This is a genomic window from Rhizobium sp. NZLR1b, assembly GCF_019685155.1.
Classification (GTDB): Bacteria; Pseudomonadota; Alphaproteobacteria; order Rhizobiales; family Rhizobiaceae; genus Rhizobium.
This window is the reverse complement of record NZ_JABDWC010000002.1, coordinates 395,612-450,444: the sequence shown is the minus strand read 5'-3', so window position 1 is coordinate 450,444 and position 54,833 is coordinate 395,612. Positions and strand designations below refer to the sequence as shown.

Sequence of the window (54,833 nt, the reverse complement as noted above, 5' to 3'; positions counted from 1 at the left end):
TCGCTGGAATGCTGCGCTGAGCGACGAGCAATTCACCTGGCTCGGCGATGAAATATCAAGCGCAGCCGCGGCCGGCGAGAAGGTGATCGTCATGAATCACTATCCCGTGCATCCTCCCGGTGAGCACGACATGTGGGATTGCGACCGCATCGTCGCGCTGCTCGCCTCGCACGACAATGTCGTCGCCTATCTCAACGGTCACAACCACGTCGGCAATTACGGCAAAGCCGGCGCCTGCCACTTCGTCAATTTCAAGGGCGTGGTCGACACCGAGACCGAAAACGCCTTCGCCATCGTCGAAGTCTACCCCGACCAGATTGAAATCCGCGGCTTCGGCCGCGAGGAGAGCCGGACGTTGGCTTTTTAGGCTGGGACGGCTGTACGGCTCTTTTGTGCTGCTCGGTTTATCCTGCGCAGGGATCGTCAGAGGTAAGCCGGGTGCGCCCTCGATGGAGCACCTAAGGCGCCAGTGCGAGTCTGGTGCAGCGCGCCCACACCCTCCGTCATCCTCGGCCTTGAGCCGAGGATCCATGCGCGCTGCTGATAGAGGCCAACGTGGATCCTCGGCTCAAGGCCGAGGACGACGGAGGAGGGATAAATGTCGGCAGTCCTTTGGCGGCGTCGAAGATGTGCCAGGCACGAAAGGCGCTTCACCAGGCTCATGACACTGACCCCTGCTCGTGGCTCAAACGCCGCCAAACGTGTTCGCACAAACGCCCGGCTATTACACAGGCACTGCCTTCTCCGTCCAGCCGCTGGTCCACAACTCCCGCAGTCGGTCGCCGTCGCCCTTGAAGAAATCCTCGCTTGCCGCGCAGTACTCCACCCGGTCGCTGCGGAAATTGCGAATCGCCTGGCGCAACTCGCACCAGGCGACGATATTGGCGGTCTGCGAATAATAGATCAGCGCGATCGGCCGGATCGTCCGTTCGCTGGCCCGACCAACCTCGTCGCGGTAGTCGAGCATCAGCTTGCGTTCGTCGCGGATCGCCCGGCGCACGATCGCAAGATCGAAGCCAGCCGGCTGGGCGATCGAGCCCCAGGCATAGAGCGCTTTGCTGTCCATTGCCTGGCGCAGCGGTGCCGGCACGGCGCCGGCGATCTTCTGGTTGACCCGGCGCGCGGCCTGCTTCAGCTCATCGTCGGCCGTCCGTTCGAGCAGCGCCAGCGACAACACGATCGCCTCCATCTCTTCGATCGAGAACATCAGCGGCGGCAGGTCGAAGCCCGGCCGCATGATATAGCCGATGCCGCGCCCGCCCTCGATCGGCACGCGCATCGCCTGAAGGGCGGCGATGTCGCGATAGATCGAACGCACGGTCACCTCAAGCGTCTCGGCGATAACAGCCGCCGTCATCGGTTTTCTGGCGAGCCTCAGGATCTGAATGATCTCGAAAAGCCGCGAGGCCTTGCGCATTTTGCCTCTCCCATCCCTTACGCTCCTGACAATACACTGTCAGTTGGGTTCCCGTATAGAGCCGCCTATCAGATTGAAATCAATCAGGGTCTCTGAAAACGGCCCGCAGAACTCAAGGCGGTAACTGACATGAACTACCACGAAAACCTCTGGCTTTTCTTCGTCCTTCTCTTCGGCATCATCATCGTGCCGGGCATGGACATGCTCTTCGTGCTCGCCAATTCGCTGACCGGCGGCGTCAGGCGGGGGCTCGCGGCGACCGGCGGCATCATGGCCGGCGGCGCCGTGCATTCGGCCTATGGTGCGGCCGGCGTCGGCGTGCTCGTCACCATGCTGCCGCAGCTTTTCAACGTGCTGCTTGTTGCCGGCGTCGCCTATATGATCTGGATCGGCATTTCCTTGATCCGCAGTTCGATCACCGTCGAGGCGGTCGGGCCGGGGACGGCACGCTCCGGCTGGCGCGCCTTCCGCCAGGGGGCCGTCACCTGTCTGGTCAATCCCAAAGCCTATATTTTCATGTTCGCCGTCTATCCGCAGTTCCTCAAGCCGGAATACGGCCCGGTCTGGATGCAGGGCCTGATCATGGGCGCCATGACCGTCGCCACCCAGTTCGCCATCTACGGCACGCTGGCGATGACGGCCGGCCGCAGCCGCGACCTGCTTGTCGCAAATCCCGACGTCACGGCCTTCGTCGGCCGCTTCGCCGGGCTGCTGCTGGTTGCGGTCTCCGCGCTCAGCCTCTGGCAGGGGTGGAAAAGCGCTTGAGACACCTGTACCTATCACATTGTTTTTATGATGATCCGGCAAAACGTGACTGCCCGAATGGCATGGATTTTGTCATCCTCCCGGTGCAGATTGGCCATGGCCACCTTGGCCCCGGAAAATGCAGAAGAGAAATGGAGAGGAATATGAATTGGAAAGCAGTAGCTGCCGCCGCGGCGATGGCCGGCATAGCCTTCGGTTCGGTGAGCGCCGCCGACGGCACCCATGATTCGCGCATTGCCCTGATGAAGCAGATCGGCGGGGCGGCAGGCGCCTTGGGAGCTATCGCCAAGGGCACCAAGCCCTACGACGCCGAAGCGGTGAAGGCGGCGCTGACGACGATTGCCGCAACGGCCAAGGTTTTCCCCGATCAGTTCAAGCCGGGCACGGAAACGGGCGACGAAGAAGCGAGCCCGAAGATTTGGGAAAACATGGATGATTTCAAGGCGCGCGCCGCGAAGCTCTCCGCCGATGCCGAAACCGCGCTCGCCCAGCTTCCGGCCGATGAAGCGGCTGTCGGCGCCACGGTCGACACGCTCGGCGCCAGTTGCGGCGGCTGTCACAAGGCCTATCGCCTCAAGAAGTGAGCGATAGGTCGTTTTGATCAAGAGCAATTCCAGCAAAAGTGTGCAGCGGTTTTGCGTCCGGAATTGCGTAAGCAGAAGATACCCGATCCTCGATCCGCGCTGGCTTTGCCGCCAGTGCGGGTCGTCTTATTCTCGGCGCGGGAAAAATTCGACAAAAAGGGGAGGCGGAGCATGATCCGCAGGTTCATCCGGTTGCTGCTCTGTCTGATCGGCGTCGCCATGCTCGGCGGTGGCGCCTTCTATCTGGTGACCGCGCCCGATCCTCTGCCGGAAAGCCATTGGGCGGGTCTCGGCGCCCCGGATCCGGCCAACGGCCAGATGGTTTTCTGGACCGGCGGCTGCGTCAGCTGTCATTCAGCCCCCGGTTCCGAAGGCGATGCCAGGCTGACGCTGTCAGGCGGGCTGGCGTTGAAGAGCCCGTTCGGCACATTCCACGTGCCGAATATCTCACCCGATGAAAAGGCCGGCATCGGCGGCTGGACGCTGGCCGAGTTCGGCAATGCGATGAAGCGGGGCGTCGGACCGGGCGGTCAGCATCTCTACCCTTCCTTTCCCTATGGCTCCTATGCCCGCATGAGCGACAAGGACGTCAACGATCTCTTCGCCTTCCTGAAAACCCTGCCGAAGAGCGCAAACGTCGCGGCCCCGCATGAGCTGCCGTTCCCGTTCAATATCCGGCTGGCGCTCGGCGGCTGGAAATTTCTCTATTTCAACGACCAGCCGCGCGTCGCCCTGGCAAAGAGCGACGACAAGATCAAGCGCGGCCAATATCTCGTCGAAGGTCCCGGCCATTGCGGCGAATGCCATACGCCGCGCGATGCGCTCGGCGGCTTCCAGGCAGATCAGTGGCTCGCCGGCGCCCCCAATCCGGAAGGCAAGGGCCGCATACCCGATATCACCCCGGCCTCCAAGAGCATCGGCGGCTGGAGCGAGGCCGATATCGCCAGCTACCTCGAAACCGGCTTCACGCCAGATTTCGACACAGCCGGCGGCTCGATGGTCGATGTGCAGCAGAACATTGCCCGTCTGCCGCCCGCCGACCGCGAGGCGATCGCCGCCTATCTGAAGGCCGTGCCGGGCCGTTAGAGCATGTCGCTGTTTAAGCGATCGACTGCATATAGCGCATGCCGGTCACCGGACGCGGGGTGAAATCCATCTGTTCGTAGAAGCGGTGCGCCAGCACGTTTCCGGTCGCGGCGCTGACGGAGAGGTAGCCGCAGCCGGCATTGCGCGCGGTCTCGCGGGCCCGGTCGACGAGCAGCTGGCCGGTGCCATGACCGCGATGGCCGTCGCGCACGAAGAGATGGTGCAGGTCCATGCCGCGCTTTCCCTCTTGCGCTCTGTAGAGCGGCACCAGAATGGCGTAGCCGATCAGCCCTCCGTCGGTTTCGGCAACGAGCGCCGTGATCCACGGCAGCGGGCCGAAGAGGTCGCGCTCCAACTGCTCCGGCGTCGTTCCCGCCGCATCGCCGTGATGGGCGGCAAGCAGGGCAATCATCGCGTTGAGTTCGGGCAGGTCGCGCGGCTTGGCGGCGCGGATCGTCACCACCGATGGGCGCATCAATGAAATTTCGCTGTCTTCGATTTCGGTCATGGTCTTCGCGTCCTTTGATAGTCTGCCGTCAGGACGCTGCCGATACAACAAAGCCGCCTGACGGCGGCTTGTTGACAATATGATCTTGTCCAGCCGCCCTTTACAGGTACAGCCAAAAATACGAGCGGCTCTGGTGCGCGTTTTTGATCATGGGTCATCAATCGTCGGAAACGCGGCGTTTGTCAATGGCGTCGGAGCCGGACGCTGAAACACGCCATCGGCCTTGATATCGGTCAAGCCCATCGATAGTATACCCCCCTATTCTATATGAGGACTCACCGTGTCCCACACCACTCTGAAGAAAAAGAAGCTCGTCGCCCGTGTCAGCCGCCTGAAGGGGCAGATGGAGGCGGTCGAGCGGGCGCTCGAGGCCGAGCGCCCCTGCGGCGAGATCCTGCAGCTGCTTGCCTCCGTCCGCGGCGCTCTGACCGGGCTGACCGGCGAGGTTTTGGACGATCACCTGCGCGAACATGTGCTGAATGCTGCCGACGACGCTGCAAGGGCGGAGGCGGTCGAGGAAATATCGGAAGTCTTGCGAACCTATATCCGCTGATTGCCGAGACGAAGGAGCCTGTAATGAGTGCCGGAATCGGGAAAGCTGCAATGAATACCTTTGAACACGACCATGTCTTCCTCGGCGCGGATCATCAGCGCAACGAGCGGCGCATCTGGCTGGTGATCGCGCTGACGGCGGTGATGATGGTGGCGGAAATCGCCGCCGGCACCGTCTACGGCTCCATGGCCCTGGTCGCCGATGGCTGGCACATGTCGACCCATGCCAGCGCTCTGCTGATTTCGGCGCTCGCCTATCTCTTCGCCCGCCGGCAGGCGCGCAATCCGCGTTTCACCTTCGGCACCGGCAAGCTCGGCGACCTCGCCGGCTTCGCCAGCGCCATCATCCTTGCGCTGATCGCCCTGCTGATGGCCTGGGAAAGCCTGTTGCGCCTCTCAAATCCCGTGCCGATCGGCTTTGCCCAGGCGATTGCCGTCGCCGTGATCGGCCTTGCCGTCAATCTCGTCAGCGCCTGGCTGCTTTCCGGCGGCGGCCATGCCGCGCATGGCAATCATGCGCACGCGCATCACCATCACGGCGACCACGCCCATCATGGTCATGGTCATGGTGATCACGGTCCCGGCCAGGCAGAACCGGGCGACAACAATATCCGCGCCGCCTATCTGCATGTCATCGCCGATGCCTTGACCTCCGTGCTCGCCATCGCGGCGCTGACGCTCGGCAGCCTCTACGGCTGGCTCTGGCTCGACCCCATCATGGGCATCGTCGGCGGGCTGGTCATCGCCAATTGGTCCTGGAGCCTGATGAAATCCTCGGGCGGCGTCCTTCTCGACGTCGTCCCGCACGGCGAGACTTTGCCGGCGGAGATTCGCGAGGCGATCGAGACGGAGGAAGACCGGATCACCGATCTGCATGTCTGGCAGGTCGGCCCCGGCCACCATGCGGCGATCGTCGCGGTCGTCACCTCTGAGCCGCGCGAGCCGGCCTTTTACAAGGGCAGGCTTTCGGCGCTGACGGAATTGTCGCATGTGACGGTCGAGGTCACCCGCGCCGCGTGATCGGCGTGCGGCCGACAAAGTCGCTCGGCGAACAACAAGGTTGCTCGGCGGACGACATTGTCGCCGCGGGGACGAGATGCCGCCGCAATCGCCCCTTAGCTTTGTGTTCCTCACCGCCGGAGGAATCATGGATCTCAGTCTTACCCGCCGTATGCTGATAGGCTCGGCATTGTGCCTGCCTGCACTAACGCTTCCCGTCAGAGCCCAAGAGAAGAGCGAGGAAGACAACGACAACATCGAGCGGCGCCTTGCCGCGTTGGAAAAACGCACCGGCGGCCGTCTCGGCGTCTCGGTGCTCGACACTGAGACGAGCATTTCCTTCAACTATCGCGGCAGCGAAGCCTTTCCGATGTGCAGCACCTTCAAGGCGCTGGCAGCCGGCTTCGTGCTCGCCCGTGCCGACAAGGGCGAGGAAAGCCTCGACCGCCGGGTGACCTATGGAAAGGACAAGCTGGTCGACTATTCGCCGCTCAGCGAAAAACACGCCGGCACCGATGGCATGACGGTCGCCGAACTCTGCGAGGCGGCGGTGACCGTCAGCGACAACACGGCCGGCAACCTGCTGCTCGAAAGTTTTGGCGGTCCGGCGGGTTTGACCGACTGGCTGCGTTCGATCGGCGACGGCACGACGCGTCTCGACCGCACCGAACCGACGCTGAACGAGGGCAGGAAGGACGATCCGCGCGACACGACGACACCGGATGCGATGCTCGACACGCTCGGCAACCTGACGCTCGGCTCGATCCTCACCGAAGCCTCCTCAGACAGGTTGATCGCCTGGCTGGTGGCCAGCACCACCGGCGGCGAGCGGCTGAGAGCCGGCCTGCCTAAGGAGTGGAAAGTCGGCGACAAGACCGGTACCGGCCCGAACGGCTCCCTCGGCGATATCGCCGTCATCTGGCCGCCCGACCGCGGCCCGATCGTCGCGGCCGTCTATATCGCCGAGGCGACCGCGCCGGTGAAGGAGCTCAATCCCGTCTTTGCCGAAGTCGGCCGGATGATCGCCGAGATGGTTTGAGCGGGAAAATGCGAAGGGCATAATCGGCAGCTGTCTGGTTCGCGGGTCTTTCTTCTGCAAGGAGAGGGCACCCTCTCCATCACGGCAGCGTATAGGCGATCACATAGTCGCCGGGCTTGGTGCCGACCGACCCGTGACCGCCGGCGACCATGACGACATATTGTTTGTTGTCATCGGCCGTATAGGTCATCGGCGTCGCCTGGCCGCCGGCGGGAAGCCGGGCCTGCCACAGCTCCCGGCCGTTGGTCACGTCGTAGGCGCGCAGGTAATTGTCGACCGCAGCCCCGAGGAAGGCGACGCCGCCCTTGGTCAGCATCGGTCCGCCGATGCCCGGCACGCCGACCTTGAAGGGCAGGGGTAGCGGCGTCATGTCGTGCACGGTGCCGTTCTTGTGCATGTAGGCGATCTTGCCGGTGCGCAGATCGACGCCGGCGACATAGCCCCATGGCGGCGCCTGGCAGGGGATTTTGAGCAGCCCGAGGAACGGACCCATGAAGACGCCGTAGGGCGCGCCGTCATTGCGGTTGAGCCCCTGTTCGCTGCCCTTCTCGTCCTGGCCGCGCGGCGGAATGTCGGCGGCCGGCACCAGGCGCGAGGTGAAGGCGAGATAGGTCGGCATGCCGAACATGATCTGCCGCTCCGGATCGACCGCGACCGAGCCCCAGTTGAAGGTGCCGAAATTGCCGGGATAGACGATCGTGCCCTTCAGCGACGGCGGAGTATAGCGGCCCTCGTAGCGGTAACGATGGAAGTCGATGCGGCAGGCGAGTTGGTCAAACAGCGACACGCCCCACATATCCTTCTCCTTGAGCGGGTCGGGCGAGAAGGTTAGATCGGAGATCGGCTGCGTCGGCGAGGTGTGGTCGCCGGAGACCGCACCATCAGGCGCTGGAATCTCCTTGACCGGGATGATCGGCTCGCCGCTGCGCCGGTCGAGCACATAGAGATCGCCTTGCTTGGTCGGGCCGACCAGGGCCGGAACGACGCTGCCGTCCGGTTTCGTCAGGTCGATCAGCGCCGGCTGGGCCGGCACGTCCATGTCCCAGAGATCGTGATGCACTGTCTGGCGCACCCAGCGCAATTGGCCGGTGGCGATGTCGAGGGCGACGATCGAGGAGGAGAATTTCTCGACATTGTCGCTGCGGTTGATGCCGATCTGGTCGGGCACCTGGTTGCCGAGCGGGATGTAGACCAAGCCGAGGCCCTCGTCGACGCTGAAGACCGACCAGCTGTTCGGCGAATTGGTCGTATAGGTCTGGCTATCGGTGATCGGCATCGTCACGTCGGGATTGCCGGAATCCCAGTTCCAGAGCAGCGCGCCGGTATTGATGTCGAAGGCGCGGATGACGCCGGATTGTTCCTCAGTCGAATAGTTGTCGTTCACCGCGCCGCCGACGATGATCTTGCCTGCCACGGCTACCGGCGGCGAGGTGGAATAATAATAGCCGGCCGGGTTGTAGCGCATGCCGGTTTCCAGATGCAGCACGCCCTGATCCGCAAAGCTGGTGCACACCTTGCCGTCCGCCGCGTCGAGCGCGATCAGCCGGGCATCGGAGGTCGGCAGGTAGACGCGCTCGGCGCAGGGCTGGCCGGCGGCCACATTGGGATCGGCATAATAGGTGACACCGCGGCAGGTCTGATGCTGCCGGTTGGGGTTCATCCCGGAATTGGCGTCGTATTTCCATTTCTCCTTGCCGGTTTTGGCGTCGAGCGCGATCGCCCAGTTGTGCGGCGTGCAGAGATAGAGCGTGTCCTTCACCTTGAGCGGGGTCACCTGATAGGTCGTCTCGCCGACATCGTCCGGGCGTTTGACGTCGCCGGTCTGGTATCGCCACGTCTCCTTGAGGGTGGAGACGTTCTCGGCGGTGATCTGGTCGAGCGGCGAATAACGCTGGCCGAAGGGCGTGCGCCCATATTGATGCCATTCGCCGTCGGGGACGCTGCCGCCGAAGGCGGGGTTGGCGGCGACCTGATCCTTCGGCAGTTCGCCGGCAAGATCGTGCGGGTCTGTCGTCATCGAATAGAGCGCGACGAGGATGGCGAGAATGACAGGCACGGCGAGCGGCCAGGGATTGGCGCCGTAGGTGATGCCCGTCGGGCTGCGAAAGCCGAGCGGCCGGCGGATCCACGGCGTCAGCAGCCAGAGCCCGAGCAGGATGATCATGCCGCCGCGCGGGCCGAGCTGCCACCAGTCGAAGCCGACCTCCCAGATCGCCCAGGCGAGTGCTGCGACGACGAGCACCGCATAGACCCAGAGCGCCACCGCCTTGCGCATCAACAGCAGCCCGGCGGTGATGAGGAACATCAACCCGGCGAACAGATAAAATATGCTGCCGCCGAGCGTGACGAGCCAGAGCCCGCCGCCGCTAAGCGTAAGCCCGATGATGATGAAGAACACGGAGGTGATGACGATCGCCATAAGGGCTGTCTCCCGCTGAGGTTAGCCGGGGTGAAGGATCGGCGGAAAAGTCCCGCCGATCAGGCAGATAGCGCGAAGGAAATGCCTTTCAACGGCCATATTTGCCGCAGGCTGCGGCGGCCATTGGACATGCACGGACCAGGCTCGATACAGCCTGGCATAGCGCTTTTAGGCTCAGCAACCGTTGTGCCAGCCGGATGAAGCCGATCGCTGTGAGGCGGCCACTGGAAGGCAAGACCGCAGTTACGTCCCGCAGAAGGTCGCGAGCACCCGTTCGTCCGGCTTCGGCGGTTCCATATAAGCGGCAAAGCCCGGCTGGTCTTCATAGGGTTTCGAAAGCACGGTCAGCAGCGCCTCGAACAGCGAGAAATCGCCGTTCTCGACCGCGGCCTCGATCGCCTGTTCGACCCGGTGATTGCGCGGAATGAAGACCGGATTGACGCTGCGCATGGCCAGAGTGCGCTGAGGCGCCGTCTGCGGATCGCGCGACAGTCTCTCGCGCCACTGCGTGAGCCAGGTGCCGCAGGCCTCCGGTTCGCGAAAACTCGCGGCAAAGGCAGGTTCCACAGCGCCGTCGCCGGCAAGATCCGACAGCCGCCGGAAAGCCAGGGTGAAATCGGCGCCCTGCGCCTGCATCAATGACAGCAGCGCCTGCACCAGGTCGAGATCTCCGTCCTCTTCGCCGGCAAGACCGATTTTCTCTCGCATGCCGGCCAGCCACGCAGCCTGGAACCGTTCGCCATAGGCTCGGATCACCGCATTCGCTTTGTCGACCGCGCCGTCGGGCTCTTCGTCGATCAGCGGCAGCAGCGTTTCGCCGAGCCTTGCGAGGTTCCATTGGCCGATGCCGGGCTGGTTGGCATAGGCATAGCGGCCATGCTGGTCGATCGATGAGAAGACGGTGGCCGGATCATAGGTATCCATAAAGGCGCAGGGGCCGAAATCGATCGTCTCGCCGGAAACGGTCATATTGTCGGTGTTCATCACCCCATGGATGAAACCGACATGCAGCCAACGGGCAATCAGCGCCGCCTGCCGCTCCGAGACCGCCGAAAACAGTGAAAGATATGGATTGTCAGCCGTTTTCAGGGTGGGGTAATGCCGGTCGATCACATAGTCGGCCAGCGCTCGCACGCCGTCGGCATCGCCCCTGGCCGCGAAGTACTGGAAGGTGCCGACGCGGATATGGCTTGCCGCGACCCGGGTGAAGACCGCGCCCGCCAGCACCTCTTCCCGGTAGACCGGCTCGCCTGTGGTCACCGCCGCCAACGCCCGCGTGGCCGGAATGCCGAGCGCAAACATCGCTTCGCTGATGATATATTCGCGCAGCACCGGCCCGATTGCCGCCCGCCCATCGCCGCGGCGCGAAAAAGGCGTGGGTCCGGCGCCCTTCAGCTGGATATCGAAGCGCCTGCCGCTGCGGTCGATCACCTCGCCGAGCAGGATCGCCCGCCCGTCGCCGAGCTGCGGCGAGAAGCCGCCGAACTGATGGCCCGCATAGGCCATCGCCAGCGGTTCGGCACCTTCGGGAACCAGATTTCCGGAAAAGATCGCCGCGCCGTCGCGCCGCAACGCCTCGACGTCGAGCCCGAGCTCGGCAGCCAGCGGCTCGTTGAGCTTGATCAGCGAGGGCTCCGCCACCGAAGTCGGCGTCTGCGCCGCAAAGAAGCGCTCGGGCAAGCCGGCATAGCTGTTGTCGAACGGAAAGGCCGCGGCGGCCCGGTTTTTCTGCAGGGTGGAGGTCATGCTTCATAGGTAGGGCCGGGGTGCGCTTGGCGCAAGCCGGTTTGGTTGAAGACCCCAAAGCCCTTCACGAAGAACAGGCCGATGCAAGGAATCGTGATCTGCCTTTACCTCTCGTCAAAGCTGGTTTGCCATAAACGACATAGCGCCGCCATGATCGCGAGCGTATAGCAAATCGTCTCCCCTTGGCTTTGCGCCATGTCATCCCCGCGGCCCTGCTGCCTGCTGTGCTCCGCCGCGCCACCGCGAGTGATTCCGGACGATGTCGGATCAGATTTACCAGGCGCCGATGGTTCGGCGCGCCGCGCCCAATTTCCGGGTGATCGCGATGATTGTCGCGAGTGCGATGCTGATGGAAAATATCGACGCGACTGTGCTTGCGACCGCGCTGCCCACCATGGCGCGCGATTTCAGCGTCAGCGCGCCGGCCATGTCGATCGCCCTGACCTCCTATCTCCTCAGCCTGGCGATCTTCATTCCCGCGAGCGGCCGGATGGCCGACCGTTTTGGCTCTCGCACCGTCTTCCGCGCGGCCATATCCGTCTTCGTGATCGGCTCGATCTTTTGTGCGCTGGCGCCGACGCTGTCGTTCCTGGTGCTGGCGCGGCTGCTTCAGGGCATAGGCGGTGCGATGATGATGCCGGTCGGCCGCCTCGTGCTGATGCGCAGCGTCGACCGCAAGGATATGGTCAGCGCCATGTCCTGGCTGCTGGTGCCGGCGTTGATCGGGCCGATCGTCGGCCCGCCGCTCGGCGGCTTCTTCGTCACCTATCTCGACTGGCGCTGGATCTTCTACATCAACGTGCCGATCGGCATCATCGGCATGATCTTCGTGTCGATCTACATCGACGAGGTGAAGGGCAAGGCGAGCGGCCCGTTCGATACGCTCGGCTTCGTCCTTTCCGGCATCTCGCTCGGTTCGTTGCTCTTCGGCTTCGAAATGTCGAGCCACGAAGGCGAGGGCGCCTTCTCGATCTTCCTGATCGCTATCGGCCTGCTCTTCGGCATCGCCTATCTCCGGCACGCCCGCAAGCATCCGTCGCCGATCATGGATTTCTCGCTGATGAAGGTAGCGAGCTTCGGCACGTCGGTGATCGCCGGGTCGCTGACGCGCATCACCCAGGGCGCCCAGCCCTTCCTGCTGCCGCTGCTCTTCCAGATCGGCTTCGGCCTGTCCGCCGCTGCGGCCGGCCAGATCGTCATCGCCACAGCACTTGGCGCTCTCGCCATGAAACCGATGGCGAAGTTCGTCTTCCGCCGGCTGGGGTTCCGCCGAAGCCTGGTCCTCAACGGCATCTTCGGCACGGTCGGCTATGGCCTCTGCGCCGCCTTCCGGCCGGATTGGCCGATGCCGCTGATCTTCCTCGTCCTGATCCTCAGCGCCTTCTTCCTGTCGTTCCAGTTCACCGCCTACAACACCATTGCCTATGACGAGATCGACAAGGAGCGGATGAGCTCGGCCACGAGTTTCTACACCACCTTCCAGCAGCTCATGCTGTCGCTCGGCATCTGCATCGGGGCCTTAGCGCTGCACGGTTCCATGGCCTTTAGCGGGGCTGAAACGCCTGCGCTTGGTGATTTCTCGGCCGCCTTTATCGTCGTCACGATCATCTCGATCACCGCCACCTTCTGGAACCTGCGCTTCTCGCCGACCGCCGGCGAGGAGATCAGCGGCTACAAGGTGAAACGGACGAAAACTGATGCGACATGCATAAAAACAAAGGCTTGAAGCCCCTCGCTTGAATCAAATTCTGCGCCGGACTTCAGCCCTCCATCGCTGCCGCCATGTCCGCGAGCTTGCGCACGGTGTTGAGGTTGCGCGACGTTCCTGGCTTCAGCGCCGGCAGCTTCAGCTTCGAGCGGCCGGACCCATTGGGGTAATGCACATAGATTTCGCGGGCCGCGAGCTTTGCCTCCTCGCCATCAGGCGCCACCATTTTATCAAGCGCATCGGCAGGCGGTTTTTCGGGCAGGAAATAGACGAGCAGGAAGTTCGGTTTGGCCTTGGGAAAAGGTGCGTTGGCGGCAATGGCGTCGAGCTCGTTGCGGCTTCGCACCATCACCCCCGGCCGCTTGCCCATCTTCTGCCCGAGCGCTGCGTCGAGCTTTTCCTCTACGGTCGTTTCGGATTCGTCCGAGCGGAAGAGTACATTGCCGCTTTGGATGTAGGTTTTCACGTCGGCAAAGCCGAGGCCTTCGCAGATAGCCTTGAGCTCAGCCATCGGGAGCGACCCGGTGCCCCCGACGTTTACGGCGCGGAGGAGGGCGACGTAGACTGCCATTTCTTTCTCCCTCGACTGTCGTGCCGTTCCAGCCCCCTCTGCCATGGGGGAGATGCCCGGCAGGGCAGAGGGGGGCGACCACGGCGCTCCCTAAAGATTTCACATCTTCCCCGCCACCTTGATGGCAAACGCATACTCGAACGCAATCTCTTCCAGCCGCTGAAACCGCCCCGACGCGCCGCCGTGGCCGGCGTCCATGTTGGTCTTGAGCAGGATCGGCGCCTCGCCGGTCGTTTCCTCACGCAGCTTCGCCACCCACTTGGCGGGTTCCCAATAGGTGACGCGCGGGTCGGTCAGGCCGCCGAGCGCCAGGATCGGCGGGTAGGCTTTGGCGCCGACATTGTCGTAGGGCGAGTATGAGGCGATCTGCTCGTATTCTTCCCGACTGTCGATCGGGTTGCCCCATTCCGGCCATTCCGGCGGGGTGAGCGGCAAAGTATCGTCGAGCATCGTGTTGAGCACGTCGACGAAGGGAACGGCGGCGATGATGCCGGCAAACTTCTCCGGCGCCATGTTGGCAACCGCCCCCATCAGCATGCCGCCGGCCGATCCGCCCTCGGCGATGATCTTCGCGTAAGAGGTGAACTTCTGTTGATTCAGATAGTCGGCGGCAGCGACGAAGTCCTTGAAGGTATTCGTCTTCTTGTCCATCTTGCCGTCTTCGTACCAGGAAAACCCCTTGTCCTTGCCGCCGCGGATATGGGCGATGGCATAGACGAAGCCGCGATCGGCGAGCGACAGGCAGTTGGTGTTGAAACCGGCCGGAATGGTGATGCCGTAGGCGCCGTAGCCATAGAGCAGGCAGGGCGCGCTGCCGTCGAGCGCGGTGTCTTTGCGATAGAGCAGGGTGACCGGCACTGTCTCGCCGTCCCATGCCGGGGCGAAGACGCGGCGGGTGATGTAATCGTCGGGATTGTGACCCGACGGCACCTCCTGCGTCTTCAGGAGCGTGCGCTCGCGGGTCACCATGTTGTAATCATAAAGCTGCGACGGCGTCGTCATCGACGAATAGGAGAAACGAACGACATCCGTGTCGTATTCCGCCGCGCCCGAGAGCCCGAGCGAATAGGCTTCCTCGGCAAAGGCGATCGCATGTTCCTCGCCGGTCCTGCGGTCGCGGATCATGATCTGCGGCAGTCCGTCCTTGCGCTCCAGCCACAGAAGATGGCGGGCATAGGCCATGTGGCTGATAATCAGCGTGCCGGGCTTGTGGGCGACCACTTCGCGCCAGTTTTCCTTGACCGGATTGTCGGCCGGCGCTTGCATGATCTTGAAGTCCTTGGCGCCGCCATCATTCGTCAGGATGTAAAAGACGTCGCCGCCCTCGGTCAGCGAATACTCGATGCCTTCCTCGCGCGCCGCCACCAGCTTCGGCTCGGCGGTGAGATCCTTGGTCGACAGCAGCCGGTATTCGCTGGTCTCGTGGTCGTGAATATCGATATAGATGAAGTCGTCGAGCAGCGAGCCGCCGACGCCCATGAAAAAGCCGGCATCGGCTTCCTCATAGACCAGCTGGTCTGCCGATTGCGGCTGGCCGACAATATGGTGGAACACCTTCGAAGGCCGGTGGTTCTCGTCGAGCGCCGAATAGAAGAAGCTCTTGCCGTCGGGCGCCCAGACGCCGCCGCCGCCGGTATTCTCGATCCGGTCTTCGAGGTCTTGTCCGGTCGCGAGGTCGCGCACCTTCAGCGTAAAGAATTCCGAACCCTTATCGTCATAGCCCCAGATGCCGCGGCTATGGTCGCTCGAATGGTCGAGACCGCCGAGACGGAAATAGGCCTTGCCTGATGCCTCCTTGTCGCCGTCGAGCAGCACGGTGCGGATCGTCTCGTCGGCGACGTTGCCGTCGCGGGCGATGCGGAAAAAGCGCGGCTGTTCGCCGCCTGTGACATAAAACGTGCCGTAGGCATAGGCGCCGTCCTTCATCGGCACCGAACTGTCGTCTTCCTTGATGCGGCCGCGCATTTCGGAAAACAGCACCTTCTGCAGCGGCTTGGTGTCTTCCATCGCCGCATTCATATAGGCGTTTTCAGCTTCGAGATGCCGGCGGATCTCGGGATCGAGGATCGAGGGATCCTTGAACATCGCCTGCCAGTTGTCGGCGCGCAGCCAGGCATAGTCGTCCGTGCGGGTGATGCCGTGGCGCGTATCGGAAACGGGCTTTTTCGGTGCGGCAGGCGGTGTCGGCAGGCTTTTGAAAACGGACAAGGAATGGCTCCGGTGGGAATGTCGGGTTGGCAAGAGATAGAGGCGCACTGGTCCCGGATCAAGCGTCAAAGGTGCGCCAAGGGTGCGGGTGGCCTTCCACAAGCAAGGAGGCGGCTCCGCCCGCCTTGCCTTGATGTCACCACAATATTTAAGAATGTCCGCTCTCACAGAGCGAAAATTGCACGCGCCAAGCCTCCGGCAAGCTGCCTGCGGCAGGGTGAAAAATGGACAACAGCAAGGGATTTCTCCGCAATGCCGAAACGTCTGCTCCTGTTTGTATCCCTCGTCAGCCTTGCTGCCCCTGCCTTTGCCGTCGATCCCGCCATCAAGAAGCAACTTGAAAAACTCGATCCCTCGACCCGTCTGGAACAGAGCTGCGACACCGAGGCGATGAGCCGCATCAACCAGGAAAGCGCCGGCTTCAAGCCCGACAAGGTGATCGCCTATACCTTCAAGGACCCGATCCCCGGCGATAATTCGCTGCAGGCCCCGGGCGCGGTCTTCCGCAGCAAGGGCGATTGGTATCATCTCTCCTACAATTGCATCACCGGCCCGCAGCATATCAACGTGCGCGAACTCGACTACCAGATCGGCGACAAGGTGCCGCGCGAGAAGTGGGACAAGTATTATCTCTACGATTGATGCCCTTGGCTTTGTTCGGGCGGCAGCGGTGACATCCGGCCACATGGCGCCATGCAAAAGCATCCGCTAAAATCTGTCGAAACCGACTTGTAGAAGCCTCTGATATGAACCGCATCCTGCTCGCTTCGGCGTTCCTTCTGACCACCATCGCTCCCGTACTGGCGGACGAGCTACCGTCAGCGCTGCCAGCCTCGGCCGCTGTGAGCGCGGCCCCGAGAGCGCCGGTGGCAAAGCTCGTCGAGCCGCATCTGCATATCGCCCGCTCCAACCTTGCTGGCCATGCCCGCATTGCGCTGACCTTCGATGCCTGCATGGGGCAGGCAGATGAGCGCATCCTGTCGACGCTGGTGCGCGAACGCATCCCGGTGACGATCTTCGTCACCGCCCGCTGGCTGAAGCATAACCCTGCCGCGGTTGCCGTGTTCCTGCAGAACCCCGATCTCTTCGAACTCGAAAATCACGGAGAGAACCATATTCCGGCCGTCGACACGCCGACGCTGATCTATGGCATCGCCTCGGCGGGCTCGCCGCAGGCGGTAAGGCAGGAGGTCGAAGGCGGCGCTGCCGCCATGGTCGCGGCCGGGATTCCGGCGCCGCGCTGGTTCCGCGGCTCGACCGCCAAATATGACCTTTCCGCCATCGGCGAAATCCGCGCCATGGGATATCGCATCGCCGGTTATTCGGTAAACGGCGACGGCGGCTCGCTGCTTGGGGCTGCGATTACCGAAAAGCGCATCGCCTCGGCCAAGGATGGCGATGTCGTCATCTCCCACGTCAACCAGCCAACCCATGCCGCGGGCGAGGGCGTGGCCAAGGCGCTGGTCGACCTGAAAGCCAAGGGCGTGCAATTCGTCCGTCTCGAGGACGTCGAGGATATGGGCGACGACAAAACGACGGAGTAGTTTTGTAGGGCGTGCCGTGTGAGCCCCCTCTGCCCTGCCGGGCATCTCCCCACAGGTGGGGAGATCACAAGTGGCCAAACCTTCGCGCTCGTTTACCGCTCCGGCGGGCTGCAACGCCAGTTGTTTGGGGAAGCCGTTGCGTCCAGCCAATCTCCGCACCTGTGGGGGAGATGCCCGGCAGGGCAGAGGGGGGGCTGGCACGGCACAACAGTCAATCCGAAGCCTTTACCGCAGTTCACTCCCAGCCCCCAACCTATCCTCTCCAAACCGCCGCAGCCCCGGCCCATCCCTGTCGAGCGCGAAATCCTCGAACCAGTCGCGATGCATGCCTGCCAGCATCGCCCCGATCATCTGGGCTGCGAGGTAGGAAAAGGTGATGCCGTTGCCGCCGTAGCCGTAGGCGGCGAGCACATGCGGCATCTCAGGCACCGGGCCGATCAGCGGCAGGCCGTCGGCCGTCTCGCCGAAGGTTCCGCACCAGGCGTGTTCCACCCGCGTATCTGCCTTCGGCCAGAGCCGCCTTACTTTCTCCTGGATTGCGATGGTCTTGGCCGGCAGCTTGCGGTCGCGGGCTTCGGGATCGGTCGTGCAGTCATCCTCGCCACCGGCGACGATGCGGTTATCCTCGGTCGTGCGCAGGTAGAGATAGGGGTGGCTATCCTCCCAGATCAGCGCCCTGTCGCGCCAGAAATTTGCCGGGTCCTGAGGCACGGTGGCGAGCGCCCAGCTCGAGCTGGTGCGGTGCAGCTTCGGCATGTCGATGCCCGGCATCGAATAGCCGGTCGCAAGCACGGCGCGCCGCGCCTCGATGATATGGCCTCCGTCCGTCTCTGCCGTGACGTGATCGCCTTCGCTGTGAAGTGCTGTGACGGAGGCGCTCACAAGTCGCGCGCCGCGCCGGACGGACATTTCGATCAACGCCCAGGTCAGAAGCAGCGGGTCGCACTCCGCCGAACCCGGTGAATAGATCGCCCCATCCCGGTCGAACTCAAATTGCGTGAAGAGATCGGGATGTTCGAGATAGACGCCGGGCAGGCCGGCCCGGCGGCGAAGCTGGCGCTCATCGAGGAGATTGCGTGCCCCTTCGCGACCCTCGGCGAGATAGAGCGTGTTGCGCGGCCGGAAGCCGCAGGCAATCCCGTTTGCGGCGATCAGCTTGGAAAGGCCGGCGACCGCAGCACCGCTGCGGCGATAGATGCCGGCCGCGCGTTCGAAGCCGTAATAGTCCTCAAGCTCGATGAGCGTGCTGTCGATTTCCCATTGCAGCATCGCCGTGCTCGCCACGGTGCTGCCGAAACCGGGCTTCTCCCGGTCGATGATAACAACGGAAAAACCGCGCGCCGTCAGGTGTTCGCCGACCAAAGCGCCAGTGATGCCGCCGCCGATCACGGCGACGTCGGTGGAAAAGCTTTGCTCCATCGGCCGCCACTCCGGCCGTACGCCGCTTTTTCCCCAGAGAGAACGGCCGCTGACCATCTGGTCGTGATCGGATTCGTCGAGATCGAGATCAGAGGCCACGCATGTCTCCCCGGTTGATCATTTCGGCAGTTGCGGCTGCGGCTTTTCCTCGATCAGCAATTCCTCGATGATCGTGATGACGATCAGCGACAGCGGCAGCGCCAGCATAGCGCCGACGGCGCCCCACATCCATGTCCAGAACAGAATGGCGAGAAAGACGACGAAGGGGTTGATTTCCAGCCGCCGTCCCATCACCGCCGGGAAGATCAGGTTTTCCATGAGAAGATGCACGGTAAAGAAGGCCGCGGCCGGTATCAGGCCAATGACGAGGTCATCATGGGAGAGAATGCCGGCGACCGCGACGGCAAGCGTCATCAGCGTGATGCCGAGGTAGGGAATGAAGCTCGACAGGAAGGCGAAGAAGCCCCAGAGCACCGGCGCCGCCAGCCCGCCCGTATAAGCGATGACAGTCATGACGACGCCGAGCCCGATATAGATCAGCGAGGCTGTGGCGAAGTAGAAGCCAAGCACCTGCTCGACGGCATTGATGACGCGGATTGCCGCCAGGCGTTGCGTGCGGGTGCGGAAGGTCATGATGATCGTCTTGCGCAGGTTGACCCGGCTGGCCAGGAAGAGCAGCAGCGCCGCAAAGAAGATCATCCCCTGCACGACAGCCGGCGTCAGGCTGGTCGTCACCACATGCAGCACGTTGCCGGTGTTTTCGAGCAGCGCACCGATCGACATCGGCCCGCTTTCGAATGTCGCCGGCGTGATATGCAGCCATTGGATGCGCTCGAGATAAGGCATGACGCGGTCCATGGTCCGCTCGGCAAAGGCCGGCCCCTCATTGGCAAACGTCATCAGCGGGCCGGCGAGCGAGTTGATCACCAGGAAGATCACCAGCGCCACGCCGCTTGACAGCATGAAGGCGTTGGCCAGTCGCGGCACGCCCATCCTGCTGAGTTTTTCCGCCGCCATGCCGAGGATCATCCCGACGACGACGGCAAGTGTGATCGGAATGAGGATCAGCGACATCATGTAGACGGCGGCAAGGCCGAGAATGCCGAAGATGCCCATGATCGCCCAGGCCATGCTGATATCGAGACCGTCCTTTTCCAGCCGGTGCAGCGGTGGCGGCGGCAGCTCTTCGGCTGCCTCCTTCAGCGTCTGCGCCCAGGCGCTGGTGCGGCGTTCGCCGATCGCGATCTTCTTTGCCTGTTTGCGGATGCCGTTGGCGATGCCCATGCGGTGAGGTCCCCGAAGCCTCATTGCTTCGTCACGAAAACGCGCCGATGCGGTTCCGGTTCCGTGGGGGCCTCCAGGGCGCTTGCCGCGTGTCTTCGCGCATGGAGCATTCCATGCGTGAACGTCTCCAGTCGCTAAAGCGCGTTGCATCAAATTTGATGCATGCGACGCGCTTTAGTCCTTTGTTTGTATGCATGTCGCCCGGAAACACCGGGCACTTCTGGGCAACATGCATCAAGGCTGATCTGTCACGGCAAGGAAATTACGCCAAAAGCGTCAGGCCGATGCCCCACGGGTCCCTGAGGAACACGCCGCCATCGCGCTTCTCGCTCTTGATCTCCAGCGCGTCGAGCTTGGAGATCGCCGCATCCAGCGTCGCCTTGTCGTTGAACCGGACCTTGTAGTCCGAAAGTCCGGTCATATTGTCGGCGCGTGCGACAGCACCCCTGCTGTTCCAGATATTGGCGGCGATATGATGATGGTAGCCGCCGGTTGCAAAGAAACTCGCGCCGGGTCGGCTCGCCATCAGCTTGAGGCCGAGGACGTCGCGGTAAAAGGCGTCGGCCTGAGGGATGTCGCCGACCTGCAGATGCAGGTGGCCGATCGCCGTTCCCACAGCCATGCCGCTCCAGTGCTCATCGGCCGCGCTGTCATAGAGCGCCTGCAGGTCGAGCCGCAGCGTTGCCATGTCGACCATGCCATCCTGATCGAATTTCCATTGTTCGTGAGGCCGGTCGGCATAGATTTCGATCCCGTTGCCTTCGGGGTCGGACAGATAGATTGCCTCGCTGACGAGGTGGTCCGAGGCGCCGTCGAGCACGACGTTATTGTTGGCGGCATGGCGTAGCCAGCGTGCGAGTTCCGCCCGATCCGGCATCAGGAAGGCGGTGTGGAAAAGGCCGGCGGCATTGCGCGGCGCGATTGCGGCGTCCTTGGCAGTCGTCAGCGTCAAAAGCGGCAGATCCCCGACACCCAGCACTTGCCCGCTCGCCGTCTTCTCGATGACCTTCAGCCCGAGCATCGATTGATAGAAGCCGGAAACGACAGCGAGGTCGGTCACCACGAGATGCGACTGGTCGATATAGGCTGGCCGCGTCAGCGCATAGGAAGTTTCGGTCGTCATGGATTGTTCTCCTGCTCCTGATCTGGCCTGTAGAATGGACGGCGCGCCGGCGGTGGCGGCGAATGTGCCGCGCATGGCAAGGCCGAGAAAGCTTCGTCGATTCATCCGCCTCTGCATCCTCTGGGCTGCCGTACCTGATCCCTATATGGCGGATTCCGATTGTTCACAGAAGATCCGTTTTTGAAGATGAAGCGTTGAGCAGGTGTTGACGATGACGTCCACTTGATCGCGGTCAAAGCGTCCATATCTTCTTTAGAGGAAGCTTATGCATCTCAGTCATGGAGGGAAGCCATGTACAGGAAGATCATCGTGGCGATCGCGCTCGGCGGCATCGAAAAGGGAGGCACGATCCTCCGCAAGGCCGCGTCCCTGCTCGACGACGGCGGCGAGATCGTAGCGCTCAACGTCATCGAGGATGTGCCGACCTATGTCGCGATCGAACTGCCGGCCAATATGGTCGAGGACGCCATGCAGGACAGCCGCGACACGCTAAAAGCGCTGATCGCCGCAACCGGAATTGCGGCAACCGTCGAGATCCGCAACGGCCCACCTGCCAAAGCGATCATTTCGACCGCCGAAAGCCACGGAGCCGACCTCATTATCGTCGCCTCGCATGTTCCGGACTTTTCCAATTACTTCATCGGCGCCACCGCCGACCGGGTCGTGCGCCACGCCAAATGCTCGGTGCTGGTCGACCGGCAGAAGGTTTGATGCGTAGCTGCTTCGCCGTCAATCAGCCTGTCACGAAGATTTACCGCCCGTGCGCTTTGCCGCAGTTGCGCACCCGTCGGTTCGATGCGACGATTGCAGTCGGGGTCTGAAACGGATTGGCGGGCATGGCCGAGTTCAACGGCATTCGCTGGGCTTACGACAGATATGAACTAATCGCCGATGGTATCGTCCATGGCGTCGGTCTCGTGCTGGCGCTGATCGGGGCCACCGTGCTGATCTTCTACGCCACGCTCTGGAGCTCCTACGGCGCGCTCGCTGCCGCCTGGATCTATGGCGTCGGGCTGGTGTTGACGCTGGCCATTTCCTTTTCCTACAACGCCTGGCCGGTCTCGCGCACCAAATGGTACCTGCGCCGCTTCGATCATTCGGCGATCTTCCTGTTGATCGCCGCCACCTACACGCCCTTTCTCGAACGCGGCGCCGACGACCCGCTGCTCTTGTTCATGCTGGTTGCGATCTGGCTGTTCGCCGCCGCCGGCATTATCCTGAAATGCGTCTTTCCCGACCGTTACGACCGTGTTGCCATCCTGCTTTATCTCGCCATGGGCTGGAGCGGCGTGCTGGTGGCCGGGCCTGTCGCTTCGCGCATTCCCTCCACCTCGATGCTGCTGATCGTCATCGGCGGGGTCATCTATTCGCTTGGCGTCATTTTCCATGTCTGGGAGAAGCTGCGCTTTCAGAATGCCATCTGGCACGGTTTCGTCGTCACCGCCGCGGCGGTGCATTATTCGGCCGTCTTCACCTGTTTTAGCCTGCCGGGGCCGGGCCTCTAATCACGGCCGTGCCCAAAGTCGCCGGTATTTCGCATCCGCCGTTTACATCGTTCGAGGCCGGGCGTATGCCCCTTTCGCAGACAATACGAACGGGCAATCATGACAGACGCTGTCCTCCTCCGCGATGCCACCGAAGCCGATCTCCCAGCCATCCGCGATATCTACAATCACGCCGTCGAGCACACGACGGCGATCTGGAACGATACGCTGGTCGATCTCGAAAACCGCCAGGAATGGATGAAGGCGCGCAAGGGCCGCGGGTTTCCGGTCATCGTCGCCGAGCTGGCAGGCAGGGTCGCGGGCTATGCCTCCTATGGCGACTGGCGCTCCTTTGATGGCTACCGCCACACCGTCGAGCATTCCGTCTATGTCGACAAGGATTGCCGCGGCGCCGGCATAGGCGAGCGCCTGATGCGGGAACTGATCACCCGTGCTGCGGCAGGAAATATCCACGTGATGATCGCCGGCATCGAGGCGGAGAACACCGCTTCGATCAGGCTGCATGAAAAGCTTGGTTTTCGCATTGCCGGCAGATTTTCCGAGGTCGGCACCAAGTTCGGCCGCTGGCTGGACCTCACCTGCATGGAGCTTCGCCTGCCTCTGGACTGATCCGGCATCCCATTGTGAAGGGCGCGCCATCTTTTTATTGTAGTCTGAGCTGTGTAAGAAAGTGGAGGCAGCCTGCTTCGCGCGAGGCGGCCTCAGAATGGTATGGAGGTGAACAGTTCAATGGCAATGCACGGATCGTCGCTCGGTCTCCTTGCCCTCGTCCTTCTGGCATTTGCGCCGGTTGCCGCCCCGGCGGCCGATTGCGGCAGCCTGGCCTCGCCGAAGCTCGACTGGCAGGAATGCACCAAGAAGAACCTGATGCTGCAGGGCAGTGATCTCGAAGGCGCCGACCTCGTCGGCACCGATTTCTCGCTGACGGATCTCGCCGGCGCCAACGTCAAATCCGCCAATCTCGAAAAGGCAACTTTGGTGCGTGCCTCACTCGAGGGCGCCCACGCCGAAGGCGCCAACTTCGCCAAGATCGAGGCCTATCGCGCCAGTTTCGCCAATATTGCCGCCGCCGGCGCCTCCTTCGCCGGCGCCGAACTGCAGCGGGCCAATTTCGCCGGCGCCACGCTTGCCGGCGCGAGCTTCGAAAAGGCCGAGCTCGGCCGCGCCGATTTCGACAAGGCGGTGCTGACGGGCACGAAATTCTCGTTCGCCAATCTCTCCCGTGCCGATCTCTCCGGCGCCACCTTCGAAGGCCCGCCGATATTCGAGCGCGCTTTCATGTTCCTGACCCGCATCGAAGGCCTTGACCTCTCGGCCGCAGCCGGGCTCGAACAGGCGCAGATCGATCTCGCCTGCGGCGATGCCTCGACCAAGCTGCCGGCCGGCCTTTCGGCGCCGACAACCTGGCCATGCCCTGCCGAACACGAGTGATTGGGCGGGGGCCGGTTAGCGCCGGACGCTGCCCCTCACCCTAACCCTCTCCCCGTAAACGGGGCGAGGGGGCTTGCCATACGAGAGGTTTGTGGGGAACGGAGAGGGTGCGGCACACCACCTTCACCCCGCAAGCGGGGAGAAGGTGCCGGCAGGCGGATGAGGGGCAAGGCTGGCTTCTGCGCCGAACGCTTACTTCCCAGCCTCGAACACCATGGAATGGCCATTGATGCAGTAGCGCAGGCCGGTCGGCGGCGGGCCGTCGGGAAAGACGTGGCCGAGATGGGCTTCGCAGTTGCCGCAGCGGATTTCGGTGCGCACCATGCCAAAGGCCGTATCGCGATGCTCGGTCACCGCATCCGGCGACACCGCTTCGAAATAGCTCGGCCAGCCGCAGCCGGCATCGAATTTCGTGTCGGAGCGGAAAAGCGGGGCATTACAGCCGACACAGCGGTAAAGTCCTGTCTCGAAGGAATCCCAATAGGGGCCGGTGAAGGCGCGCTCGGTGCCGTGCTGGCGCGTGATGCGGTACTGCTCGGGGGTGAGCTGCTCTTTCCATTCGGCATCGGTCTTATGGATCTTGGCGGTGGTTGCAGTTTCGGACATGCCATGCTCCTTTCGCCGAGGGGCGGTTCCGTTTCGCGAGAAATGTGGTGTGCCGTCGTCAGTTCATCAAGTCTAGAGCGGCGCGCCGTGAGATTGGCCGCATACCGCAATTGGGGGAAGACGCTTGCTTTTACATCCGTTAGGGAGTTTCTGTTAGGGTTAATGTTACGTGCATTGGGGATCACTGGTGTTTGAAGCAGCAATCGTCCTGCTCTACGGCCTCGTAGCCGTGGCCGCCTTGGCGGTCACGCTGTTGGAAGGCTGGGCCAACCATGACGGCTTGACGCTCCATCGTCTCGCCGGGCTTTTCGCCTGCCTGCTTTGGCCGCTAACGCTGCTGATCTTCATCCTGCACGGTTTCGTCGCCCGGCTGCTGACGCGCCGTTCTCGATCGGCGGCCTGATCCATCACCATCGCTGCGCCCCTTCGCCCTCCGATCGAAATTGCTTGAGACGCTCTACCATTTCGCCTAAGTCAGAGGGCAGCCGGTTTTCTCCGGCTTTCGTCTGTTGCTGGTAGAGGAGGAGACATGGCCGATGTCACGGCTCTGACATTTTTGGCCCTGTGTCTGCCGCTCGCCGGCGCTCTTGCCGCCCCCTTCGTCATCCGCATCTTCGGCGCTAACGGCGCCTGGCTCCTGGCGATCGCTCCGTTGCTCGCCTTCCTGCATTTCCTGCGTTTCGTTCCCGAGGTTGCGCGCGGCGAGGTCGTCACCGGCGGCTATTCCTGGGTGCCGAGCTACAATCTCTCCTTCTCCTGGTTCCTCGATGGCCTGTCGCTGGCTTTCGCGCTGCTGATCACCGGCATCGGCACCCTGATCGTGCTATATGCTGGCGGCTATCTCAAGGGACACAAGGATCAAGGCCGCTTCTTCTCCTTCATCTTTCTGTTCATGGGCGCCATGCTTGGCGTCGTCGTTTCCGACAGTTTCCTGATGCTCTTCATCTTCTGGGAACTGACATCGATCACCTCCTTCCTGCTGATCGGCTTCGATCACGAGCGTCAGGCGGCTCGCCGCGCCGCCCTGCAGGCGCTGGTGGTGACCGGCGGGGGAGGGCTCTGCCTGCTGGCCGGCCTGCTGCTGCTCTGGAACATCTCAGGCGTCACGCAGATGTCGCAGCTTATGGGATTTGGCGATGCCGTGCGCGAAAGCCCGCTCTATCTCGCCACTCTCATCCTGGTCCTTGGCGGCGCCTTCACCAAGTCGGCGCAGTTTCCCTTTCATTTCTGGCTGCCGAACGCCATGGAGGCGCCGACGCCGGTGTCTGCCTACCTGCATTCGGCCACCATGGTGAAAGCCGGCGTCTATCTGCTGATGCGGCTCAACCCGGTCATGGGGGCGACGCCGGCCTGGGAAATCCTTCTGCCCTTCTTCGGCGGGCTGACGCTGTTGGTCGGCACCGCGCTTGCCATCCGCCAGACGGACCTGAAGCTCAAGCTCGCCTATACCACCGTCTCTTCGCTTGGCCTGCTCGTCATGCTGATCGGGTTTGGCTCCGAACATGCGGTGGAGGCGGCGGCGCTCTATCTGGTGGCGCATTCGCTGTTCAAGGGCGCGCTCTTCATGGTCGCCGGCATCATCGATCACGAGACCGGCACACGTGATATCACCAGGCTCCGCGGCCTGATGCGGGCGATGCCGCTGACATGGGTAATTGCGCTTGCGGCGGCGTTCTCCATGGCCGGTCTGCCGCCATTCTTCGGCTTCCTCGCCAAGGAGGAGATCTATACGGCCCTGGTCGGCGGCGATGTCCGCGCGCTGACCTTCACCGCAATCACCGTTTTCGGCAACGCGCTGATGTTCGCCGTCGCCTTCGCGGTATCGCTGAAACCCTTTCTCGGCCAACCGGCGGAAACGCCGAACCATCCGCACGAAGCGCCTGTGCTGCTCTGGCTCGGCCCGGCCGTTCTCGCCTCCCTCGGCTTTCTTGGCGCGATCTTTTCAGACTTCACTCACGCCGTCCTGTCCTCTTCCATCGCCGCCGCCATCCGTCAGGACCCTGTAGAGATCGACATTTCGCTGACGCCGCATCTCGGCGGGCCGTTGGCGCTCTCCGCCCTGACCGCGCTGCTTGGTATCGGCGTCTATTGGCAGCTCGATCGCGCCCGCTTTTTGATGGTTGTCTTCCTGCGCGCCGCCGGGAGCGGCCCGGATCACGGTTTCGACCTTGCCATATCCGGCCTTGTTCGCTTCGCCGCCCGCACCATGCGTGTTCTCCAGCCGGGGCGGCTGCAGACCTATGTTGCCTGCACCTTCCTCTCAGTCGCCGCCATCCTCATCATTCCCCCTATCGTCTACGGTGAGCTGCCGCACCCTCCCGCCTGGCCGGCCGATGTCGAGCTTTATGAATGGGCGGTTTTGCTGATTGCCACCTTCGGCCTTGCCGCCGTGCTCGTTGCCCGCGACCGGCTGACGGCGATCGTCTCGCTCGGCATCCAGGGTTTTGCCGTCGCCATCATTTTCCTGCTGTTCGGCGCGCCGGATCTGTCCTTCACCCAGTTCATGGTCGAAACTCTGTCGGTGGTCATTCTCGCCCTGGTCATGACCAGGCTCCGTCTTTTGCCGGCCGACGGGCGCCCGCTCGGTCGCAGGGTCTTCGATGGTGCGCTTGCACTCATTTGCGGCCTCGGCTTCACGCTTCTGCTGCTGCGGGCGACCCAGGTGCCGTTCAACGACGCGCTGACGGTATTCTTCAACGCCTATTCGAAAACGATTGCCCACGGCGCCAATGTCGTCAATGTCATCATCGTCGATTTCCGCGGCACCGACACGCTCGGCGAAATCGCCGTCGTCGCCGTCACCGGCCTTGCCATCCTTGCACTGATCCGCATCCGCGCCGGCACCGAGCGCAAACTTGCGGCCAATGACCCTGCGGTGGAGACAGAGGGCTGATGAACACCCTGATTTTCCGCACGGTTGCTCCGTTCCTCACGGCATTGATGCTGCTATTTTCGGTCTTCGTGCTGCTGCGCGGCCACAACGAGCCGGGCGGCGGCTTCATTGGTGGGCTGATCGCCGCCTCGGGACTGGCGATCTATGGCATTGCCCGCGGGGTTGCCGCCGTTCGCCGCGCGCTGTTTTTCCATCCGCTGTCGCTTGCCGGCTTCGGCCTGCTGCTGTCGACGGTAGCAGGTCTTCTCTCCATTCTCTTCGCCGTTCCCTTCATGACCGGCCTCTGGATCTATCCGAACCTCTTCGGTCTCGAAGTGCCGCTGTCGAGCGTCATGCTCTTCGACATCGGCGTCTATCTCGTCGTGCTCGGCGCCATCACCTCGATCGCCCTGACATTGGAAGAAAAGGAAGTGGCATTGGAAGAAAAGGAGATGGAATGATGGAACCGCTTCTCGCGATCCTCGTCGGCCTGTTCTTCGCCGCAGCCATCTATCTGATGCTATCGAAATTCACGATCAGCATCATGCTCGGCATCGCCATCCTCGGCAATGCCGTCAACCTTCTGCTCTTTACCAGCGGCCGGCTGACGCGTGGGGTGCCGCCGATCATCCCGGCCGGTCTCGACGCCTTGCCTGCCGGCACGGCCAACCCGCTGCCGCAGGCCCTCATCCTGACGGCGATCGTCATCTCCTTCTCCTTCCTCGCCTTCCTGCTGGTGCTGACCTACCGCGCCTATCAGGACCTCGGCACCGACGACACCAGCGAAATGCGCGCCGCCGAGCCCGACGACCGGCCGCTGCCGCCATTGGGGTATTGAGGCGGATGTCGGTGTCGGTGATTACCCCCCTCAGCCCTGCCGGGCATCTCCTCCACAAGGGGGGAGATCGGCTGGGGGCGAAATCTCACCCTGGTCAGATGCCTGGGATGGGCGAAGCGGATGGGGGTGCAATTAATATATCGGGAAGCGGGCGCGTCTTGCCGACCTCCCCCCTTTTGGGGGAGGTGCCCGGCAGGGCAGAGGGGGGTGCGCCACGGTACGCCCCCTGCGATGCCGAGGGCCGTACTTGATGGCCGCTCCCACCTCCACCGTCGATCTCGCCGCCGCCCTGATCACCGCCCCGGTTCCCATCGGCCATTGGCTGGTGATCCTGCCGGTCGCCCATTGCATCACGCTGGGTGCTGTTCTGCTCATGCTGCGCAACCATCCCCGCCTGCAGGCATGGCTCGCCATCTCAGGCCTTGCGATGCTGGCACTGATCGATGCGGCGTTGCTCGCCAAGGTTTCGGCCGAAGGGCCGCTCACCATGGTCATGGGCCGCTGGCTGCCGCCCTTCGGCATCGCCTTCACTGTCGATCTCCTTGGTGCGCTGATGGCCTTCACCGCAGCCCTTGTGGCGCTTGCCGCCGGCATCTATGCGCTTGCCGATATCGGCGAAAGTGGCCGGCGGTACGGTTTCTTTCCGCTGCTCATGTTGCTGATGGCCGGTGTCAGCGGCGCCTTTCTCACTGGCGATGTTTTCAATCTCTATGTCTGGTTCGAAGTTCTGCTGATCTCTTCCTTCGGCCTGATCATCCTTGGCTCCGAACGTCAACAGATCGACGGTGCGCTGAAATATGCGGTGCTGAACCTCATCGCCACGACGCTGTTCCTGATTGGCGTCGGCATCCTCTATGCTGCCTTCGGTACGCTCAACATGGCCGATATCGCGGCAAGGGCGAAGGATTTGCGCGGTACCGCGCCGCTGATGACCCTGGCCAGCCTCTTCCTGCTCGCCTTCGGCATGAAGGCGGCAGCCTTCCCGGTTAATTTCTGGCTGCCCGCCGCCTACCATACGCCGCGCATCGTGGTCTCCGCGCTGTTTGCCGGCCTACTCACCAAGGTCGGGATCTACGCACTGATCCGGGTGATGGTCATGCTGCTGCCGGTAGAGCGACAGGAATTGAGCCTGGTGATCGCGCTTGCCGCCGCCGCGACCATTGTCGTCGGCGCTCTCGGCGCCCTTGCCGAAAACGATATCCGCAGGCTGTTCGGCTATGTCGTCATCTCGGGCATCGGCAACATGCTCGCCGGCGTCGCCCTTGGTGGCCCCGGCGGCGGCCCAGGCGGTGGCCCAGGCGGTGGCATTGACGGCGTCAGCGGCGCGGTCTTCTATGCGCTCCATTCCATGGTTCTGATGACGGCGCTTTATCTGGCTGCCGGCGAGATCGCTCGGCGTGGCGGTGGCTTTTTACTGTCCGAGCTCGGCGGGCTCTATCGGCAGAGCGGCGCCTTCGCCGCGCTCTCCCTCGTTCTCTTCCTTGCCGCCTGCGGCCTACCGCCTTTTTCCGGCTTCTGGCCGAAGGTCATTCTCGTCAAGGCCTCGCTCGATCTCGGTGACTGGTGGCTGGCGGCCGTAATCCTCGTCGGCGGTTTTCTAACGACGATCGCCTTCGGCCGCCTCTTCCTGCTCGCCTATTGGCGCCCGGCGCCGGTAGAACTGATGCCGTCCGAGGCCAGATGGCGCACCGGCCTGCCACTGGCGGCATTAACGGCGCTCACCATCGGCTTCGGCATCCTGCCGGAACAGCTGCTGGCGCTGTCGCAATCGGCCGCTGCCGGTCTTGCCGATCCAGCGGCCTATCTCCATTCGGTCTTCCCCGGAGACGCGCGGTGATCGCCTTTCTCTTCAACCTGCTGCTTGCCATTGCCTGGGTCGCCGTTACCGGTAGCGGCTCGCTGCACAATCTCGTCTTCGGCTTCCTGCTTGGCGCCCTGGCGCTGGCCGTCATCCGCGAACCTTTCGGCGGCACGGGATATCTGCGCCGCGCTCGTCTGGTGCTCTCGCTCGCCGCTCTGTTCCTGAAGGAATTGTCGTTGTCGGCTTGGAAAGTCACGCTCACCATCCTCTCGCCTGATATGAAGCTGAAGCCGGGCATCTTCGCCTTCCCTCTGACGGTGACGAGTGATTTCGAGATCACTTTGCTCGCAAACCTCATCACCCTGACACCCGGCACGCTTTCGGTCGATGTCTCCACCGATCGCCGCACGCTCTATGTCCACGCGCTCGATTGCTCCGATCCCGAGACAACCAGGCGGGATATCGCCAATGGTTTCGAACGCAAGATCATGGAGGCTTTCCGGTGATCACACCTGCCGCCATTATCGCGGTCGCATCCTCGGCTGCCCTTGTCATCCTCGGCCTGGCGTCGATTCTGACGGTCTGGCGCGTCGTTGCCGGCCCGACATTGCCGGATCGCATCCTCGCCCTCGATATGCTGACGGGCATCGCTATCGGTTTCATCGCCGTCATCGCGATCAAAACAGGCTTTTCGCTCTATATCGATATCGCCATCTCGCTCGGCCTCGTCGGCTTCCTGGCGACGGTCGCCTTCGCCCGATTCGTGCTGTCGCGCGGCAACATCAAATCGCCGGCATCTGCCTCTCCGGTAAAGACCGGCGCGAAAGGGCGTCATGCGGGAGGAAAGAAGCGATGATCGATTATATTCTGGCTGCCATTGTCGCTCTGCTGCTGATCGCCGGTGCGTTTTTTGCTCTTTCGGCGGCGATCGGCCTGGTCAGGCTGCCCGATCTCTATACCCGCATGCACGCGGCCTCGAAGGTGGGTACCGTCGGCGCCGGGCTGCTGCTCCTTGCCGCCGGTCTCTATTCGCAGGACCTGGCGATTCTCGTCCGCGCCATTGCCGGCTTCGTCTTCCTGTTGCTGACGGCGCCGGTCTCTGCCCATCTGTTGGCCAGAGCCGCCCACCTCTCGGGATATGAGCTCGGGGCTGTTTCGGTCCGCGACGATATGCACAAGCGCTGAGCCTATGCTGTGCGCTGCTTTACCAGATTTATGCAAAACTTATGCACAGGAACCTGTGAGTAAAGCTTGCCCGTGGGTGCCTTAATTCTTCATCTGTCATTTTTTCTCAAGAAAAACGACAAATAATAATTGGCCTTTTGGCCAAACGATGCTATTTGAAAATGCAAGTAGAGTTCTGATTGTGAGTTACAATCGTACTGCTTCCAAGTCCCTCAGTTTTGATTTTTTATGTCTAAACTGCGGCCATCGCCTGGGGCATGACGTAGTGGTTTGCAGTCAGGCAGTATAAGAACAGGTCTCGCTCTTCGGAATCTAGGGGTGGATTTCGCGTTTTTCGAAACAGAAGGTCGGTCATGTGCTTTTGCTGTTCGCTTCTACGAGGCGGGTCTTTGACGTAACAGTCAAAGGCCGTTTGAGCATGCTAACAGGAGAAAAAATATGACGGAAATGGCGACCGGCAATGCGCCGGAGCTGCTTGTGGAACTGACGGCCGACATCGTCGCGGCTTATGTCAGCAACCATGTTGTCCCGGTCAGCGACTTGGCAAATCTGATTTCCGACGTGCATTCGGCACTGAGCAACACGTCCGTACCGCAGCCTGCTGCGGCCATCGTCGAAAAACAGAAGCCTGCAGTCTCTGTCCGCAAGTCCGTACAGGACGAGCAGATCACGTGTCTGGAATGCGGCGGCAACTTCAAGTCCCTCAAGCGTCACCTGATGACGCATCACAGCCTCTCGCCGGAAGACTACCGCGAGAAGTGGGACCTGCCGACCGACTACCCGATGGTAGCGCCCGCTTATGCCGAAGCGCGTTCGCGCCTGGCAAAGGAGATGGGCCTGGGTCAGCGCCGCAAGCGCGGCCGCGGCTGAGCTTTTTCGAAAGCCACCAACGACAAAAGCCGGGTCTTGTGCCCGGCTTTTCTGTATGCGCTCGAGGCGGGGGCGCTGCTCTATGCTTCGCGGGCGGCCGCAGACTGTATTCCTGTACTATCAGCAAGTGTTAATATACTGATCCGCTGAGCCGGCGCTGTGCGAATCGCTTGGCCCGGGATCTGGCAAAGCCCGTCAAACACTTCAAGCCGCGGCGCGAATCGTTGCTTCTTCCCGGATCCTGTTGACCATCGACCGCAGTCCGTTCGAGCGCTGTGACGACAGGTTCTCCACCAGACCGATCTTCGAGAAAATCTCGAAGGCATCGAGCCCGGCGATCTCGGATGCCGTCTTGCCGGAATAGGTGGCGAGCACGATGGCGACGAGGCCGCGCACGATATGGGCGTCCGAATCACCCTCGAAGCTCATCACCGGGTTGTCGGGATCGCCTGTCGTATGCGTCACCAGCCACACCTGGCTGGCGCAGCCCATTACCTTGTTTTCGGACGTACGCTTCTCCTCGGCCAGGTCGGGCAGCGCCTTGCCGAGTTCGATGACATAGCGGTAACGGTCTTCCCAATCGTCCAGGAAGGCGAAGTCGTCGATGATCTGGTCGAGGGATGCCATGGAGAAGCCTTTCACGATTCAAGCAATTCCAACAAAGCTGCGCAGCGGTTCGGGTCCGGAATGCGTCAGGAAATGCTCTAGATGTGCATATAGGTGAAAGATCGGCGGATTTGAACCGTTAAAGCAATTCCAGGAAAAGTGCGAAGCGGTTTTCTGTCCGGAATTGCGCAAAACAAGGACTTACAATTCCAGGAAAAGTGCGAAGCGGTTTTCCGTCCGGAATTGCGTAAAACAAAGACCTACAATTCCGGGAAAAGTGCGAAGCGGTTTTTCGTCCGGAATTGCGTACACAAAGATAAAAAGAAACGCCGCGAGGGATGGGCATCCTCACGGCGCAGCAACATGCTGAATTAAACAGGGCAGGCACGTCAGGCATGGGGCATTTCCGCGTCATGCGGACCACCGATGCAAGTTCAGAAAAATCAGATCGCCGGCTTCGGCGTGGGTAGCGGGATCGCGCCGGTGACAACGGTCTCGGCAGAGGCGTCATCCTCGACCGGCGGCCGGTAAGGCATCGGCTGGTTCAGCGCGGCCTTTGCCTCACGCAGCTTTTCCTGGATTGCAGGTGCGGCCAGCGAAGGCATGTTGAGCGCCACCGGCACCTGCGGTTCGGCGCGCTTTGCGGTCGCCGGCGCCTCGTCCTTTAACTGGCTGTCGAGAAGTTCGTAGGCGACGCGAGCGCCTTCACGGGCCCGGTAGCCGAGCGCCGTGGCGGTTTCGGCGCCCTTGGCGCAGACCTCGGGCTTTTCCGAGCACATGCCTGTGAGATAGTCATAGGCGCCGCTTGCCGCCGTAAACGCGTCGGAAAGCTGCAATTGCGGGCCGTTGGCGAGCTTGTCGGAACTCTCCGTGCTGAAGACGGAAAGAAGCACGAGCACAAGGCCAAACCAGAAGGATCCTTTGATCAGAAACCACATTGTCGTTGCCCATCCTGTTTTCCCGTCCGGTTCTTGTCGCCGAATCAGGCCGGTTGTCCGGTGTGTTTTCACCCTACCGCCAAGTTGCGAACGCCGCTTTTCGAAACTCACGGGCATTTGCGGCAAATTTAGTTCAAATTTTAGCGAACGGTATTTGACGGACATTTTAGTCGAATGCGAGCGATCGCCGTTAAGCATCAGGGCAGCACCTGCTTGCAATTGCAGGGCTTTTGCCGGCTCGCCTTGCCACAGGAGTTAATGCAATGCTGAAATATGAGGAAAATCCGTCGCTTACCTGCTATTAACCACAAAAGGCAAAGAGCCTTCCAGATGCTTCAAAACGGGAATTTCGGGGGTTTCGGGCTGTGAACAGCGCTTTTGCCTTAGCCTTTCTTTAAGTCGCCAAGGCCTATTGTCCGGATCGATAGACAGCCTTTCGGGCGGGTATTGCGTGCGTGTATTGAGTAACATTGGCGGCTGGGTGACGGCCCTCGTAGACCGGGCGGCGACAAGCTGGCTCTCCCGGACGGGCGGCGGCGAAGCCGTGCGCCAACGCGAGCTCGCGATCCTGCGCCGCCTCGTGCTGTTCTCATCGGCCGCTCTTATTGCCGCTCCTGTCGGCCTCTCGGCGGTCACCAGTCCGGCCGTCGCCTTGCCGGCAGGTGTCGCCATGGTCTGCGCTGCCTTTCTCTTTTCCGCCGTCGGCAGCATCGCGCTCGCCCGTCAGGGCTCATCCGCCGGTATCGCGACGCAATCGGCCGAGGATTTCTTCCTTGCCGCCACCCCCGGCCTCGTCTTCTTCCTCGACCCGCATGGCAGCGTGGCGACTGTCGGCGGCCGTGACCGGCGCGATTTTCTCGCCTGGATGCGCGATCCCAAGGGCAGGGGTTTCCTGGAACAGGTGCATGTCTCCGACCGCATCCTTTTCCTGCAGGCGCTCGATGGCCTGCGCCGGGGCGAGGATGCTCAATGCGTCGATCTGCGCATCGACCGCCCCTCGGTCGCGCGTGATCAACGCCAGTTCGCTTATCTCAGAATGGACATGACGGCCCGGCGCGACGCCGATGGCGAACTTGCCGCTGTCATTGCCCAGTTGCACGATGTCTCCGTCGAACAGCAGCTGCGTGCCGAGGCTCAAAACCGCGTCGCCGATGCCGAATCGGCAAACGACGCCAAATCGCGCTTCCTCGCCGCTGTCAGCCACGAGCTGCGCACGCCGCTGAACGCTATTCTCGGTTTTTCCGACATCCTGATCGGAGAATATTTCGGCAAGTTCGAAAACGATCGCCAGCGCGAATATGTCGGCCTTGTGCGCGAATCCGGCGCGCACCTCTTGTCCGTCGTCAACACCATGCTCGACATGAGCAAGATCGAAGCCGGCCGTTACGAGCTGATCCTCGATGCCTTCGATATATCAAGCTCGGTCAAATCCTGCGAATCGATGCTGGCATTGCAGGCCAAGACCAAGGGCCTGACGCTGACCAGCCGTATCCAGCGCGGTCTCGGCGAGATCGTCGCCGATCAGCGCGCCATCCAGCAGATCCTGATCAATCTCGTCGGCAATGCCATCAAGTTCACCGAGGCAGGCGGCGTCGTCTCGGTCGATGCGGCGGCGCGCGACGGCATCCTCAAGCTAACGGTCAGCGATACCGGCATCGGTATTGCGGCCGACAAGCTGGCATTGCTCGGCCAGCCCTTCGTCCAGATCCAGAACGACTATACCCGCCGCTTCGAAGGCACCGGCCTTGGTCTTTCCCTGGTCAAGGGGCTGGTGGCGCTGCATGGCGGGCATTTCGCCATCGCCAGCCAGCCCGGCGAAGGCACGATCATCACCATCGAGATCGCGGTGGACGGCTCGGGCGCCGTGTGCGCCGAAGACGCCGGTCATGGCGCGACTGTCGAGTTCCCGCCGCGGCTGAAGGGCGCGGTCCATACAGGTGCAGAACTGGGGGAGGGGCGTTTCGATGGCCGCGCGCAAGCGAAAATCGCCTAAGGGAAAAAGGGGACGGCAGCAGCCGGGCCTCCTGATGTCAGGTGCCGCCGCCCTGGGCGGTCTCAGCCTGCAGGGCGCATCCGTGCTCGGCGGCGTCATCGGCCGCAATCCTTCGGTTGCCGGCGGCACGATCACCTTCGTCGTCATCTTCTCCTTCGTCGCCGCCAACGCGCTCTGGTATCAGCCGGGCCTGCATCCGCATCCGATTTTCCGCACCCGCGATCCGCAGTCTCCAAATGTGCTCGGCGCCCGCCGCCCAGCCGAGGAGCAGCAGGGCGACGTCACCACCTTCCGGATCGAACGGCCGGAGGATACCGCGACCACCACCAACGCAACGCCGGCGCCTGCCGCGCCCGGCCAGCAGCCGAACCAACTTGTCATGGACATCCAACAGCAGCTGGTGCGCCGTGGCCTCTATAACGGCATACCCGACGGCGTCATCGGCCCCCGCACCAGTGCGGCCATCCTGTTCTTCGAGGAAACCGTCGGCATGGTCCAGACCGGCGATCCGACACCCGGGGTACTGGCGGCGCTGAAGACCGATGCCGCCGGCCCATCGACCGTGCCCGCGGAAAAGCCGCCCGAGGATGTGAGCTCGAAGGCGGCGGCGGAAGACCCGGTGGCAGCGGCGATCCGCAGCGCCGAGAAGACCGTCAGAACCGCTTCGTCATCCGCAAAGCAGGTTCCATCAAGCGAAATCACCAATGTCGACCTGGTGCTGAAGATCCAGAAGGGTCTTTCCAACATGGCCTATGCCAATGTCGGCGTCGACGGCGTCGCCGGCGAGCAGACCCGCGCGGCCATCCGCCATTTCCAGAAGCACTACAACCTGCTCGAAGATGGCGAGCCAAACCAGGCGGTTCTGAAAAAACTCAAGGAAATCGGCGCGATTTAAACTCGAAACCGCCCTTACCATGACCGGAAACTCTCGCAGCCTCAGGGGCCTGGCGATGTTGTCTGGAACACCGCCAATTGCGGCGATCGCCGCATTGCCGCCGTCCGCGCCCCGGTCTATACCGCCCCGATGAGATTACGCGCCGACATCTTCGTTTCCGCACTCCTGCGCCGCGTCTTCGCCAGCGGCGATTTTGCCGCCGTCGAAAAGAAGGGTGCGGAGGAGGCGGGTGCGATCTTCATCCTCCAGCACTTCCGCGATGGCCTGGAAACGCTCTATGCGCCAGCGCCGCAGACCGCCTTCGGCGAGAGCGAGGCCGGCGACCGGCTGTTCGAAATCCGCCTGTCGCGCAGCGATCCGGAAGCGGTGCGTGCCATGCTGGAGCGCGAACGCAGGTTCGACCCCGATCTCTGGATCGTCGAGCTGGAGGCGGAGGAATTGGGAGACATGCTCCCGCTTGCAAAAGATGGCTGACAGCCGAGCCGAATGACCGAGGCTGTCAGCTCAGCGCGATCGCCGTCCGAGGACACGCAAGTCGCGTTGCGGCGGTGACTGTCGGATGAAGCGGTGGTTTTCCGTTTCCTGGAGCGCCGGCGCATTAGCCACTTCGGGCTTATAGGTGTAGCGATCGGCGCGGCGCCAGGCGTCCACACGTTCGTGGCATTCTTCTGGATCGAGCGCATCGAGCACCATCCAGCCGCGTGTGACGTTGTGCTGCTGTTCGGCAAGGTGTGGATAGAGCTTCTCGAGTACGAAGACGGCGTCCAGAAAGCCCATGCCGAGGCTCGTCAGCGTCGTCGCGAGCTGTTGGCCGGAAAGATCGAGCATGATGCGCTCGGCAAGCCAGCGGCTGGCCGACAGCGCATCGGCAAGCGCGGTTGCGAAATGCGTCGCCTCGCGCGAGCGGGCGAAGCGTACCAGCAAAGCCTCCTGAATATCGGTGAGCGTGCGCAGGCCGAGCCTGTCCTCGTCGGCCCGGCCGAGATGACCGGCAAGACCGAGGATACGCTCGCGCAGCGCCTCCTCATTGGCAATCCTCTGCCCCTGTAGCGCCTCCGCCTCAGTGGTCTCGGTCGGCGCCGGCGAAAGCGCAACCGTCTGCGCTTCTGTGATTGGCGCTGGCGCGGCCGCCGGCCGCGGTTGGCTCTGGCGCAGCGCCACCAGCGCATCGATGACCTTCGGCGAGAGTGAATCGCGGCTGACGATCGCCCTGACATGCGCTGCACCCTGCGTGCGCGCGATGGTAATCAGCGTGTCGTCGGCAATTGCCTTGGAGGCGGCAAGAAAAGGGGCTGCGATCTCGATCGGCTGGTTGCCGATGAACAGCGCCACGGCTGCCGGCATGTTTGCGCATTGGGAGAGCGCCGCGACCGCTTGGCGCTTGGCCTCATCGGAGGAGGCCTGGAATAGCGGCATGAAAAGCTCGGCGAATTGGCGCAGTTCGGACCGTGTCGGATGAGACAGGTTCTCAAAACTGCTGACAGTCGCCATCAATACCACGTCCTTTTTCCTGACGGCCAATGGGCCCTCTAGGTCTCGAAACCGGTCACGCACAAGAACACCCCGAAAACGCCGAACCAAGGGGAACCACGGGCCGATATGCGCTGGCGGAACGCATGTCGGACCACATGGGTTATGAACAAATCCTACACCGGTACGGTTAATGCATGCTGAAGATTTTATTAAAATTTGACGGAATTATACACGCGTGACGTGTCGCGACATCATCGGCCGGCAGTCCAACAATGCCGATTTGAAAAGGCGTTGCAGCGATTGCTCATCGCTGGTGACGGGGGGAAAGTTCAGGCGGCCCTGCGATCGCGTAGCGCGTGCAGCAGGGTTTCGCGGCTGTCGTGACCGGCCTGATAAAGGTCGAGGGCTGCGGATGCCGCAAACTGCGCCTCGACGCTCTTGACGTCGATGCGCCGTTCCGCGCACCAGGCATCGAGTGCACCGCGCAACACGTCGAGATCCTCAGGCGAGAAAGATGAATTCACCAGCAAAGACATCGCCGGCCCTCCGCATTCCGGCAAGAGCGCGCAATATCCGCGATCGACCGGTGCCCGGAAACGTGTGATCGACGATTGAACCATACGCGCATCCGAATCGGTCGCAATTAAATATTTTCATGAAGTATTTTTGCAACAGTATGCATTTCCGGCCGAGTAACCTGCCGGTGTTCATGCCAACCATATGAATTGTTTCTAATTTTATACATCGATGCCAAGCCGTGTCTCTGCGTGGGCGGGTGAAACCAAATCATCTCTTCGCGCGTTAGAGAGGAAGTAACGTGAACTGTGTTTGGCGTCCACCGAACATTAGTAAGCTGTTAACTGACATCTGTCTCAATTCGGCTAGGAACGACGCGATTTGAGTGTTTGGATCGTTGAAAGTCCTGATCACGGTATTTCAATCAGGTGCCGTGGGAAAGGCGCGAATGCCCTCGGTCCGGTCACTCCGGCACTGCAGGACGCGCTGGCTCGCACATTGGCGGGCAGGGTGAAATCCATCGCAAGTTCATCCGTCTCGGGCAGTGCATGGAGACGAGAATGGCAATAGTAGTCGCATTGGCGGATTGGCAGCCGCGGGCGCCGCGTCGCCCGGACAAACAACCCCGCGAAGCCAAGATCCTATGGTTCACCGGCGTCCGCTACGAGCGGCTGGCCGAGAGCCCCAGGCGCGTGCCGGCGCCCGCGCCGCGCGTCAACACGAAGTGACGCCTGCTCAACCTTAGCGGGCGATGAATTGCTCGCAGCCGGCTTCCGTCAGGAAGTTCCGCGCTGCCTCATCGAAACTTGCCTGCGGCGCCAGCGTCCGCAGCACGGCGTAGCCGTCCGGTCGGGCCATCTCCACCAGAATCGCCTGCTGCAATTCCTGCGGCAGGTTCTTGCGCAGGTCGGTCAGCTGGATCGGACCGCCCGCCAGCACATCGAGCGCGCCGCCGACAGAGGTCCTGTCGTTCATGCTGAAGACCTCGTTGGAGGCGCTGTCGTAGATCGCGATCGACCAGAAGGGCACATTGCCCTTGGCAGTGAAATGCACCGGCGCATCTTCGACGTCGAAGGAGCAGACGGCGGTGCGCACGAAGGGGTCGCCATTGGCAAGGCCTGCCTCGTCATATCGGCCGCCGAGCAGGGTGAAATTATTCAGGTCACCCTCCGCCTCTACACGGGTCGCCGCATCCTTGCCTGTGAAATGCGGCAGCGAAAGGATGATGACGAGGTGCAGCAGCGCGGCGCCGAAAAGGCCGGTCAGGATGGCGAAGAATATCCTAAGCATTGCCGCATCCGGTCTTGGTGAGCTTCGGCATGGCAAGGTCGATCACCCCGGAACTGCCGGCGGTCGGCGTGTCGAACAGCGTCAGCACAAGCCGGAAGGTGCCGGCCTCTGGCAAGGCCAGCCAGTTGCCCGGCTGCGCGACGGCTGAGATTTCGATCGAGAAGCTGCTGTCCGGCTGGCGCAGCACCGTCCAGGAATTGAGCGCTGCCGGATGTCCGGTCGTCACCGCCGCCGGATTGCCGCCATTGTCGGCGGTAAACAGGGTCCAGAGCCGGGCAGGCGGCGTCTGCCCGCTGATGCGGTAGCGGCAACCGGCATTCAGCCGCGCGCCATCATCGTCGACGCTCGCCGTAAAGGTCAGGCCTTCGGCGCTGCCATAAAGCAGTTTGCCGGCGCGCGCGCGGTGCGACTTGGCATAAGGATCGGCCTCGACCGTCTGCAACGCCGGAAAAGCCTCCCAGGCGCCGAGCTTGATCGCCCCGAAACCCTGTGTGGCATCCAGCGCATAAAGCGAAATCATGATCCCGCCGCCGAAGGCGACGATCAGCGTGACCAGGATGAAGAGGGGAAACCGAAACACGTCATGACCTTGGAAACCATATCAGATGAAAGGGTTACCACTGATTCTGGCGGGGTGGAATGCCACGAGACGACATGGATGCCGATCAGTCCGGTTAACGTCGAAAGCTGCCCCTCACCCTAACCCCGACGGGTGGGCCTTGGGAGATGTGTATATGCCCTAGCGTAAACGGGGCGAGGGGACGTGCCATGCGAGAGGCAGGCGAGAAACGGGGAGGGCGAGGCTATCTCCGTTCGCCCCGTTTGCGGGGAGAAGGTCCCGGCAGGCGGAGGAGGGGCCCGCCTCGCCGATCTCCTTGGCATTGTGCCGACACGAACAAAAGCGCCGCATCCACCCAGAATCTATTCCACACTCGCGACTTTCTGCGGCGCAAGCGGAACGGCATCCTTCAGCTTTTTGCCGAGATCTTTCAAGATATTCGTCGACTGAACCGAGAGCATGCGCGGCCGGATGAGCTGCGGCAATCCATCCTGCGGCTTGGCGGCGGCGGTCTTGGCGAGATCCTTTTCCGAGGGCAGGGGATTTTCGACCCCAGGTATGGCCCGCAGCGTCACACCCTGATGGGCGTAGTCCATGGCGCGCTTGAAGGTCATCGCCGGCAGCGAGCCGCCGGTCATGTTGTTGGTCGAGGTGTAGTCGTCATTGCCGAACCAGACGGCGCAGGTATAGTTGCCGGTGAACCCGACGAACCAGGCGTCGCGATAGGCCTGGGTCGTGCCGGTCTTGCCGGCTGTCAGAATGCCATTGTCGAGGGCTGCCTTGCGCGCCGTGCCGACATAGGGAACGCGCGACAGCATCTGGTTCATGTAGGCGTCGGCCTTTTCGGACAACACACGTTTGGCTGCCGGCTCGTCACGGTCGAAATCGTAGAGCACGTCGCCGTCATAATCGAGGACCTGGGTTATGCCGTGGCGACGCGACTGGTAGCCGCCGGCCGGGAAGGTGGCATAGGCCGTCGCCTGATCGAGCACCGTCACCTCGGATGTGCCGATCGGAATGGTGACGTCGTCGCGGATCGGCGTCTCGACGCCGAGGTTTTTCGCCATCGCCCGGATCGGCTGAATGCCGAGTTTTTCCTTGGCGAGCCGCACCGGCACGGTGTTGATCGACTGGGCGATCGCGGTCTCGAGCGTTATGCGGCCGGCATAGTGGTTGGCATAATTATGCGGGCTCCAATTGCCCCAGGAGATCGGCGCGTCGACGATGGTCGTTTGCGGCGTCATCCCGCTCTCCATCGCCACCGAATAGGTATAGACCTTGAAAGAGGAGCCCGGCTGACGCAGCGCCCTGGTGGCGCGGTTGAACTGGCTCTCGCCGTAATCGCGGCCGCCGACCATGGCGCGCACGGCGCCGCCATTCTCGATCATCACCATGGCGCCCTGCTTGGCGTGATAGGCCTCGCCATATTCCCGCAGCGACGTTTCGACTGAATCCTCAGCCGCCTGCTGGATGCCCATGTCGATCGTCGTGCGCACGATCAGCGAATGCTGGTGGAAACGCGGCGAAAGCCGCTGCACCTCGTCGAAGGCCCAGTCTAGGAAGAAGTCGGGCGATTCCACCTCGTTGCGGTCGACGACGGTGGCCGGGTTGCGCCGGGCGGCAATCACCTGGCCCTCGGTCATCAGCCCGCTCTGTACGAGATTGGTCAGCACCTCGTTGGCGCGCGCACGCGCTGCCGGCAGGTTGACATGCGGGGCGTATTTCGCGGGCGCCTTGAACAGGCCGGCGAGCATGGCGGATTCGGCGAGGTTTACATCGGTGATATTCTTGCCGAAATAGAACTGTGCCGCCGCGGCTGCGCCAAACGTGCCGCCGCCCATATAGGCCCGGTCGAGATAGGTGGAGAGGATTTCCTTCTTGGAAAGGTTTGCCTCGAGCCAAAGTGCCAGGAATGCCTCGGTGACCTTGCGGTCGATCGAGCGTTCGTTGGAGAGGAACAGGTTCTTGGCCAACTGCTGGGTCAGCGTCGAGCCACCCTGCACGACTTCGCCGGCCTGGGCGTTGGTGACCATAGCGCGGAAGAGGCCGATGGCGTCGATGCCGAAATGGTCGAAGAAGCGCCGGTCTTCGGTGGCGAGCACGGACTTGATCAGGGAATCGGGCAGTTCATCGATCGGCACGGAATTTTGATGGATGACGCCGCGATGGCCGATGACGTAGCCGTAGCGGTCGGTGAAGGTGACGGCGAAATCGCCGCGGTTACGCCAGTCCTCCTTGGTCGCCTCGAAGGCGGGCTGGGCAAGCAGCAGCATCAGCACCGAGCCGGCGGCCCCGAGCGTCAGCCCTTCGCCGGCAAGTTCGAATACCATGCGCTTCCAGCCGCGCACGCGGAAGCGGCGGAAGAAGATGGTGATGTCTTCCCAGATCTCGGCGGCACGGAAGCCGGCGTTCCAGACGGTCGAATCGATCCACGAATCGATGCGCAGCAGAATGTGACGGCTCTTCGTCGGCCGCTTGTCCGCCGCTTTTTCTGGTTCATTTTCAGGCCCCTTTTCGGGGTTGTCCGGATCCTGCACGTCCTGTATTCCCGCCTGATCGCGCTTCGCTCATATCCGACCGTCGGAAAGCGACGAAAGCGCGAGGCCGCCATATGGCCGCAATGCTCTCCGATACCAGAAGAAAGTTCTCCGGTACCAGGAGCATGCTGAAGAATTGATTGATTTTGCGCCTGATAACAAGAGAGATAGATGGGGGTCACGTGAATTTGCGGGCCGCTGTTGCAAGAAACGAACGATGAACGATCTGCCCTTCTGGAAGAGCAAGACACTGGCCGAAATGACCGTCGCCGAATGGGAAAGTCTCTGCGACGGCTGCGGCCTTTGTTGTCTCAACAAGATCGAGGAATGGGATAGCGGCGATATCTATTTCACCTCGGTCAGCTGCAAGCTGCTCGACGGCCAAAGCTGTCGCTGCTCCAGCTACGAGAACCGCTGGGATTTCGTGCCGGATTGCGTGCAGCTGACCAAGGAGAATGTGCCCGATATCGCCTGGCTGCCGCCTACCTGCGGGTACCGGCTGGTCAACGAAGGCCGCGACCTCTACTGGTGGCATCCGCTCGTCTCCGGCGATCCGGAAACCGTTCATGCCGCCGGCATTTCCGCCCGAGGCCGCACGATCAACGAAAATGAGATCGATATCGACGATCTCGAAGACTACGTCGTCGACTGGCCGCTGACCGTGGGCGAAGAGAAGGATGAGGAAGAAGAAGCCTAGCTAGAGCAGGATGATTTTAGGCCCGCCTAAAATCTGAATCCTGTTCTCAATTAAAGAGTTAGAGCATGATGTCATAAGAAAACCGCTCACACTTTTCGGCATCATGCTCTAGATGCGGGCTACCGCCGCGAGGAAACGCCGCAGTTCTCTCTCCACATAAGCGTCCACCGGCCCGTCTGCGCCAAAACCCCACCAAGTGAGCGAGCCCTGCCATTGCGACAGCATCAGCCGGGCGATCGTCTCCGGCGCGGTTGCCGATCCGAAACAGCGAGCGACCGCCACCGTCAGCGCTTTTCCCCAGGTGGCCCCGCGGGCGCGCAGCACCGGATCACGAAAGTCTTCACGAAGCACCAGCAGTCCCTCGCCATAGGCGGCGGCATTGTCGCCGTAATCCAGCGACAGGCCGACAAGTAGGGCGATCGCGCCTTCCGGGGTTTTCGGCACGCTCTCGGCAAGCCGCGTCGTTTCCGCATCCAGCCCGTCCCAGGCGTATAGCAGCGCTGCACGCAGCATCGCCGCCTTAGTCGCAAACCGCTGCACCAGCGTCGAGCCGGAAAGGCCGCTGGCTTTGGCCACTGCAGCAAAAGTTGCCGCATCCGGCCCCTCGGCATGGATCAGCGCCAGCACCATGGCGAGAAGCTGTTCATCGGAAAGCGTGCGGCGGCGCGGCATGAAATTCCTCTTGCATTCGCTCTATTTATGAACGAACGTTCGTTTATATACAATCGGCTTTTTTTGAGTTCTAGCGTGGAGGATGGAGAAGTGACAGCGAACCTGCGGGAGAAAGTGGCTTTGGTGGCAGGCGCAACGCGCGGCGCCGGCCGCGGCATCGCGGTGGAACTCGGTGCTGTCGGCGCCACCGTCTACGTAACAGGACGCACGACGCGTGCCCGGCAATCCGAATATGCGCGACCGGAGACGATCGAGGAGACGGCCGAACTGGTAACGGCTGCGGGCGGCAGGGGCATTGCCGTGCAGGTCGACCATCTCGTTGTGGCTGAGGTCGAGGCGCTGGTGGCCCGCATCCGGGCGGAGACCGGCAAGCTCGATATTCTCGTCAACGACATCTGGGGCGGCGAGAAGCTGTTCGAATGGGACAAGGCAGTCTGGGAGCATTCGCTGGACAACGGCCTGCGCATGCTGCGGCTCGGCATCGAAACACATCTGATCACCGCCCACTACGCCCTGCCGCTGATGATCGAACGGCCGGGTGGACTGCTGGTGGAGATGACCGACGGCACGGCCGAATACAACGCCAGCCATTACCGGCTGTCGCCCTTCTATGACCTCGTCAAAACGGGTGTCACTCGCATGGCCTGGGCGCATGCTCAGGATTTGGCAAAACGCGGCGCCACTGCAGTTTCAATCACGCCTGGCTGGCTGCGCTCCGAAATGATGCTGGATGCTTTTGGTGTTCGAGAGGAGAACTGGCGCGAGGCGACGAAGACGCAGCCGCATTTCGCCATTTCCGAAACCCCGCGCTTCGTCGGCCGCGCGGTGGCGGCCATCGCCGCCGATCCCGACCGCGCCCGCTGGAACGGCCAGTCGCTGTCGAGCGGTGGACTGGCCAAGGTCTACGGCTTCGATGACATCGACGGCTCGCGGCCGGATTGCTGGCGCTACATGGTGGAAGTGCAGGAGCCGGGCAAGCCGGCGGACGTGACCGGCTATCGCTAATGCATGTCATCAGGAAGTGTGCAGCAGTTCCGGAATAACGACCTGCCTAAAACAAAGGATCAAGCGCATCGCATCAATCAAATTTGATGCAACGCGCTTTAAGGCCTCTGATTACCGCGCGGCTGCGAGCCGCGCCGCATCGCGAAACGACACCAGCCGTTTGGTCTGTTCGTCCCACAGCACAAGCTTGACGCAACGCAGGCTTTCCATGAGCGTGATCCGGCCGAGGTCGGCAAGCTCAGGATGGTCTCGCAGCACCTCCGGCAGCCGGTAATAGGGCACCCGGCTCGACAGATGATGCACGTGGTGGATGCCGATATTGCCGGTAATCCAGCGCAGCACCGGCGGCAGGTCGTAATGCGAGGCGCCGTGGAGGGCGGCATGCTGGAACTGCCAGTCCGGATCCTTCGACCAATGGGTTTCCTCGAATTGATGCTGGACGTAGAACAGCCAGACACCGGCAGCACCGGCCAGAAGGACGGTCGGCAGATGCACCAGGAGGAAGGGGACGATCCCGACGGCCCAGATCAGCAGCGCTGCGACCAGTGCGATGGCAAGATTGGTCGCCATGGTCGAGACCCAGGGCAGAGCGCCGGAGCGCATCATGCCGAAAGGCAGGCGCTGCTTGATGAGGAACAGCCATGCCGGCCCGATCCCGAACATCACGATCGGGTGCCGGTAAAGCCGATAGCCAAGACGGCCCCAGCGCGACAGCGCATTGTATTCGGCGATCGTCAGCGTTTCGATGTCGCCGACGCCGCGCTCGTCCAGGTTCCCGGCCGAGGCGTGGTGTTCCGCATGCGCCCGGCGCCAATAGTCGTAAGGCGTCAGCGTCAGGACGCCGATCGTGCGCCCAACCCAGTCGTCGACGCCGCGGCGCGCGAAAAACGAGCCATGGCCGCAATCATGCTGGATCATGAACAGCCGCAGCAGAAAAGCGGCGGCGGGAACGACCAGGATCAGGCCGGGCCAGAAGCTGTAATGAACCGAGGCCCATGCGGCAGCCCAAAACAGCGCGAAGGGGACGACGGTGACGGCAAGCTCGAAAGCGCTACGTCCGGCTCTCGGCTGGCGATATCCGGCAAGAATCTTCAACCAGCGCTTTTCAGCAAAAAGCTCGTTGTGGCCCGCGGAGGGTTCCAAGGTTGCGGCGGGTTCGGCCAAAGGGGCCACTTGCATTTCCTCGCTCTCGTTGCGGCGCGCGGATTCGATCACAGAATAGCGCCATGAAAGGCCGCGATACTCGAAAGGCCGAGTGCGATCACCACAGCCGAGCGAATGAGAAAGAGCGGATAGTCGAAACGGTACATTGTATGAAAAGAGGTCATGGCTGCAGCACTTCCCGTTTTTCTGAAAACATGTCAATGGCGATAATGTCACGCCGGCGCGCGGCGCGGCCGATAGAACGCGCCATCACCTTCAAATCACACATGATTTTGTGCGCAAATCGATCCTGATTTCCGCTGTATGTGCGTGGGGGCTCGATGAGAGCGTCTATTTCTTTGGAGCACTGCCCTGCGGGGCGGTCGTGGTCGCCGTCTTCATCTGGTTGGCGAATGTGCTTTCCGTCTTAGCCGCCTGCTTGTCCTTCTTCGGCTTCCGGACCTCACGATTGCTTCTTACCTGTCCTTTTGCCATGGATAAATCTCCCGTTTGATCGAAAACTGAAAGCCGCAGCCTGCGCGGTGTTCGCCCACTTGTCGGTCGCGACCGGAGATCGCGGGGTCGTCATGAGGGCGACCCGACAACGCCGGGCCGCAGGAATTGAATGAAATGATGCCTGCTGAAACCGCATCGAAGTCTGGAGGCGGATGACCTGAGAGGTCACCAAAAGCCAAACCCGACGTTGAGACGGGACGTCACCATGCTTCGCGATCAGGAAAATGGCGGGGCCGGAATCCGGTCACCGCAAATGCCACATCGGCCAGATCAGCGAGCCATCTTCTTACACTGAAATTGCGGTGCCATTAAGGCCATTGCCGCAAGAAAGCCATATTTCCACAGGGCTTAATCATTGATGGGAAACAGGCGGATCAGCTTGGTTCTTTCCATTTCCGCTCGGCCTGATGCCGACATGATGCCACGGGCCAGGCAAAGGTCTCTATCCCGCCCGATATCGACAGGTACTTGCATGCCGCCGGCCTTGAGCAGGCGGTCGGTCATCGACAAAAGCAGGTCCAGCCGCGCCTGGCAACCGTCCGCTTCGAGGAGCGCCACCCGGCGCTCCCTGTCAATCTCTGCAAGTTCCTCGGCATGCTGTCGTTGTTGGTAAGCCCCGAACTGCACTCATCCAAAATAACCGGCCGCTACGACGCAGATACAGAGCAACAGGGTTTTTCGCACAATAATCCTTCGGAGCCGGGCAGCTCGGTTATGCGCAGTTTCAAAGTGATAGAGCGTCCTTGGAGCGTCTGAAAGACGCGCGGGGCATTAGACGGCGGCACGTTTTTCGCGGGGCAATCCCTGTATCGCATATCGGTTACAGACCGGGACGACCGGTTTCGGCGGTGCCTTCGGCTTGCCGAAATGGTATTCGAGCGCCCGTGAGAGCATGGCCGGCGAGGTGACACCCTCCTCGAACAATCTGATCAAAAGCACGGCGGCGACGTTGAAGACCCGTTGGTCCTCGATCAGGATTCTGGCGTCATAACCGGCGTCGTCGAGCACGCCCTGAAGCATGTCGAGATCGGACGAGGTCAGATGTGACTTTTCGGAAGTGGAAGACATAGGTCCTCCTTTCATCGGGGCGAAGGTATGAAAACCCTCAGTCGGCAGCGCCCGTACAATGGCTGCCGAAGGCGAGACCATGCGCCTTTCGCCGGAGCAAGGCAACGGGATTCTGCTGCTAATATTCGCTTTGTCTTATGAAGAGCCCGCACCGATCAGGGTGCGGGCGCAACGGTCATTCCGCCGCCTGATAGGCCGACGTCCGGGCGGCCGATGTCCGCGGACCGGCGGCTGCAAGCAGGGTAATCGCGACCGCGAGCAGCGCGACGAAGGCGATGCCGGCGACATAAGGATCCCAGCCGAAATGCGGTGCGGCACCGAACACTGCCGAGGCGGCTGCGAGCACGATGCCGCCGCCGATCTGGAAAGAAGCGAAGAGCAGTCCAGAGGCAAGCCCCGACTTGTCATCCTCCACGTCGGAAAGGGCTGCGACCTGCACTGAAGGGTAGGTCAGGGCGTAACCGAGGCCGAGCGGGATTTGTGAGAACAGCACAAGCAGGATCGGGTCGACATGTCCGAGTGCGGTTACCCACAAAATATAGCTGAAGGCCTGCAGGCCGACACCCGCCGCCATCAGGCCGGTGGCGCCGCGATTTTGCGCGAGTGTCGCAAAACGTGGCGCCAGGAACATCACGAAGACGCCGCCAAGCGCAAAGCAGAAGCCGGTGGTGAAGGCCGACCAGCCGATGACGTTCTGGTAATAGAGCGTCGCCAGGAACTGGAAGCCGACATAGGACCCCTGGAAGAGGGCGGCGATCGCATTGGCATGCCGGAGTTTCGCCCGGCGGAACATGCCAAGCGGCACCATCGGATCGGCATGGCGCGCTTCGACCAGCAGGAAGAGCAGGATCAGCGCCAGCGACGCGACGAGCGAACCCCAGGTCGCAAAAGCCTGCCAGCCGGCGGCAGCGGCATTGGTGATGCCGAAGACGAAGAGCAACAGGCCGGGGGTGATCGTCAGCGCGCCGGCCCAGTCGAAGGCGGGCCGCGGTCCCGTTCTTTTCGGGTCGGCCGGCAGCGCCAGCGGCGCAAGAAAGAGCGTCAGGATGGCAACCGGCGCGCCCATGACGAGCGTCGCCCGCCAACTGAAGATCGTCGCCGCACCGCCGAGGACCATGCCGAGCACGAAGCCGGTGGCGCCGGTGGAGGCGAAGACCCCAAGCGCTTTTGCCCGCGCCTTCCCCTCGCCGAAGACGGAGAGCAGCAGCGCAAGGGCGGCAGGCGCGGTGAAGGCGGCGGCAATGCCCTTGATCAATCGGGCACCAATCAGCGTCGGCCCGCTGTCGACAAAGCCGCCGGCGATGCTGGCGGCGGCAAAAATCGCCAGCGACCACAGGAAGACGCGGCGGTGGCCGAAGACGTCGGCAACCCGGCCGCCGAGCAGTAGAAAGCCGCCATAGCCGAGCACATACGCGCTGACGGCCCATTGCAGCGATGTCGCCTCCATGCCGAGTTCGGCCTGGATGGCGGGCAGCGCGACACCGATGGTGGAGACGTCCATGGCGTCGAGAAAGTTGGCGGCACAGAGCAGCAGCAATGCCAACCCCGCTCCGCCTTTCGATTTGGAAAGTGTCATCGAAATCGTTCCTTCTTTGCTGCCGCCTCGTCGAGGGAGGTTGCGCGGACGGCAGGGAACGAGAAAATGTACAGCTTCCTAACCTATTGCAAATTGATAGTAGCCATGCCAGGTATTACTCACGATGATGAATGATGCTACGCTTCGAAAAATCGATCTGAACCTTTTGCTGGCCTTTTCGGTGCTGATGCAGGAGCGCAATGTCAGCCGCGCCGCCGAGCGCCTGCTGCTTGGCCAGCCAGGCCTGTCGGCCGCTTTGCGGCGCCTGCGCGAGGCGCTGGATGACGAACTCTTCGTGCGTGTCGGCCGCGGTCTGCAGCCGACACCGCGCGCCCTTTCCATTGCCCCGGCGATCGAGGATGCGCTATCGGGCATCGAACGCGCCATCCGCCCGCAGGCCGAGTTTGATCCGGCAAGCTGGCAGGGCGAGTTCCGCATCGGCATGTGCGACAATCTCGAATCAGCTTTCTTCGGCCCGCTTGCCGCCCGTCTTCTCCAGCTTTCGCCGGGCGCCCGGCTGATCGGCATCGCGTCCGAAAAGCGCGATGCCGCCCGCCGGTTGGACGAGGGGGTCTTCGACTTCAGCGTTTCCGTGCATGACGAACCGGCCTCCTGGCACATCCGCGCGCCGCTGTTCGACCAGGCCTCGATCTGCATTTACGATGACGCTCAACTCCGACTGGAGGCGCCGCTGAGCCTTGAGGATTTCGCCACTGTCGCCCATCTCACCGTCTCGTTCGAAGGCAATGCCTCGACCAGCATCGACACCGCACTGAGCCGCACCGGCCATGTCAGGCGTGTGGTGGCGACGGTGCCGCGCTTTTCCGCCCTGCCGACGGCGTTGCGGGCGATGCCCGCCATCGCCATCGTGCCGGAATCGATCGGTCGCTGCATGGCGCAACTGCATGGGCTGACCATCTCAGCGCCGCCGCTTTCGCTGCCGGCCGATCCGGTGACCATGCTCTACCGCCGGGTCGACCAGGCCGACGGCCGGGCGCGCTGGTTCCGCCGCCTATTCCTCGACGTCGCCGGCGAGGCGCTCGTAGCCTCCGGCTGCCGCGTCTCGATCATGAGAGCGGCGGCCTAAGCAATTCCAGGAAAAGTGCGAAGCGGTTTTCCGTCCGGAATTGCGTAGAAATAATAAGCAATTCCAGGAAAAGTGCGAAGCGGTTTTCCGTCCGGAATTGCGTAAAAATAAAATGCTGATCCCTATTATAGCTCGCCTTTGTGGAAATAGGCTTCGAGGCGGTAGCCATCCGGGTCGATGATGAACGCGGCGTAATAAAAGCGTCCATAATCCGGCCGGATACCCGGTTCGCCATTGTCGGTGCCGCCGGATGCGACTGCGGCCGCGTAAAAGGCATCGACCGCCGCCTCGTTCGGCGCGACGAAGCAGAAATGCAGCCCGGATCGCATATCGGCAACAACCGGTTGCTCGACCTGCATCACCCAGAGCCCGACCTGTTCCGGGCCGTAGCCGATCATCTTGTCGGAATTGGATAGGCGCTCATATCCGAGCGGCGCCAGTGCCGCATCATAGAAACGGCGGGCTCTTTCCAGGTCTTTTACGCCGATGGAGATATGATCGAACATGGACTGCGAACCCCCTATCTTCTGCTAATCCCCAAAGGACTGCTCACACCCAAGATGGCTCGACGCTAAAATCTTTCAACCGCTGTCTCAAAGCATGTCGCGCAAAACTGCGCTTGCGGTCGACCATTCCGGCCGCGCCTTCCGCCTGCGGCAAAGCCTGTGGCTGGACATTGCCGCATCCGCCCAGGTCTCGTTCTAAACGGCGCCCTCAGCGACGCTTTGCATGTGCTGCAGGTTCGTCACCTCATAGGTCCAGACTCGAAACGCCTTCAGCACATGCGGTCCGAAGGAATTGATGAGCGGTATGTCGGCGGCGTCGCGCCCGCGCGCGACGATGATACGACCGATCCGCGGCGTGTTGTTGCGCGGATCAAATGTATGCCATGCGCCATCAAGGAAGACCTCGATCCAGGCGCTGAAGTCCATCGGATCGACGACGGGAATACCGATGTCGCCGAGATGGCCATTGATATATCGCGCAGGAATGTTGAGGCAACGGCACAACGCCACCGCGAGATGCGCAAAGTCGCGACAGACGCCGACACGTTCGTGGAACGCCTCGAAGGCTGTCCGCGTCGATCGCGCCCGCATGTAGTCGAATTGGATATGGCCGTGAACGAAGTCGCAGATCGCCTGAACGCGGCCCCAGCCGGATGAGACGGTGCCGAACATATCCCACGCGATTTGACTGAGACGATCCGTCTCGCAATAGCGGCTGCCCATCAGGTAGACGAGGCAATCATCCGGCAACTCCGAAACCGGGATTTCCCTGGCGCCTAGCAGCGACCTGTCCGGTTTGCCGTCGTCTTCGATCGTCGCATCGCCCCATATGGTCAGGTCGCCCGCTGGGGCAACCAGCCGAAGACAGCGGTTGCCGAAGAGGTCGCGATAAGTCGAAGTGGCAACATCGGGCGTGGTGAATACCGTTTCCGGAATTCTGATGTCGGCCGCACGATCCTCATGAACCGACAACAGACACACCAATGCGGTCGGCTGCGGGCAGGTCAGCGTCATTTCATAGCCGTAACGGATCAACATGGAACGTTCTCCGCCGCAGTTGGAGTGTAGAAGGCGCGGCGGCGGCAGGAATAGGCTTTGTGTGCCACGTGCTGAATCGAGTTGCGCAGGGCGTCGAAAGACGAAAGCCACCTCGTTTCCGAAGGCTCGGTTCTTTGCAATGCAGCGTCGGATTTCGCCAGCGCGCCAGCCTCGATGAAGAACAATACCTGGAACATGCCGTCATGGCCGACAAAGCGCACAGCATTTCTCACCGAATCGAAGCTGCGGCTTTGGCTCAGAAAAGCTAGCGCCATGGTTGAACCGGCGGGATCTCACAAGCACTCCGGGCGGCGTCCGACAGCCTCAGCCATTCCTTCCGATATCCTATGCTGAGAAGATTGAAGGACATCATGTCTCTCCTGGCCTCCGAACGGCTCTTGCCGATCATGACATGGTCGGCGTGCACTGGAACGCTCGCAGAGACACGATAGACGGTCCACGAACGGGCGGATTCGATCCGGCGGTCGTGTTCGATCTCCATGGAGTAGCGGCCGTGCGCACCACATTTGCTTTCCCATGTGCAGACGGCAAAGGCATTCCGTCTTCGTTCGGCTTCGTCTTCATGGCTGTTCACGATGTCAACCTTTCGTCATTCGGGCCATTGCCAAACGTCCTCTCGATCAGTGTTGCGCCGCTGCCGGCGGGCGATAGGTTTACCGGTTCCAGGCTATCTTCCGTCGCGACCCGCTCATGACGTTCATCGTCACTGCGGATGCGGTATTGCAGCACATTTCCTCTCAGAGGCAGCGTGGCGGTAATGCGGTATGTGTCGGGGAGCTTGGAGGGGACTCCTAAGAACTGACCTTCAACCGGACAGTCTGCCCCACCTTGAAGATATGTGTTGCTTCCTCGCGTCGGATTGAGCGTCCATTGCGTTGCGGGATGCGGGTAGCGGTCATGACGGTTTGTGGTCCTTTTCGAGTGCGCTTTCGAGATCTGACAGGTGGATTGGCACCATCTGCTGCGTCGAACTCTGCCCGGCGATCGCCGGCAGGTGGATAAAGGCGCCGACCCGTCGCCAGGCAAGCCTGGAAACGCTATCGATCAATTCCTCATCATAATCGACGCGGTATTCTCCAGCTGGCTGCGCCCCGTCGAAACCGGGCAGGCGGAATGGAGACGAAAAGCGGACGACCGTTTGTGTGGTGCGACTTGTCACGGCTGAGGCCTCCGCAGGAATACATCGATGCGTTTCCTGTATCGTTGGGATCCGAACCGGACGACCTCGAGGCTGCCGGTACATCCGCGGTCAGCGCCGAGCTCATTCCGGATCGGAATAGGCGAAATCAACGCCGGAACGACGTATAGATCGCATCGAGAATTCAGTGGTGATGGCGGGTCGTAGGTCTCTGACACCGCGAAGCCAAATCGGCCAAATCGACGAGGCCAATCATTGCGCCTCGATTGAGTTTAAATCAAGATAAATTCAGAATTATCTATGAAAAACGCTAAATTAACTCTTCGCTCACCCAGATAAATGGAGCGCGATGGCTTGAAAAATTCTATCCATTTCCTGATTATTACAAAATATCCCGTCGGATTGATTTCATGAATTTTTCAAAAAATTTCCCGCGCGAACATTATTTCTTGGCACTCCTATCAATCGAGTGCCACGAGAGTTATTTATAGGCTGCAGCCGCCATAAGCGCCGGCAGCAGAAAGATCTCTATGAAATTCCGTTCACTTCACGACCGCGTCGTCATTCGACGTGCGGAAGGCGATGTCAAATCCAAGGGCGGGATCATCATTCCAGACGCCGCTAAGGAGAAGCCGCAGCAAGGCGAAGTGGTCGCGGTCGGCCCCGGCCTGCGCGACAAAAACGGCAATCTGGTCCCGCTCGACGTTAAGGTCGGTGATCTCATTCTGTTCGGAAAATGGTCGGGGACGGAGGTCACGATCGATGACGAAACCCTTCTGATCATGAAGGAAACCGACATCATGGGCATTGTCGAAAAGATCGGAGAGGCCTCTCAAAAAGCCGCCTGATCGATCGCATTCCGATCCGTATCTCAAGACCGAACTCGACGTCGTTGAGGGCATGCAGTTCGACCGTGGCTATCTCTCGCCCTATTTCGTGACCAATGCCGAGAAGATGCGCGTGGAGCTGGAGGAGCCCTACATCGTCGTTTACGAGAAGAAACTCGGCAGCTTGCAGTCGATGCTCCCGATCCTGGAGGCCGTCGTGCAGACCGGCAAACCGCTTCTGCTCATCTCGGAGGACGTCGAAGGCGACGCACTGGCGACGTTGGTCGTCAACAAGCTGCGCGGCGGGTTGAAGGTCGCGGCCGTCAAGGCGCCAGGCTTCGGCGACCGCCGCAAGGCCATGCTGGAAGACATTGCCGTGCTCACGGCCGGCCAGATGATTTCCGAGGATCTAGGCATCAAGCTTGAGAACGTCACGCTCGATATGCTCGGCCGCGCCAAACGCGTGCTGATCGAAAAGGATAGCACCACGATCATCGACGGTTCCGGCGAGAAAGCGGCCATCCAGGCCCGCATCCAGCAGATCAAGGCGCAGATCGACGAGACCACCTCCGACTACGACAAGGAAGAACTGCAGGAACGGCTGGCGAAACTCGCCGGTGGCGTTGCGGTCATCCGCGTCGGCGGCGCGACC

Annotated in this window: 59 protein-coding genes and 2 pseudogenes (2 of these 61 running past the window's edge); 32 read left to right on the top strand and 29 right to left on the bottom strand. The window is 61.9% G+C overall.

Annotated features, from left to right (window positions below; genetic code table 11):
• Positions 1 to 367, top strand: the 3' portion of a protein-coding gene (locus HJB84_RS04445) for a metallophosphoesterase (RefSeq protein WP_221115350.1). Its footprint begins 479 nt before the window's first position; the window shows 367 of its 846 coding nt (coding positions 480-846); its start codon lies off the left edge, out of view; it ends in the stop codon at positions 365 to 367.
• A gap of 357 nt (positions 368 to 724) precedes the next feature.
• On the opposite strand, the gene HJB84_RS04440 is transcribed toward HJB84_RS04445, so the two are convergent.
• On the bottom strand, positions 725 to 1,417 hold the full coding sequence (locus HJB84_RS04440; protein WP_221115349.1) for a YafY family protein: 693 nt from the start codon (positions 1,415 to 1,417) through the stop codon (positions 725 to 727).
• Positions 1,418 to 1,546: 129 nt separating this feature from the next.
• Here HJB84_RS04440 and HJB84_RS04435 point away from each other — a divergent pair, with 129 nt between their 5' ends.
• The 3 genes from HJB84_RS04435 to HJB84_RS04425 all read left to right on the top strand — a co-directional run bounded on the left by HJB84_RS04435 (position 1,547) and on the right by HJB84_RS04425 (position 3,852).
• A complete protein-coding gene (locus tag HJB84_RS04435; RefSeq protein ID WP_221115348.1) occupies positions 1,547 to 2,182 on the top strand; it encodes a LysE family translocator in 636 nt (211 codons plus the stop codon).
• A gap of 143 nt (positions 2,183 to 2,325) precedes the next feature.
• The gene (locus HJB84_RS04430) at positions 2,326 to 2,766 is read left to right on the top strand and encodes a cytochrome c (protein ID WP_207583483.1); all 441 of its coding nucleotides are present in this window, start codon (positions 2,326 to 2,328) and stop codon (positions 2,764 to 2,766) included.
• Between the two features lie 171 nt (positions 2,767 to 2,937).
• Entirely contained in the window at positions 2,938 to 3,852 is a 915-nt protein-coding gene (locus tag HJB84_RS04425) for a cytochrome c (RefSeq protein WP_221115347.1), read from the top strand.
• Between the two features lie 13 nt (positions 3,853 to 3,865).
• Here the strand turns inward: HJB84_RS04425 and HJB84_RS04420 are convergent, their stop codons facing one another.
• A complete protein-coding gene (locus tag HJB84_RS04420) occupies positions 3,866 to 4,360 on the bottom strand; it encodes a GNAT family N-acetyltransferase (protein ID WP_207583485.1) in 495 nt (164 codons plus the stop codon).
• Between the two features lie 280 nt (positions 4,361 to 4,640).
• On the opposite strand from HJB84_RS04420, the gene dmeR reads away from it, so the two are divergent.
• The 3 genes from dmeR (at position 4,641) to bla (ending at position 6,950) form a co-directional block, all read left to right on the top strand.
• A complete protein-coding gene (gene dmeR / locus HJB84_RS04415) occupies positions 4,641 to 4,913 on the top strand; it encodes a Ni(II)/Co(II)-sensing transcriptional repressor DmeR (protein WP_221115346.1) in 273 nt (90 codons plus the stop codon).
• A 23-nt stretch (positions 4,914 to 4,936) separates the two neighbouring features.
• Positions 4,937 to 5,932, top strand: coding sequence for a CDF family Co(II)/Ni(II) efflux transporter DmeF (dmeF, locus tag HJB84_RS04410; RefSeq protein ID WP_221115345.1), 996 nt, complete (start codon positions 4,937 to 4,939; stop codon positions 5,930 to 5,932).
• A gap of 127 nt (positions 5,933 to 6,059) precedes the next feature.
• The gene (bla, locus tag HJB84_RS04405; protein ID WP_221115344.1) at positions 6,060 to 6,950 is read left to right on the top strand and encodes a class A beta-lactamase; all 891 of its coding nucleotides are present in this window, start codon (positions 6,060 to 6,062) and stop codon (positions 6,948 to 6,950) included.
• A gap of 79 nt (positions 6,951 to 7,029) precedes the next feature.
• On the opposite strand, the gene HJB84_RS04400 is transcribed toward bla, so the two are convergent.
• Entirely contained in the window at positions 7,030 to 9,369 is a 2,340-nt protein-coding gene (locus HJB84_RS04400) for a glucose/quinate/shikimate family membrane-bound PQQ-dependent dehydrogenase (protein WP_221115343.1), read from the bottom strand.
• Positions 9,370 to 9,612: 243 nt separating this feature from the next.
• Positions 9,613 to 11,115 (bottom strand): YdiU family protein, encoded by a 1,503-nt coding sequence (locus tag HJB84_RS04395; protein ID WP_207583490.1) that lies wholly within the window; start codon positions 11,113 to 11,115, stop codon positions 9,613 to 9,615.
• Between the two features lie 259 nt (positions 11,116 to 11,374).
• Between HJB84_RS04395 and HJB84_RS04390 the strand changes: the two genes are divergently transcribed.
• Positions 11,375 to 12,841, top strand: a complete 1,467-nt coding sequence (locus HJB84_RS04390) for a DHA2 family efflux MFS transporter permease subunit (protein WP_207583491.1) — start codon at positions 11,375 to 11,377, stop codon at positions 12,839 to 12,841.
• A gap of 34 nt (positions 12,842 to 12,875) precedes the next feature.
• Here HJB84_RS04390 and HJB84_RS04385 read toward each other — a convergent pair whose 3' ends face one another.
• Together HJB84_RS04385 and HJB84_RS04380 are read right to left on the bottom strand one after the other, a co-directional pair.
• Positions 12,876 to 13,394 carry a DUF1697 domain-containing protein gene (locus HJB84_RS04385; protein ID WP_221115342.1) on the bottom strand — a complete coding sequence of 173 codons (519 nt, stop codon included), beginning with the start codon at positions 13,392 to 13,394 and terminating at the stop codon, positions 12,876 to 12,878.
• A 99-nt stretch (positions 13,395 to 13,493) separates the two neighbouring features.
• Positions 13,494 to 15,602: a S9 family peptidase gene (locus HJB84_RS04380; protein ID WP_221115341.1), complete on the bottom strand. Its 2,109-nt coding sequence runs from the start codon at positions 15,600 to 15,602 to the stop codon at positions 13,494 to 13,496.
• A gap of 252 nt (positions 15,603 to 15,854) precedes the next feature.
• On the opposite strand from HJB84_RS04380, the gene HJB84_RS04375 reads away from it, so the two are divergent.
• Positions 15,855 to 16,244, top strand: a complete 390-nt coding sequence (locus HJB84_RS04375) for a DUF930 domain-containing protein (protein ID WP_007626817.1) — start codon at positions 15,855 to 15,857, stop codon at positions 16,242 to 16,244.
• A 104-nt stretch (positions 16,245 to 16,348) separates the two neighbouring features.
• A complete protein-coding gene (locus HJB84_RS04370) occupies positions 16,349 to 17,146 on the top strand; it encodes a polysaccharide deacetylase family protein (RefSeq protein ID WP_207583494.1) in 798 nt (265 codons plus the stop codon).
• Between the two features lie 225 nt (positions 17,147 to 17,371).
• On the opposite strand, the gene HJB84_RS04365 is transcribed toward HJB84_RS04370, so the two are convergent.
• The 3 genes from HJB84_RS04365 to HJB84_RS04355 all read right to left on the bottom strand — a co-directional run bounded on the left by HJB84_RS04365 (position 17,372) and on the right by HJB84_RS04355 (position 21,077).
• Positions 17,372 to 18,664, bottom strand: coding sequence for an FAD-binding oxidoreductase (locus tag HJB84_RS04365; RefSeq protein ID WP_221115340.1), 1,293 nt, complete (start codon positions 18,662 to 18,664; stop codon positions 17,372 to 17,374).
• An 18-nt stretch (positions 18,665 to 18,682) separates the two neighbouring features.
• Complete coding sequence (locus tag HJB84_RS04360) at positions 18,683 to 19,849, bottom strand: AI-2E family transporter (RefSeq protein ID WP_221115339.1); 1,167 nt, start codon at positions 19,847 to 19,849, stop codon at positions 18,683 to 18,685.
• A 262-nt stretch (positions 19,850 to 20,111) separates the two neighbouring features.
• Positions 20,112 to 21,077, bottom strand: a complete 966-nt coding sequence (locus HJB84_RS04355) for a VOC family protein (RefSeq protein ID WP_221115338.1) — start codon at positions 21,075 to 21,077, stop codon at positions 20,112 to 20,114.
• A gap of 186 nt (positions 21,078 to 21,263) precedes the next feature.
• Between HJB84_RS04355 and HJB84_RS04350 the strand changes: the two genes are divergently transcribed.
• The 4 genes from HJB84_RS04350 (at position 21,264) to HJB84_RS04335 (ending at position 23,908) form a co-directional block, all read left to right on the top strand.
• On the top strand, positions 21,264 to 21,683 hold the full coding sequence (locus tag HJB84_RS04350; protein ID WP_207583498.1) for a universal stress protein: 420 nt from the start codon (positions 21,264 to 21,266) through the stop codon (positions 21,681 to 21,683).
• Positions 21,684 to 21,808: 125 nt separating this feature from the next.
• The gene (locus tag HJB84_RS04345; protein ID WP_221115337.1) at positions 21,809 to 22,477 is read left to right on the top strand and encodes a hemolysin III family protein; all 669 of its coding nucleotides are present in this window, start codon (positions 21,809 to 21,811) and stop codon (positions 22,475 to 22,477) included.
• 99 nt (positions 22,478 to 22,576) lie between these two features.
• A complete protein-coding gene (locus HJB84_RS04340) occupies positions 22,577 to 23,086 on the top strand; it encodes a GNAT family N-acetyltransferase (RefSeq protein ID WP_207583500.1) in 510 nt (169 codons plus the stop codon).
• A 120-nt stretch (positions 23,087 to 23,206) separates the two neighbouring features.
• Positions 23,207 to 23,908, top strand: a complete 702-nt coding sequence (locus tag HJB84_RS04335) for a pentapeptide repeat-containing protein (RefSeq protein WP_221115336.1) — start codon at positions 23,207 to 23,209, stop codon at positions 23,906 to 23,908.
• A 192-nt stretch (positions 23,909 to 24,100) separates the two neighbouring features.
• On the opposite strand, the gene msrB is transcribed toward HJB84_RS04335, so the two are convergent.
• On the bottom strand, positions 24,101 to 24,514 hold the full coding sequence (msrB, locus tag HJB84_RS04330; RefSeq protein ID WP_207583502.1) for a peptide-methionine (R)-S-oxide reductase MsrB: 414 nt from the start codon (positions 24,512 to 24,514) through the stop codon (positions 24,101 to 24,103).
• A 187-nt stretch (positions 24,515 to 24,701) separates the two neighbouring features.
• Here msrB and HJB84_RS04325 point away from each other — a divergent pair, with 187 nt between their 5' ends.
• From HJB84_RS04325 to HJB84_RS04285, 9 genes are all read left to right on the top strand, one after another.
• Positions 24,702 to 24,917 carry a hypothetical protein gene (locus tag HJB84_RS04325; protein ID WP_207583503.1) on the top strand — a complete coding sequence of 72 codons (216 nt, stop codon included), beginning with the start codon at positions 24,702 to 24,704 and terminating at the stop codon, positions 24,915 to 24,917.
• A 126-nt stretch (positions 24,918 to 25,043) separates the two neighbouring features.
• Entirely contained in the window at positions 25,044 to 27,407 is a 2,364-nt protein-coding gene (locus HJB84_RS04320; RefSeq protein ID WP_207583504.1) for a putative monovalent cation/H+ antiporter subunit A, read from the top strand.
• Positions 27,407 to 27,847: a Na(+)/H(+) antiporter subunit B gene (locus HJB84_RS04315; RefSeq protein ID WP_221115335.1), complete on the top strand. Its 441-nt coding sequence runs from the start codon at positions 27,407 to 27,409 to the stop codon at positions 27,845 to 27,847. Before HJB84_RS04320 ends, HJB84_RS04315 begins: the two co-directional genes overlap by 1 nt.
• Entirely contained in the window at positions 27,847 to 28,224 is a 378-nt protein-coding gene (locus HJB84_RS04310; protein WP_207583506.1) for a Na+/H+ antiporter subunit C, read from the top strand. Before HJB84_RS04315 ends, HJB84_RS04310 begins: the two co-directional genes overlap by 1 nt.
• A 250-nt stretch (positions 28,225 to 28,474) precedes the next feature.
• The gene (locus HJB84_RS04305; RefSeq protein ID WP_221115334.1) at positions 28,475 to 30,061 is read left to right on the top strand and encodes a Na+/H+ antiporter subunit D; all 1,587 of its coding nucleotides are present in this window, start codon (positions 28,475 to 28,477) and stop codon (positions 30,059 to 30,061) included.
• Positions 30,058 to 30,531 (top strand): Na+/H+ antiporter subunit E, encoded by a 474-nt coding sequence (locus HJB84_RS04300; protein ID WP_207583508.1) that lies wholly within the window; start codon positions 30,058 to 30,060, stop codon positions 30,529 to 30,531. The genes HJB84_RS04305 and HJB84_RS04300 overlap by 4 nt, the downstream gene beginning before the upstream one ends.
• Positions 30,528 to 30,881, top strand: a complete 354-nt coding sequence (locus HJB84_RS04295) for a cation:proton antiporter (RefSeq protein ID WP_207583509.1) — start codon at positions 30,528 to 30,530, stop codon at positions 30,879 to 30,881. Before HJB84_RS04300 ends, HJB84_RS04295 begins: the two co-directional genes overlap by 4 nt.
• Positions 30,878 to 31,210 (top strand): monovalent cation/H(+) antiporter subunit G, encoded by a 333-nt coding sequence (gene mnhG, locus HJB84_RS04290; RefSeq protein WP_207583510.1) that lies wholly within the window; start codon positions 30,878 to 30,880, stop codon positions 31,208 to 31,210. The genes HJB84_RS04295 and mnhG overlap by 4 nt, the downstream gene beginning before the upstream one ends.
• Before the next feature lie 438 nt (positions 31,211 to 31,648).
• The gene (locus tag HJB84_RS04285) at positions 31,649 to 32,080 is read left to right on the top strand and encodes a MucR family transcriptional regulator (RefSeq protein ID WP_007626776.1); all 432 of its coding nucleotides are present in this window, start codon (positions 31,649 to 31,651) and stop codon (positions 32,078 to 32,080) included.
• Positions 32,081 to 32,284: 204 nt separating this feature from the next.
• Here the strand turns inward: HJB84_RS04285 and HJB84_RS04280 are convergent, their stop codons facing one another.
• Together HJB84_RS04280 and HJB84_RS04275 are read right to left on the bottom strand one after the other, a co-directional pair.
• Positions 32,285 to 32,707, bottom strand: coding sequence for a SufE family protein (locus HJB84_RS04280; protein WP_207583511.1), 423 nt, complete (start codon positions 32,705 to 32,707; stop codon positions 32,285 to 32,287).
• 422 nt (positions 32,708 to 33,129) lie between these two features.
• Entirely contained in the window at positions 33,130 to 33,624 is a 495-nt protein-coding gene (locus HJB84_RS04275) for a DUF5330 domain-containing protein (protein ID WP_207583512.1), read from the bottom strand.
• A 451-nt stretch (positions 33,625 to 34,075) separates the two neighbouring features.
• Here HJB84_RS04275 and HJB84_RS04270 point away from each other — a divergent pair, with 451 nt between their 5' ends.
• From HJB84_RS04270 to HJB84_RS04260, 3 genes are all read left to right on the top strand, one after another.
• Positions 34,076 to 35,617 carry a HAMP domain-containing sensor histidine kinase gene (locus HJB84_RS04270; protein WP_207583513.1) on the top strand — a complete coding sequence of 514 codons (1,542 nt, stop codon included), beginning with the start codon at positions 34,076 to 34,078 and terminating at the stop codon, positions 35,615 to 35,617.
• Positions 35,589 to 36,512, top strand: a complete 924-nt coding sequence (locus tag HJB84_RS04265) for a peptidoglycan-binding domain-containing protein (RefSeq protein ID WP_207583514.1) — start codon at positions 35,589 to 35,591, stop codon at positions 36,510 to 36,512. Before HJB84_RS04270 ends, HJB84_RS04265 begins: the two co-directional genes overlap by 29 nt.
• Before the next feature lie 129 nt (positions 36,513 to 36,641).
• The gene (locus tag HJB84_RS04260) at positions 36,642 to 36,986 is read left to right on the top strand and encodes a DUF1491 family protein (protein WP_207583515.1); all 345 of its coding nucleotides are present in this window, start codon (positions 36,642 to 36,644) and stop codon (positions 36,984 to 36,986) included.
• A gap of 30 nt (positions 36,987 to 37,016) precedes the next feature.
• Here the strand turns inward: HJB84_RS04260 and HJB84_RS04255 are convergent, their stop codons facing one another.
• Both HJB84_RS04255 and HJB84_RS04250 read right to left on the bottom strand, forming a co-directional pair.
• Positions 37,017 to 38,066 (bottom strand): DUF2336 domain-containing protein, encoded by a 1,050-nt coding sequence (locus HJB84_RS04255; RefSeq protein WP_207583516.1) that lies wholly within the window; start codon positions 38,064 to 38,066, stop codon positions 37,017 to 37,019.
• 248 nt (positions 38,067 to 38,314) lie between these two features.
• A complete protein-coding gene (locus tag HJB84_RS04250; protein ID WP_207583517.1) occupies positions 38,315 to 38,521 on the bottom strand; it encodes a hypothetical protein in 207 nt (68 codons plus the stop codon).
• Between the two features lie 540 nt (positions 38,522 to 39,061).
• Between HJB84_RS04250 and HJB84_RS04245 the strand changes: the two genes are divergently transcribed.
• Complete coding sequence (locus HJB84_RS04245) at positions 39,062 to 39,229, top strand: hypothetical protein (protein WP_207583518.1); 168 nt, start codon at positions 39,062 to 39,064, stop codon at positions 39,227 to 39,229.
• 13 nt (positions 39,230 to 39,242) lie between these two features.
• On the opposite strand, the gene HJB84_RS04240 is transcribed toward HJB84_RS04245, so the two are convergent.
• From HJB84_RS04240 to HJB84_RS04230, 3 genes are all read right to left on the bottom strand, one after another.
• Positions 39,243 to 39,791, bottom strand: coding sequence for a DUF1254 domain-containing protein (locus tag HJB84_RS04240; protein WP_207583519.1), 549 nt, complete (start codon positions 39,789 to 39,791; stop codon positions 39,243 to 39,245).
• Positions 39,784 to 40,371: a DUF1214 domain-containing protein gene (locus HJB84_RS04235; protein WP_207583520.1), complete on the bottom strand. Its 588-nt coding sequence runs from the start codon at positions 40,369 to 40,371 to the stop codon at positions 39,784 to 39,786. Before HJB84_RS04235 ends, HJB84_RS04240 begins: the two co-directional genes overlap by 8 nt.
• 341 nt (positions 40,372 to 40,712) lie before the next feature.
• Positions 40,713 to 42,887 carry a transglycosylase domain-containing protein gene (locus HJB84_RS04230; RefSeq protein ID WP_207583521.1) on the bottom strand — a complete coding sequence of 725 codons (2,175 nt, stop codon included), beginning with the start codon at positions 42,885 to 42,887 and terminating at the stop codon, positions 40,713 to 40,715.
• A 217-nt stretch (positions 42,888 to 43,104) separates the two neighbouring features.
• Here HJB84_RS04230 and HJB84_RS04225 point away from each other — a divergent pair, with 217 nt between their 5' ends.
• Positions 43,105 to 43,584, top strand: coding sequence for a YcgN family cysteine cluster protein (locus HJB84_RS04225; protein WP_207583522.1), 480 nt, complete (start codon positions 43,105 to 43,107; stop codon positions 43,582 to 43,584).
• Positions 43,585 to 43,692: 108 nt separating this feature from the next.
• Here the strand turns inward: HJB84_RS04225 and HJB84_RS04220 are convergent, their stop codons facing one another.
• Positions 43,693 to 44,256, bottom strand: a complete 564-nt coding sequence (locus HJB84_RS04220) for a TetR family transcriptional regulator (RefSeq protein WP_221115333.1) — start codon at positions 44,254 to 44,256, stop codon at positions 43,693 to 43,695.
• A 90-nt stretch (positions 44,257 to 44,346) separates the two neighbouring features.
• On the opposite strand from HJB84_RS04220, the gene HJB84_RS04215 reads away from it, so the two are divergent.
• Positions 44,347 to 45,261, top strand: coding sequence for an SDR family oxidoreductase (locus tag HJB84_RS04215; protein ID WP_221115332.1), 915 nt, complete (start codon positions 44,347 to 44,349; stop codon positions 45,259 to 45,261).
• A gap of 111 nt (positions 45,262 to 45,372) precedes the next feature.
• On the opposite strand, the gene HJB84_RS04210 is transcribed toward HJB84_RS04215, so the two are convergent.
• The 5 genes from HJB84_RS04210 to HJB84_RS04190 all read right to left on the bottom strand — a co-directional run bounded on the left by HJB84_RS04210 (position 45,373) and on the right by HJB84_RS04190 (position 49,564).
• Complete coding sequence (locus HJB84_RS04210; RefSeq protein WP_246762734.1) at positions 45,373 to 46,440, bottom strand: fatty acid desaturase; 1,068 nt, start codon at positions 46,438 to 46,440, stop codon at positions 45,373 to 45,375.
• Positions 46,441 to 46,755: 315 nt separating this feature from the next.
• A complete protein-coding gene (locus HJB84_RS04205) occupies positions 46,756 to 46,899 on the bottom strand; it encodes a hypothetical protein (protein WP_204330206.1) in 144 nt (47 codons plus the stop codon).
• 369 nt (positions 46,900 to 47,268) lie between these two features.
• The gene (locus HJB84_RS33455; RefSeq protein WP_311043800.1) at positions 47,269 to 47,547 is read right to left on the bottom strand and encodes a hypothetical protein; all 279 of its coding nucleotides are present in this window, start codon (positions 47,545 to 47,547) and stop codon (positions 47,269 to 47,271) included.
• Positions 47,548 to 47,691: 144 nt separating this feature from the next.
• Positions 47,692 to 48,069: a hypothetical protein gene (locus HJB84_RS04195; RefSeq protein WP_207583526.1), complete on the bottom strand. Its 378-nt coding sequence runs from the start codon at positions 48,067 to 48,069 to the stop codon at positions 47,692 to 47,694.
• Between the two features lie 94 nt (positions 48,070 to 48,163).
• Positions 48,164 to 49,564, bottom strand: a complete 1,401-nt coding sequence (locus HJB84_RS04190; protein ID WP_221115331.1) for an MFS transporter — start codon at positions 49,562 to 49,564, stop codon at positions 48,164 to 48,166.
• 124 nt (positions 49,565 to 49,688) lie between these two features.
• Between HJB84_RS04190 and HJB84_RS04185 the strand changes: the two genes are divergently transcribed.
• The gene (locus HJB84_RS04185; protein ID WP_207583528.1) at positions 49,689 to 50,651 is read left to right on the top strand and encodes a LysR family transcriptional regulator; all 963 of its coding nucleotides are present in this window, start codon (positions 49,689 to 49,691) and stop codon (positions 50,649 to 50,651) included.
• 125 nt (positions 50,652 to 50,776) lie between these two features.
• Here HJB84_RS04185 and HJB84_RS04180 read toward each other — a convergent pair whose 3' ends face one another.
• The 6 genes and pseudogenes from HJB84_RS04180 to HJB84_RS04160 all read right to left on the bottom strand — a co-directional run bounded on the left by HJB84_RS04180 (position 50,777) and on the right by HJB84_RS04160 (position 53,375).
• The gene (locus HJB84_RS04180) at positions 50,777 to 51,157 is read right to left on the bottom strand and encodes a VOC family protein (protein WP_207583529.1); all 381 of its coding nucleotides are present in this window, start codon (positions 51,155 to 51,157) and stop codon (positions 50,777 to 50,779) included.
• A 195-nt stretch (positions 51,158 to 51,352) separates the two neighbouring features.
• Positions 51,353 to 52,195: a transglutaminase family protein gene (locus HJB84_RS04175; RefSeq protein WP_207583530.1), complete on the bottom strand. Its 843-nt coding sequence runs from the start codon at positions 52,193 to 52,195 to the stop codon at positions 51,353 to 51,355.
• Complete coding sequence (locus HJB84_RS04170) at positions 52,189 to 52,470, bottom strand: DUF1488 domain-containing protein (protein WP_207583531.1); 282 nt, start codon at positions 52,468 to 52,470, stop codon at positions 52,189 to 52,191. The genes HJB84_RS04175 and HJB84_RS04170 overlap by 7 nt, the downstream gene beginning before the upstream one ends.
• Positions 52,461 to 52,790, bottom strand: a complete 330-nt coding sequence (locus HJB84_RS33965; protein WP_311043799.1) for a hypothetical protein — start codon at positions 52,788 to 52,790, stop codon at positions 52,461 to 52,463. The genes HJB84_RS04170 and HJB84_RS33965 overlap by 10 nt, the downstream gene beginning before the upstream one ends.
• A pseudogene (locus HJB84_RS04165) lies at positions 52,787 to 53,115 on the bottom strand (hypothetical protein). Before HJB84_RS04165 ends, HJB84_RS33965 begins: the two are co-directional and overlap by 4 nt.
• Positions 53,112 to 53,375, bottom strand: coding sequence for a hypothetical protein (locus HJB84_RS04160; protein WP_207583533.1), 264 nt, complete (start codon positions 53,373 to 53,375; stop codon positions 53,112 to 53,114). The pseudogene HJB84_RS04165 and the gene HJB84_RS04160 overlap by 4 nt, the downstream one beginning before the upstream one ends.
• Positions 53,376 to 53,884: 509 nt before the next feature.
• Here HJB84_RS04160 and groES point away from each other — a divergent pair.
• Positions 53,885 to 54,202, top strand: a complete 318-nt coding sequence (groES, locus tag HJB84_RS04155) for a co-chaperone GroES (RefSeq protein ID WP_207583534.1) — start codon at positions 53,885 to 53,887, stop codon at positions 54,200 to 54,202.
• A gap of 25 nt (positions 54,203 to 54,227) precedes the next feature.
• Positions 54,228 to 54,833, top strand: a pseudogene (gene groEL / locus HJB84_RS04150) (chaperonin GroEL) (its annotated part continues 471 nt past the right edge of the window); the annotation flags it as partial.

Bases quoted from the DNA above. Each gene is read 5' to 3' on its own strand.
- HJB84_RS04440 (WP_221115349.1), bottom strand. From the start codon at position 1,417: ATGCGCAAGGCCTCGCGGCTTTTCGAGATCATTCAGATCCTGAGGCTC.
- HJB84_RS04435 (WP_221115348.1), top strand. From the start codon at position 1,547: ATGAACTACCACGAAAACCTCTGGCTTTTCTTCGTCCTTCTCTTCGGC.
- HJB84_RS04430 (WP_207583483.1), top strand. From the start codon at position 2,326: ATGAATTGGAAAGCAGTAGCTGCCGCCGCGGCGATGGCCGGCATAGCC.
- HJB84_RS04425 (WP_221115347.1), top strand. From the start codon at position 2,938: ATGATCCGCAGGTTCATCCGGTTGCTGCTCTGTCTGATCGGCGTCGCC.
- HJB84_RS04420 (WP_207583485.1), bottom strand. From the start codon at position 4,360: ATGACCGAAATCGAAGACAGCGAAATTTCATTGATGCGCCCATCGGTG.
- dmeF (WP_221115345.1), top strand. From the start codon at position 4,937: ATGAGTGCCGGAATCGGGAAAGCTGCAATGAATACCTTTGAACACGAC.
- bla (WP_221115344.1), top strand. From the start codon at position 6,060: ATGGATCTCAGTCTTACCCGCCGTATGCTGATAGGCTCGGCATTGTGC.
- HJB84_RS04400 (WP_221115343.1), bottom strand. From the start codon at position 9,369: ATGGCGATCGTCATCACCTCCGTGTTCTTCATCATCATCGGGCTTACG.
- HJB84_RS04395 (WP_207583490.1), bottom strand. From the start codon at position 11,115: ATGACCTCCACCCTGCAGAAAAACCGGGCCGCCGCGGCCTTTCCGTTC.
- HJB84_RS04390 (WP_207583491.1), top strand. From the start codon at position 11,375: ATGTCGGATCAGATTTACCAGGCGCCGATGGTTCGGCGCGCCGCGCCC.
- HJB84_RS04385 (WP_221115342.1), bottom strand. From the start codon at position 13,394: ATGGCAGTCTACGTCGCCCTCCTCCGCGCCGTAAACGTCGGGGGCACC.
- HJB84_RS04375 (WP_007626817.1), top strand. From the start codon at position 15,855: ATGCCGAAACGTCTGCTCCTGTTTGTATCCCTCGTCAGCCTTGCTGCC.
- HJB84_RS04370 (WP_207583494.1), top strand. From the start codon at position 16,349: ATGAACCGCATCCTGCTCGCTTCGGCGTTCCTTCTGACCACCATCGCT.
- HJB84_RS04360 (WP_221115339.1), bottom strand. From the start codon at position 19,849: ATGGGCATCGCCAACGGCATCCGCAAACAGGCAAAGAAGATCGCGATC.
- HJB84_RS04355 (WP_221115338.1), bottom strand. From the start codon at position 21,077: ATGAATCGACGAAGCTTTCTCGGCCTTGCCATGCGCGGCACATTCGCC.
- HJB84_RS04350 (WP_207583498.1), top strand. From the start codon at position 21,264: ATGTACAGGAAGATCATCGTGGCGATCGCGCTCGGCGGCATCGAAAAG.
- HJB84_RS04345 (WP_221115337.1), top strand. From the start codon at position 21,809: ATGGCCGAGTTCAACGGCATTCGCTGGGCTTACGACAGATATGAACTA.
- HJB84_RS04340 (WP_207583500.1), top strand. From the start codon at position 22,577: ATGACAGACGCTGTCCTCCTCCGCGATGCCACCGAAGCCGATCTCCCA.
- HJB84_RS04335 (WP_221115336.1), top strand. From the start codon at position 23,207: ATGGCAATGCACGGATCGTCGCTCGGTCTCCTTGCCCTCGTCCTTCTG.
- msrB (WP_207583502.1), bottom strand. From the start codon at position 24,514: ATGTCCGAAACTGCAACCACCGCCAAGATCCATAAGACCGATGCCGAA.
- HJB84_RS04320 (WP_207583504.1), top strand. From the start codon at position 25,044: ATGGCCGATGTCACGGCTCTGACATTTTTGGCCCTGTGTCTGCCGCTC.
- HJB84_RS04315 (WP_221115335.1), top strand. From the start codon at position 27,407: ATGAACACCCTGATTTTCCGCACGGTTGCTCCGTTCCTCACGGCATTG.
- HJB84_RS04310 (WP_207583506.1), top strand. From the start codon at position 27,847: ATGGAACCGCTTCTCGCGATCCTCGTCGGCCTGTTCTTCGCCGCAGCC.
- HJB84_RS04305 (WP_221115334.1), top strand. From the start codon at position 28,475: ATGGCCGCTCCCACCTCCACCGTCGATCTCGCCGCCGCCCTGATCACC.
- mnhG (WP_207583510.1), top strand. From the start codon at position 30,878: ATGATCGATTATATTCTGGCTGCCATTGTCGCTCTGCTGCTGATCGCC.
- HJB84_RS04285 (WP_007626776.1), top strand. From the start codon at position 31,649: ATGACGGAAATGGCGACCGGCAATGCGCCGGAGCTGCTTGTGGAACTG.
- HJB84_RS04280 (WP_207583511.1), bottom strand. From the start codon at position 32,707: ATGGCATCCCTCGACCAGATCATCGACGACTTCGCCTTCCTGGACGAT.
- HJB84_RS04275 (WP_207583512.1), bottom strand. From the start codon at position 33,624: ATGTGGTTTCTGATCAAAGGATCCTTCTGGTTTGGCCTTGTGCTCGTG.
- HJB84_RS04265 (WP_207583514.1), top strand. From the start codon at position 35,589: ATGGCCGCGCGCAAGCGAAAATCGCCTAAGGGAAAAAGGGGACGGCAG.
- HJB84_RS04260 (WP_207583515.1), top strand. From the start codon at position 36,642: ATGAGATTACGCGCCGACATCTTCGTTTCCGCACTCCTGCGCCGCGTC.
- HJB84_RS04250 (WP_207583517.1), bottom strand. From the start codon at position 38,521: ATGTCTTTGCTGGTGAATTCATCTTTCTCGCCTGAGGATCTCGACGTG.
- HJB84_RS04245 (WP_207583518.1), top strand. From the start codon at position 39,062: ATGGCAATAGTAGTCGCATTGGCGGATTGGCAGCCGCGGGCGCCGCGT.
- HJB84_RS04240 (WP_207583519.1), bottom strand. From the start codon at position 39,791: ATGCTTAGGATATTCTTCGCCATCCTGACCGGCCTTTTCGGCGCCGCG.
- HJB84_RS04225 (WP_207583522.1), top strand. From the start codon at position 43,105: ATGAACGATCTGCCCTTCTGGAAGAGCAAGACACTGGCCGAAATGACC.
- HJB84_RS04220 (WP_221115333.1), bottom strand. From the start codon at position 44,256: ATGCCGCGCCGCCGCACGCTTTCCGATGAACAGCTTCTCGCCATGGTG.
- HJB84_RS04210 (WP_246762734.1), bottom strand. From the start codon at position 46,440: ATGCAAGTGGCCCCTTTGGCCGAACCCGCCGCAACCTTGGAACCCTCC.
- HJB84_RS04205 (WP_204330206.1), bottom strand. From the start codon at position 46,899: ATGGCAAAAGGACAGGTAAGAAGCAATCGTGAGGTCCGGAAGCCGAAG.
- HJB84_RS04195 (WP_207583526.1), bottom strand. From the start codon at position 48,069: ATGGTCTCGCCTTCGGCAGCCATTGTACGGGCGCTGCCGACTGAGGGT.
- HJB84_RS04190 (WP_221115331.1), bottom strand. From the start codon at position 49,564: ATGACACTTTCCAAATCGAAAGGCGGAGCGGGGTTGGCATTGCTGCTG.
- HJB84_RS04185 (WP_207583528.1), top strand. From the start codon at position 49,689: ATGATGAATGATGCTACGCTTCGAAAAATCGATCTGAACCTTTTGCTG.
- HJB84_RS04180 (WP_207583529.1), bottom strand. From the start codon at position 51,157: ATGTTCGATCATATCTCCATCGGCGTAAAAGACCTGGAAAGAGCCCGC.
- HJB84_RS04175 (WP_207583530.1), bottom strand. From the start codon at position 52,195: ATGTTGATCCGTTACGGCTATGAAATGACGCTGACCTGCCCGCAGCCG.
- HJB84_RS04170 (WP_207583531.1), bottom strand. From the start codon at position 52,470: ATGGCGCTAGCTTTTCTGAGCCAAAGCCGCAGCTTCGATTCGGTGAGA.
- groES (WP_207583534.1), top strand. From the start codon at position 53,885: ATGAAATTCCGTTCACTTCACGACCGCGTCGTCATTCGACGTGCGGAA.